At 43.0% G+C, this 57,671-nt stretch carries 58 protein-coding genes, 1 riboswitch and 1 other annotated feature (2 of these 60 running past the window's edge); of the genes, 12 read left to right on the top strand and 46 right to left on the bottom strand.

The genetic code is table 11. The annotated features are described in order from the left end of the window. The 20 genes from rplK to MKY15_RS08705 form a co-directional block, all read right to left on the bottom strand. Window positions 1-306, bottom strand: partial view of a 50S ribosomal protein L11 gene (gene rplK, locus MKY15_RS08800; RefSeq protein ID WP_067204710.1) — the 5' portion only. The gene continues 120 nt to the left of window position 1, outside the view; only the first 306 of its 426 coding nucleotides appear in the window; it begins with the start codon at window positions 304-306; the stop codon falls past the left edge of the window. A 168-nt stretch (window positions 307-474) separates the two neighbouring features. After that, a complete protein-coding gene (nusG, locus tag MKY15_RS08795) occupies window positions 475-1,008 on the bottom strand; it encodes a transcription termination/antitermination protein NusG (RefSeq protein ID WP_187046454.1) in 534 nt (177 codons plus the stop codon). Between the two features lie 164 nt (window positions 1,009-1,172). Continuing rightward, on the bottom strand, window positions 1,173-1,358 hold the full coding sequence (secE, locus tag MKY15_RS08790) for a preprotein translocase subunit SecE (RefSeq protein ID WP_067204707.1): 186 nt from the start codon (window positions 1,356-1,358) through the stop codon (window positions 1,173-1,175). Window positions 1,359-1,410: 52 nt separating this feature from the next. Continuing rightward, window positions 1,411-1,560, bottom strand: a complete 150-nt coding sequence (rpmG, locus tag MKY15_RS08785) for a 50S ribosomal protein L33 (RefSeq protein WP_082786457.1) — start codon at window positions 1,558-1,560, stop codon at window positions 1,411-1,413. Between the two features lie 198 nt (window positions 1,561-1,758). Further along, the gene (gene sigH / locus MKY15_RS08780) at window positions 1,759-2,406 is read right to left on the bottom strand and encodes an RNA polymerase sporulation sigma factor SigH (RefSeq protein ID WP_187047753.1); all 648 of its coding nucleotides are present in this window, start codon (window positions 2,404-2,406) and stop codon (window positions 1,759-1,761) included. A gap of 74 nt (window positions 2,407-2,480) precedes the next feature. Then, complete coding sequence (locus tag MKY15_RS08775; protein WP_067204704.1) at window positions 2,481-2,996, bottom strand: NYN domain-containing protein; 516 nt, start codon at window positions 2,994-2,996, stop codon at window positions 2,481-2,483. Further along, window positions 2,993-3,769, bottom strand: a complete 777-nt coding sequence (gene rlmB / locus MKY15_RS08770; RefSeq protein ID WP_067204702.1) for a 23S rRNA (guanosine(2251)-2'-O)-methyltransferase RlmB — start codon at window positions 3,767-3,769, stop codon at window positions 2,993-2,995. Before rlmB ends, MKY15_RS08775 begins: the two co-directional genes overlap by 4 nt. Continuing rightward, a complete protein-coding gene (locus MKY15_RS08765) occupies window positions 3,766-4,197 on the bottom strand; it encodes a Mini-ribonuclease 3 (protein WP_067204700.1) in 432 nt (143 codons plus the stop codon). Before MKY15_RS08765 ends, rlmB begins: the two co-directional genes overlap by 4 nt. Next, a complete protein-coding gene (gene cysS, locus MKY15_RS08760; RefSeq protein WP_067204697.1) occupies window positions 4,194-5,594 on the bottom strand; it encodes a cysteine--tRNA ligase in 1,401 nt (466 codons plus the stop codon). The genes MKY15_RS08765 and cysS overlap by 4 nt, the downstream gene beginning before the upstream one ends. After that, window positions 5,591-6,253 carry a serine O-acetyltransferase gene (gene cysE, locus MKY15_RS08755; protein WP_067204694.1) on the bottom strand — a complete coding sequence of 221 codons (663 nt, stop codon included), beginning with the start codon at window positions 6,251-6,253 and terminating at the stop codon, window positions 5,591-5,593. The genes cysS and cysE overlap by 4 nt, the downstream gene beginning before the upstream one ends. Before the next feature lie 447 nt (window positions 6,254-6,700). Next, window positions 6,701-6,918 (bottom strand) — a binding site (T-box leader). 41 nt (window positions 6,919-6,959) lie between these two features. After that, window positions 6,960-8,423 carry a glutamate--tRNA ligase gene (gltX, locus tag MKY15_RS08750; RefSeq protein ID WP_338654025.1) on the bottom strand — a complete coding sequence of 488 codons (1,464 nt, stop codon included), beginning with the start codon at window positions 8,421-8,423 and terminating at the stop codon, window positions 6,960-6,962. A 70-nt stretch (window positions 8,424-8,493) separates the two neighbouring features. Then, entirely contained in the window at window positions 8,494-8,970 is a 477-nt protein-coding gene (gene ispF, locus MKY15_RS08745) for a 2-C-methyl-D-erythritol 2,4-cyclodiphosphate synthase (RefSeq protein WP_067204689.1), read from the bottom strand. Between the two features lie 188 nt (window positions 8,971-9,158). Further along, entirely contained in the window at window positions 9,159-9,842 is a 684-nt protein-coding gene (gene ispD, locus MKY15_RS08740; RefSeq protein ID WP_342539728.1) for a 2-C-methyl-D-erythritol 4-phosphate cytidylyltransferase, read from the bottom strand. Between the two features lie 37 nt (window positions 9,843-9,879). Then, a complete protein-coding gene (locus tag MKY15_RS08735; protein WP_067204683.1) occupies window positions 9,880-10,983 on the bottom strand; it encodes a PIN/TRAM domain-containing protein in 1,104 nt (367 codons plus the stop codon). A 187-nt stretch (window positions 10,984-11,170) separates the two neighbouring features. Beyond that, window positions 11,171-12,547, bottom strand: a complete 1,377-nt coding sequence (gene radA, locus MKY15_RS08730) for a DNA repair protein RadA (protein WP_067204680.1) — start codon at window positions 12,545-12,547, stop codon at window positions 11,171-11,173. 79 nt (window positions 12,548-12,626) lie between these two features. Continuing rightward, a complete protein-coding gene (locus MKY15_RS08725) occupies window positions 12,627-15,101 on the bottom strand; it encodes an ATP-dependent Clp protease ATP-binding subunit (protein WP_067204678.1) in 2,475 nt (824 codons plus the stop codon). 356 nt (window positions 15,102-15,457) lie between these two features. Continuing rightward, on the bottom strand, window positions 15,458-16,546 hold the full coding sequence (locus tag MKY15_RS08720) for a protein arginine kinase (RefSeq protein ID WP_067204675.1): 1,089 nt from the start codon (window positions 16,544-16,546) through the stop codon (window positions 15,458-15,460). Further along, window positions 16,536-17,090, bottom strand: coding sequence for a UvrB/UvrC motif-containing protein (locus MKY15_RS08715; protein ID WP_067204672.1), 555 nt, complete (start codon window positions 17,088-17,090; stop codon window positions 16,536-16,538). Before MKY15_RS08715 ends, MKY15_RS08720 begins: the two co-directional genes overlap by 11 nt. A 32-nt stretch (window positions 17,091-17,122) precedes the next feature. Beyond that, complete coding sequence (locus MKY15_RS08710) at window positions 17,123-17,593, bottom strand: CtsR family transcriptional regulator (RefSeq protein WP_067204668.1); 471 nt, start codon at window positions 17,591-17,593, stop codon at window positions 17,123-17,125. Between the two features lie 978 nt (window positions 17,594-18,571). Continuing rightward, window positions 18,572-20,272 carry a hypothetical protein gene (locus MKY15_RS08705; RefSeq protein WP_338654035.1) on the bottom strand — a complete coding sequence of 567 codons (1,701 nt, stop codon included), beginning with the start codon at window positions 20,270-20,272 and terminating at the stop codon, window positions 18,572-18,574. A gap of 224 nt (window positions 20,273-20,496) precedes the next feature. Here MKY15_RS08705 and MKY15_RS08700 point away from each other — a divergent pair, with 224 nt between their 5' ends. Beyond that, on the top strand, window positions 20,497-21,081 hold the full coding sequence (locus tag MKY15_RS08700; protein WP_338654038.1) for a GNAT family N-acetyltransferase: 585 nt from the start codon (window positions 20,497-20,499) through the stop codon (window positions 21,079-21,081). A gap of 41 nt (window positions 21,082-21,122) precedes the next feature. Here MKY15_RS08700 and bioB read toward each other — a convergent pair whose 3' ends face one another. The 7 genes from bioB to MKY15_RS08665 all read right to left on the bottom strand — a co-directional run bounded on the left by bioB (window position 21,123) and on the right by MKY15_RS08665 (window position 25,727). Further along, window positions 21,123-22,127: a biotin synthase BioB gene (bioB, locus tag MKY15_RS08695; protein ID WP_342539469.1), complete on the bottom strand. Its 1,005-nt coding sequence runs from the start codon at window positions 22,125-22,127 to the stop codon at window positions 21,123-21,125. A 1-nt stretch (window position 22,128) separates the two neighbouring features. Further along, window positions 22,129-22,686 carry a biotin transporter BioY gene (locus MKY15_RS08690; protein WP_231885810.1) on the bottom strand — a complete coding sequence of 186 codons (558 nt, stop codon included), beginning with the start codon at window positions 22,684-22,686 and terminating at the stop codon, window positions 22,129-22,131. 187 nt (window positions 22,687-22,873) lie between these two features. Then, complete coding sequence (locus MKY15_RS08685) at window positions 22,874-23,059, bottom strand: histidine kinase (RefSeq protein WP_156475936.1); 186 nt, start codon at window positions 23,057-23,059, stop codon at window positions 22,874-22,876. A 57-nt stretch (window positions 23,060-23,116) separates the two neighbouring features. Then, on the bottom strand, window positions 23,117-23,503 hold the full coding sequence (locus MKY15_RS08680) for a hypothetical protein (protein ID WP_067204654.1): 387 nt from the start codon (window positions 23,501-23,503) through the stop codon (window positions 23,117-23,119). Between the two features lie 326 nt (window positions 23,504-23,829). Next, window positions 23,830-24,957 carry a DUF2812 domain-containing protein gene (locus MKY15_RS08675; RefSeq protein ID WP_342539468.1) on the bottom strand — a complete coding sequence of 376 codons (1,128 nt, stop codon included), beginning with the start codon at window positions 24,955-24,957 and terminating at the stop codon, window positions 23,830-23,832. Further along, window positions 24,954-25,283 (bottom strand): PadR family transcriptional regulator, encoded by a 330-nt coding sequence (locus tag MKY15_RS08670; RefSeq protein ID WP_197485352.1) that lies wholly within the window; start codon window positions 25,281-25,283, stop codon window positions 24,954-24,956. The genes MKY15_RS08675 and MKY15_RS08670 overlap by 4 nt, the downstream gene beginning before the upstream one ends. A 261-nt stretch (window positions 25,284-25,544) precedes the next feature. After that, entirely contained in the window at window positions 25,545-25,727 is a 183-nt protein-coding gene (locus MKY15_RS08665; RefSeq protein WP_187046449.1) for a hypothetical protein, read from the bottom strand. A gap of 194 nt (window positions 25,728-25,921) precedes the next feature. Between MKY15_RS08665 and MKY15_RS08660 the strand changes: the two genes are divergently transcribed. After that, window positions 25,922-26,314 carry a thiol-disulfide oxidoreductase DCC family protein gene (locus MKY15_RS08660; protein WP_187046448.1) on the top strand — a complete coding sequence of 131 codons (393 nt, stop codon included), beginning with the start codon at window positions 25,922-25,924 and terminating at the stop codon, window positions 26,312-26,314. A 53-nt stretch (window positions 26,315-26,367) separates the two neighbouring features. Here the strand turns inward: MKY15_RS08660 and MKY15_RS08655 are convergent, their stop codons facing one another. The 8 genes from MKY15_RS08655 to MKY15_RS08620 all read right to left on the bottom strand — a co-directional run bounded on the left by MKY15_RS08655 (window position 26,368) and on the right by MKY15_RS08620 (window position 35,128). Beyond that, complete coding sequence (locus tag MKY15_RS08655) at window positions 26,368-26,724, bottom strand: DUF779 domain-containing protein (RefSeq protein ID WP_340741262.1); 357 nt, start codon at window positions 26,722-26,724, stop codon at window positions 26,368-26,370. Between the two features lie 276 nt (window positions 26,725-27,000). Then, window positions 27,001-28,542, bottom strand: a complete 1,542-nt coding sequence (gene adh, locus MKY15_RS08650) for an aldehyde dehydrogenase (RefSeq protein ID WP_067204639.1) — start codon at window positions 28,540-28,542, stop codon at window positions 27,001-27,003. Window positions 28,543-28,850: 308 nt separating this feature from the next. Further along, window positions 28,851-29,618, bottom strand: coding sequence for a 3-hydroxybutyrate dehydrogenase (locus tag MKY15_RS08645; RefSeq protein ID WP_187046446.1), 768 nt, complete (start codon window positions 29,616-29,618; stop codon window positions 28,851-28,853). Window positions 29,619-29,639: 21 nt separating this feature from the next. Next, the gene (locus MKY15_RS08640; protein WP_187046445.1) at window positions 29,640-30,404 is read right to left on the bottom strand and encodes a glucose 1-dehydrogenase; all 765 of its coding nucleotides are present in this window, start codon (window positions 30,402-30,404) and stop codon (window positions 29,640-29,642) included. Between the two features lie 12 nt (window positions 30,405-30,416). Then, a complete protein-coding gene (locus tag MKY15_RS08635) occupies window positions 30,417-31,349 on the bottom strand; it encodes a 3-hydroxyacyl-CoA dehydrogenase NAD-binding domain-containing protein (RefSeq protein WP_342539467.1) in 933 nt (310 codons plus the stop codon). A 76-nt stretch (window positions 31,350-31,425) separates the two neighbouring features. Next, the gene (locus tag MKY15_RS08630; protein ID WP_187046443.1) at window positions 31,426-32,739 is read right to left on the bottom strand and encodes a GntP family permease; all 1,314 of its coding nucleotides are present in this window, start codon (window positions 32,737-32,739) and stop codon (window positions 31,426-31,428) included. 31 nt (window positions 32,740-32,770) lie between these two features. Continuing rightward, window positions 32,771-34,051, bottom strand: a complete 1,281-nt coding sequence (hisD, locus tag MKY15_RS08625) for a histidinol dehydrogenase (protein ID WP_067204627.1) — start codon at window positions 34,049-34,051, stop codon at window positions 32,771-32,773. 90 nt (window positions 34,052-34,141) lie between these two features. Beyond that, window positions 34,142-35,128, bottom strand: coding sequence for a LacI family DNA-binding transcriptional regulator (locus MKY15_RS08620; protein WP_338654053.1), 987 nt, complete (start codon window positions 35,126-35,128; stop codon window positions 34,142-34,144). Between the two features lie 143 nt (window positions 35,129-35,271). Here MKY15_RS08620 and MKY15_RS08615 point away from each other — a divergent pair, with 143 nt between their 5' ends. The 9 genes from MKY15_RS08615 to MKY15_RS08575 all read left to right on the top strand — a co-directional run bounded on the left by MKY15_RS08615 (window position 35,272) and on the right by MKY15_RS08575 (window position 45,366). Beyond that, a complete protein-coding gene (locus tag MKY15_RS08615; RefSeq protein ID WP_067204621.1) occupies window positions 35,272-36,438 on the top strand; it encodes a trypsin-like peptidase domain-containing protein in 1,167 nt (388 codons plus the stop codon). 114 nt (window positions 36,439-36,552) lie between these two features. Then, window positions 36,553-37,254, top strand: a complete 702-nt coding sequence (locus MKY15_RS08610; protein WP_187046440.1) for a response regulator transcription factor — start codon at window positions 36,553-36,555, stop codon at window positions 37,252-37,254. Further along, window positions 37,251-38,666, top strand: coding sequence for an ATP-binding protein (locus MKY15_RS08605; protein ID WP_342539464.1), 1,416 nt, complete (start codon window positions 37,251-37,253; stop codon window positions 38,664-38,666). The genes MKY15_RS08610 and MKY15_RS08605 overlap by 4 nt, the downstream gene beginning before the upstream one ends. Before the next feature lie 128 nt (window positions 38,667-38,794). Next, window positions 38,795-39,625, top strand: a complete 831-nt coding sequence (locus tag MKY15_RS08600; RefSeq protein ID WP_342539463.1) for a hypothetical protein — start codon at window positions 38,795-38,797, stop codon at window positions 39,623-39,625. 112 nt (window positions 39,626-39,737) lie between these two features. Beyond that, window positions 39,738-40,628 (top strand): peptidylprolyl isomerase, encoded by an 891-nt coding sequence (locus MKY15_RS08595; RefSeq protein ID WP_342539462.1) that lies wholly within the window; start codon window positions 39,738-39,740, stop codon window positions 40,626-40,628. Window positions 40,629-40,942: 314 nt separating this feature from the next. Then, window positions 40,943-42,130: a hypothetical protein gene (locus MKY15_RS08590; protein ID WP_187046436.1), complete on the top strand. Its 1,188-nt coding sequence runs from the start codon at window positions 40,943-40,945 to the stop codon at window positions 42,128-42,130. A 40-nt stretch (window positions 42,131-42,170) separates the two neighbouring features. Beyond that, window positions 42,171-43,406 (top strand): Zn-dependent hydrolase, encoded by a 1,236-nt coding sequence (locus tag MKY15_RS08585; RefSeq protein WP_342539461.1) that lies wholly within the window; start codon window positions 42,171-42,173, stop codon window positions 43,404-43,406. Then, window positions 43,403-44,578 (top strand): amidohydrolase, encoded by a 1,176-nt coding sequence (locus tag MKY15_RS08580; RefSeq protein WP_342539459.1) that lies wholly within the window; start codon window positions 43,403-43,405, stop codon window positions 44,576-44,578. The genes MKY15_RS08585 and MKY15_RS08580 overlap by 4 nt, the downstream gene beginning before the upstream one ends. 245 nt (window positions 44,579-44,823) lie before the next feature. Further along, window positions 44,824-45,366: a hypothetical protein gene (locus MKY15_RS08575; RefSeq protein ID WP_342539458.1), complete on the top strand. Its 543-nt coding sequence runs from the start codon at window positions 44,824-44,826 to the stop codon at window positions 45,364-45,366. Between the two features lie 615 nt (window positions 45,367-45,981). On the opposite strand, the gene MKY15_RS08570 is transcribed toward MKY15_RS08575, so the two are convergent. The 3 genes from MKY15_RS08570 to MKY15_RS08560 are packed head-to-tail and all read right to left on the bottom strand — an operon-like array spanning window position 45,982 to window position 48,679. Beyond that, on the bottom strand, window positions 45,982-47,199 hold the full coding sequence (locus MKY15_RS08570; RefSeq protein WP_342539457.1) for a M20 family metallopeptidase: 1,218 nt from the start codon (window positions 47,197-47,199) through the stop codon (window positions 45,982-45,984). 18 nt (window positions 47,200-47,217) lie between these two features. Next, window positions 47,218-47,949, bottom strand: a complete 732-nt coding sequence (locus tag MKY15_RS08565; RefSeq protein ID WP_342539456.1) for a small-conductance mechanosensitive channel — start codon at window positions 47,947-47,949, stop codon at window positions 47,218-47,220. A 22-nt stretch (window positions 47,950-47,971) separates the two neighbouring features. Continuing rightward, window positions 47,972-48,679, bottom strand: a complete 708-nt coding sequence (locus MKY15_RS08560; protein ID WP_340741245.1) for a DUF5058 family protein — start codon at window positions 48,677-48,679, stop codon at window positions 47,972-47,974. Between the two features lie 230 nt (window positions 48,680-48,909). Between MKY15_RS08560 and MKY15_RS08555 the strand changes: the two genes are divergently transcribed. Beyond that, on the top strand, window positions 48,910-50,721 hold the full coding sequence (locus tag MKY15_RS08555) for a helix-turn-helix domain-containing protein (RefSeq protein WP_342539455.1): 1,812 nt from the start codon (window positions 48,910-48,912) through the stop codon (window positions 50,719-50,721). A gap of 50 nt (window positions 50,722-50,771) precedes the next feature. Here MKY15_RS08555 and wrbA read toward each other — a convergent pair whose 3' ends face one another. The 8 genes from wrbA to MKY15_RS08515 form a co-directional block, all read right to left on the bottom strand. Further along, complete coding sequence (gene wrbA / locus MKY15_RS08550; RefSeq protein WP_082786455.1) at window positions 50,772-51,455, bottom strand: NAD(P)H:quinone oxidoreductase; 684 nt, start codon at window positions 51,453-51,455, stop codon at window positions 50,772-50,774. Between the two features lie 22 nt (window positions 51,456-51,477). Beyond that, complete coding sequence (locus MKY15_RS08545) at window positions 51,478-52,089, bottom strand: alpha/beta hydrolase (RefSeq protein ID WP_067204585.1); 612 nt, start codon at window positions 52,087-52,089, stop codon at window positions 51,478-51,480. A gap of 18 nt (window positions 52,090-52,107) precedes the next feature. After that, a complete protein-coding gene (locus tag MKY15_RS08540; RefSeq protein WP_342539453.1) occupies window positions 52,108-53,046 on the bottom strand; it encodes a ring-cleaving dioxygenase in 939 nt (312 codons plus the stop codon). 334 nt (window positions 53,047-53,380) lie between these two features. Further along, window positions 53,381-54,583 carry a DUF3238 domain-containing protein gene (locus MKY15_RS08535; RefSeq protein ID WP_342539451.1) on the bottom strand — a complete coding sequence of 401 codons (1,203 nt, stop codon included), beginning with the start codon at window positions 54,581-54,583 and terminating at the stop codon, window positions 53,381-53,383. Window positions 54,584-54,638: 55 nt separating this feature from the next. Then, a complete protein-coding gene (gene thiE, locus MKY15_RS08530) occupies window positions 54,639-55,298 on the bottom strand; it encodes a thiamine phosphate synthase (protein WP_342539449.1) in 660 nt (219 codons plus the stop codon). Continuing rightward, window positions 55,291-56,121 carry a bifunctional hydroxymethylpyrimidine kinase/phosphomethylpyrimidine kinase gene (thiD, locus tag MKY15_RS08525; protein WP_342539448.1) on the bottom strand — a complete coding sequence of 277 codons (831 nt, stop codon included), beginning with the start codon at window positions 56,119-56,121 and terminating at the stop codon, window positions 55,291-55,293. The genes thiE and thiD overlap by 8 nt, the downstream gene beginning before the upstream one ends. A 79-nt stretch (window positions 56,122-56,200) precedes the next feature. Continuing rightward, window positions 56,201-56,306: riboswitch (TPP riboswitch) on the bottom strand. A gap of 376 nt (window positions 56,307-56,682) precedes the next feature. Further along, window positions 56,683-57,225, bottom strand: coding sequence for a histidine phosphatase family protein (locus MKY15_RS08520; protein WP_342539446.1), 543 nt, complete (start codon window positions 57,223-57,225; stop codon window positions 56,683-56,685). A 212-nt stretch (window positions 57,226-57,437) separates the two neighbouring features. Then, window positions 57,438-57,671 carry the 3' portion of a hypothetical protein gene (locus MKY15_RS08515; protein WP_187046424.1) on the bottom strand. The gene runs 297 nt beyond the window's last position, so the window shows 234 of its 531 coding nt (coding positions 298-531); its start codon lies beyond the right edge, outside the window; its stop codon occupies window positions 57,438-57,440.

Raw genomic sequence — 57,671 nt, 5'->3', positions numbered from 1 at the left:
ACGTTTCACAGTAGCAACTTTCTTTTTATTCGGTTCACCTGAACCTTTTGTAAGATTAGCTGCAACCTTCAGCAAAACTGCTGCCGGTGGAGTTTTTGTAATAAAAGTAAATGAACGGTCTTCGAATACAGAGATTTCAACAGGAATAATAAGACCTGCTTGATCTGCAGTACGCGCATTGAATTCTTTACAGAATCCCATGATGTTCACACCTGCTTGTCCTAACGCCGGTCCAACTGGCGGAGCCGGATTCGCTTTCCCTGCAGGAATTTGCAATTTAACAACCTTAATGACTTTTTTAGCCACGAGACACACCTCCTTAAGTCCGTGATGTGGTAATAGGGTTGCCCCTCCCACTCATATGTGCCTGCCGACTTACGTCGGTAGAATTTGATAGTTCGTCCAGACCATTTGTTTACAGTCTGACCTTTGAAATGATACCACTATTTCACGATATATGCAAGTGGTAAACGTTTATATTTTTTGTACTTGTTCGAAGTCGAGTTCCATATTTGTCTCTCGGCCGAACATATCGACAGATACTTTCACTTTACCTTTATCTTCATCAATTTCTTCCACTTTACCTTGGAAGTTCGCAAATGGTCCTTCAAGTACTTCAACCATTTCGCCAAGCGCGAAGTCAATTTCAACTTTACGCTCTTTAACACCCATTTGTTTGAGGATGAATTCGACTTCTTCAGGAAGTAGCGGTGTCGGTTTTGCGCCGCCGCCTGACGAACCGATGAAACCCGTCACGCCCGGTGTGTTACGTACAACATACCAGGAATCGTCCGTCATAATAATTTCCACAAGAACATAACCCGGGAACGTCTTTTTCAGGACCGTGCGTTTTTTACCATCTTTGAAATCCGTTTCTTCTTCTTCCGGGATGACAACTCGGAATATCTTGTCAGACATACCCATCGTTTCAACACGTTTTTCCAGATTGGCTTTCACCTTATTCTCATAACCGGAGTACGTATGAACGACATACCAATTTTTTTCCATATCCATAGTGACGAGGACTAAACGTCCGTCCCTCCTTTTTCCCTACAATTAAATAAAAACGCAAGCGCCTGGATTAAAGAGACGCTGGAGTTTAGGCAATTGAAAAATCCCGTTCATACTGTCAGACGGGATATTTTTCAAGGGGAATATTTATAGTGCTTTTATTATAACGCAATGTACCATTCCAACACTCGTGAAATGCCAAGGTCAACAAGTCCGAAGTAGACTGCCATGAAAACGACTGTCGAAAGAACAACAATTGTGTAACGCGTTAATTCTTTACGTCTCGGCCAGCTGACTTTTCTCATTTCCGAGCCAACGTCTTTGAAAAAACCAGTTAACTTGCTCATTATACCGTAAACCTCCGAATATAAGTATGATCCTGCTTCCTAACTAACCGCTTCATGCCGTTTGCCTATGCAATGTATGTGCATTGCAATGCCTGCAAAACTTTTTAATCGACAAACGTTCTGTTGGCTTATCTTTCCGTGCCGGCACGGAATAGTTTCGTGATCCGCATGTATCGCAACTTAAAATAATTTTTTTAGACATTCCCTCACCCCTTACGACTCAATGTTCTAAATCCGAAAAGAGTCGAGGTAACGCATGTTAAAATGCGCTAGGAGCAGAGATAAAAGCTGATAAATAGTGCTGCAACCTTATGTCCCCTGACTTCTTGAACATCTTCTCATAGTCTTGCTAAAGGGTACCATCTACCATTCATGATGTCAATACAAGGGAAATGGACGTCTACCGCACTGTATCAACTTGCATATACCGCTCGAGTTTACGTTTTATCCTCTGAAGCGCATTGTCTACAGACTTAACTTGCCTGTTTAGCTCCTCGGAAATTTCCTGATAAGACTGGCCGTCTAAGTACAGTGCCAGTACTTGCTTCTCAAGACCACTTAGTACTTTGTTCATTTCATCTTCCATTTGAACAAAATCTTCCCTGTGAATCATGAGGCCTTCAGGATCATCCAATACTGGCCCGGCTATTACGTCGAGCAATGTGCGATCGGACTCTTCGTCAAATACCGGCTTGTCCAATGACACCGAGGTATTAAGCGGGATATGCTTCTGCCTTGTCGCAGTTTTAATAGCCGTGATAATCTGCCGCGTGATGCAAAGTTCCGCAAACGCCTTGAATGAACTCAATCGATCCTCTTTAAAATCACGAATTGCTTTGTACAGGCCGATCATACCTTCTTGAATGATATCTTCCCGGTCTCCACCGATAAGAAAGTATGAGCGCGCTTTCAATCTAACAAAAGATTGGTACTTCCTAATAAGGAAATTAAGCGCATCCGTGTTACCTTCGTGGATGATTGCTATGATTTCCCCGTCGGATAATCCGGTGAAATCCGATATGCTGCCTTCAACGTATGTTTTCTCCACCACCTGGATCACCCCGGTTCGTTATCACTATTATATAACAAGTATACCGTATGGGAAATTTTTACGTCAACCGTTCATTTCATTCCTCGTCGCCATTTTTCAAATATTTCAGCAACTTCGTCAGTTAAAGGAATCTTCGAAAGCGGCCGCTGCCCTTGGATTGCCTTCACTTTTGCCGTAATGAGATCATCGATTTTATTTACTTCAAGTTCTAGCTCACGAGCTGACTTTCGGAGTGCACCATGCGCAAAAATGACCCATTGTTCTGTCAAATCTGATGTAGCTACATGAATTTGTACCCGTCTCCCCTTCAATTCAGAGACGAGCTTTTCAATTCTTTCATCAGCTGTTTCTTTTTCCCGAGTAAAGACAATCTCAACATTGTGATGCCGTTTCTTTTTTTCAATACCTGGCACAAGATGCGCATCAAAAATAATAATGACCCGCCACCCTGTATGCGCCTTGTACTCTGCCATTCTTTCGATCAAACGGTCACGTGCATCTGCGAGCTTTTTCCGCTTCATCCCGCCCAGTTCCTCCCATGCTCCGATGATATTGTAACCATCGACTAGGAGTATATCTGTTGTCATCTGCCAGAAGTATGCGGTTGACGCTTGCGCAGTACCTCGTACATAAGAAGGGAGGCTGCTACAGACGCGTTCAATGATGTAACATGCCCAACCATCGGTAAATGATAGAGGAAATCGCATTTCTCTTTCAAAATACGCGACATTCCTTTCCCTTCACTTCCAATAATGATAGCAAGCGGAAGAGTCGCATCCATTAGTCTGTAATCCACCGATTTAGCAGCATCTGTCCCCGCAATCCAAACACCACGTTTTTTCAGGTCCTCCACCGTTTGCGAAAGATTGTTCACACGCACGACAGGGATATGTTCGATTGCACCAGTGGATGACTTTGCAACAACACCCGTCAACCCGACAGCACGGCGTTTTGGTATAATGACTCCGTGAACACCCGACGCGTCAGCTGTCCGTAATATGGAGCCCAGATTATGAGGATCTTCAAGTTCATCAAGAATAAGGAACAATGGATCTTCTCCACGCTCGGTTGCAACAGTAAATAGATCTTCGAGTTCCGCATATTCGTAAGCCGCAACCGAAGCGACAATCCCTTGGTGATTTACATCAAGCAAACCATCCAACTTTTGTTTCGGGACCGCCTGCACGATAATTCCTGCTTTTTTTGCCAACGATAGGATTTCACCGATGCTTTTCATATTAAGTCCTTCAGCAACCCATATCTTATTTAATTCCCTACCCGAGCGCAGTGCTTCTACAATTGGATTTTTCCCGCCGATTAATTCAGATTCAACTTCATTTTCGTTTTCATGTTCATTCATTTTGACTCTTCCTCCTTCGGCATTTCAATAAATCGAATTGCCTCACTGATTATTTCTTGCACGCGTTCTGTTCTTCCTAATAAGTGTGAATAACCGATGACCGCTTCAAAGCCTGAACTGTAATTGTACGTTACGACATCCGTATTTTTAGGTACTGAACCAGATTTCGCATTGCGGCCACGTCTCATGACCGCCTCTTCTTCTTCCGTCAGAAAGCCTGATGCCTGCATCATCTTGAGTGTAGCTGCCTGTGATTTCGCGGAGACATAATGCGTTGCTTCTCTGTGCAGCACATTCGGTTTTACACGCCCCGAACGCAAAAGGTGCTCCCGTATCGCCTGTTCGTACACCGCGTCGCCCATGTAGGCAAGAGCCAGTGCTTTTATTTGTTTCACATCTATATCACGTAAGTTATATACGTTGCTCATCCTCTTTTCCAGCGCATGCCTTGTGCTGTATCTTCTAGAATGATACCTTGCGCTTTCAATTCATCACGAATTTCATCCGAACGCTTGAAGTCTTTGTTACGGCGAGCTTCGAGTCGTTCTTCGATTAACGCTTCGACATCTTCATCCAACAGTCCTGTTTCTTCGTCCATCGGCAATCCAAGAACCGTCAGTAGTCCGTCAAATGTGCGGATGAAATGCTCTAGCACATCGGATTGTGTGTTTTTTTCTACTAAATAGACGTTTGCCAGTTTCGCTAATTCGAATACCGATGCGATAGCGTTTGCTGTGTTAAAGTCATCATCCATTGCCACTTCAAAGTCGTTCTTGATTTCATCCACTTTATGAATCCAGATATCTTTCTGATCGCCGAGATCCGCAGACGTCGCAAGTCGGTGCTTCAAATTATTGTACGCTGTACGGATACGCGCAAGTCCATTCTCTGCACTGACAACAAGATCTTGCGAGAAATTGACTGGGTGTCTGTAATGAACTGACAATATAAAGAAGCGAAGTACTTTCGGATCAATTTGCTTCCTAATATCATTCACAAGAACAAAATTGCCAAGTGATTTAGACATTTTTTCGTTGTCGATATTAATGTAACCATTGTGCATCCAATAGCGCGCAAATTGTTTGCCTGTCATCGCTTCGGATTGCGCAATTTCATTTTCATGATGTGGAAACGTTAAATCTTGGCCACCTGCGTGAATATCTATTGTATCGCCAAGGTGTTCTCTTGCCATAACAGAACATTCGATATGCCAGCCCGGACGTCCCAATCCCCATGGACTTTCCCATGAAATTTCGCCAGCCTTAGCAGCTTTCCATAAGGCAAAGTCCAGTGGATTTTCTTTCTTGATGCCCTCTTCGATACGTGCACCGACCTTCAACTCATCCGTCGATTGGTGGGACAACTTTCCGTAGCCTTCAAATTTCTGCGTACGATAGTAGACATCCCCTTGCGATTCATAAGCGAAACCTTTATCGATTAGTACTTTCACGAATTTGACGATGTCTTCGATATGATCCGTCACACGCGGATGTACGTCAGCCTTACCGCAACCGAGCGCTGAAACATCTTCAAAGTAAGCAGCGATGAAGCGGTCTGTTAGCTCGCCGACCTCTTCCCCTAGTTCATTAGCCGCTTTAATAATCTTGTCGTCAACGTCCGTGAAATTCGAAACGTACGTTACATCATACCCTCGATATTCAAGGTAGCGTCTCACTGTATCAAAAGCGATAACCGGACGCGCATTTCCGATATGAATGTAGTTGTAAACAGTGGGACCGCAAACGTACATTTTTACTTTGCCCTCTTCCAATGGAATGAAAGGCTCTTTTTTGCGTGTCAGCGTATTGTAAATTTGAATTGTCATGATAAATCTCCTTCCTTTACTTTGGAAACATTTAAATGTTCGAGCCTATTTTTCAATTCACTAATTTCATCTTCAAGTGTCTGGCATCTATCTGCCACAGGATCCGGCATGTCACGGTGATCATGTTTACTCTTCACTCTAACACCGTTCGAAATGACGACTTTCCCCGGAATACCTACAACCGTCGATTCCGGCGGGACGTCTTTCAGGACAACTGAACCCGCTCCTACTTTACTACCTTCACCGATTGTTATGGAACCGAGCACTTTAGCACCCGATGCAACAAGTACATTATCATGAAGTGTCGGATGCCGCTTGCCGCTTTCTTTACCTGTACCACCAAGAGTCACGCCTTGGTAAATAGTGACGTCGTTGCCGATTTCACATGTTTCCCCAATTACAACACCCATTCCATGATCTATGAAAAACCTACGCCCTATTTTTGCACCAGGATGAATTTCAATACCTGTGAAAAATCGGCTAATTTGCGAAACGAGCCGTGCCAAAAACAACAACTTCCGCTTATATAAAGCATGTGCAATACGATGAGACCATAATGCGTGTAAACCTGAGTAAGTTAGAACAACTTCAAAAACAGTACGTGCTGCCGGGTCCTGTTCAAATATACATCGAACGTCTTCTTTCATTCTCTGAAACAACTCGTTCCCCCCTATAATTTCTGTGTCTAACTCCAGCGACCAAATGCTCGGGTCATAAGCCAGCCCTACTACGCGGGATAGTGCTCCGCTTCGCAGGTCCGTCTTATGCCTGTCACGGGCCTACAGGATGTAGGTCATGCAGTGGAGAGGGATTGAACTACATCCCTCTTTGTTGCCAAGGCCAGCATGAAGCTGGTCATGCAGTCGTTGCGACAGGACGTCGCGATTTTAGACTGCCTTCCTCTTAAGTGGCGCACTTAAGCTGCGTTCATTTGTAAAGGCCGCTTTCGCTTTTCTTGTCTAGCTACATCGGCCAGATGCTCGGGTCATAAGCCAGCCCTACTACGCGGGATAGTGCTCCGCTTCGCAGGTCCGTCTTATGCCTGTCGCATCTACACGGCCGATTTCGCTTTTCTCATAAAAAAAATACGTCCCCGTCAAATAAATGACAGAGACGCATTGAATGCGCGGTTCCACTCCGCTTGGAAGGTGTTGGCCTTCCCGCTTGACGCCTATAACGCTGGCGATGCGTCCGGCCTACTTATACTTTCGGCACAGCACTCAAAGGGGCATTTCCACATTACAGAGGCACAGATCATTTACAGCCGATGATGATCCTCTCTGAAGAGCTTGCAATGTGTACTTATCCTTTTCTACGGTTTAGTTATTAACTTTCATTTTACATTTCAAACGATGAAAGTCAACGTTATTGTTTTGCGTATTTAGCGACTCGTTCAATTGTTTTTTCTTTCCCAATCAATGCAATAGATGCCTGTAATTCAGGTCCATGCATTTGACCAGTTGTTACAACACGAATCGGCATAAATAAGTTTTTCCCTTTATGGCCCGTTTCCTTTTGAACTGCTTTAATCGCGTCTTTAATAGATGCAGCATCGAATGTTTCTAGTGCTTCTAGCTTTTCTTTGAATGCAGCCATTACCTCAGGCACTTGCTCCCCAGCGAGTACAGCTTGGGATTCTTCATCATATTCAATCTCGTGATCGAAAAACTGGGCAGATAATTCAACAATTTCCGCACCAAAGCTTAACTGATCCTGATAAAGAGCGATTAAATCATGTGCCCATGCAGCTTCTGACTCAGTCATTTCTTTATTAATGAGACCGGCATCTTGCAGATGTGGCAATGCAAAATCAATTACTTCTTCAAGATTCATCTTTTTCACGTATTGATTGTTCGTCCATGTCAGTTTTTGTTTATCGAACATGGAAGGGGATTTAGATAGACGGCTTACGTCGAACATCTTGATAAGTTCTTCGTGCGTGAAAATCTCCTCTTCTCCACCCGGCGACCAGCCAAGCAGCGCAAAGAAGTTGAACATTGCTTCAGGTAGATACCCAAGATCTTTATATTGAGAGATGAATTGAATGATCGATTCATCACGTTTTGAAAGTTTTTTACGGTCTTCGTTGACGATGAGTGTCATGTGGCCGTATTGCGGAGACTGCCAGCCAAAGACGTCAAAAATCATCAATTGTTTTGGTGTATTCGTCAAATGTTCTTCACCGCGGAATACATGGCTGATTTTCATCAAATGATCATCGATAACAACCGCAAAGTTATAAGTCGGGATGCCATTCGCTTTTACAAGAACCCAGTCGCCGACGTCTTTAGATTCGAATGATACGGTTCCACGAACTAAGTCTTCCACTTTATACGTTACGTTTTCTGGTACACGCATGCGAATAGTATGTGTAAGTCCAGCAGCTTCTTTTGCTGCCGCTTCTTCTGCACTTAAATTCCGGCATTTACCACCGTACATTGGTGCCGCAATTCCAGCAGCCTTCTGCGTTTCGCGCTCTGCTTCTAGTTCGTCTGATGTACAGAAACATTTATAAGCATGACCGCTTTCCAACATCTCTTGACCATATTTTGTATAAAGGTCAAGACGTTCCATTTGGCGATAGGGACCGTATGGACCACCAATGTCGACCGATTCATCGTAATCGATGCCAAGCCATTTTAAGTTTTCAAGTTGAGAAAGTTCTCCCGCTTCGATATTACGCTCAGTATCTGTATCCTCGATTCGAACAATGAATTTCCCACCGTGGTTACGTGCAAAAAGATAATTAAAAAGTGCTGTCCGTGCCCCCCCAATATGTAAATGGCCGGTTGGACTTGGCGCGTAACGTACGCGTACTTCTGAAGTCATATGAATTCTCTCCAATCTGATTTTACTACTGTTTGCTATTTTACCACTTGCCAGGGCTGTTTAAAAGGTGTTACGCCTTAATGAGCAGAATCGTCGCCATAGAAGCAATTCCTTCTTCTCTTCCAGTGAAGCCTAATTGTTCCGTTGTCGTCGCTTTAACATTCACTTGTGAAATATCCGCTTTCAATAGCTCAGCAATACGTTTACGAATTACTTCAATATAAGGTGACATCTTCGGCTTTTGCGCGATAATCGTGCAATCGATATTGCCAAGTTTATAGCCTTTCCCTTCTACAAGAGCCCAAATCTTTTCTAATAGCACCGCAGAATCAGCATCTTTAAATTCAGCACTTGTATCTGGGAAATGACGGCCGATGTCCCCTTCGGCGATTGCTCCAAGTGCTGCATCAGTAATAGTATGTAAAAGCACATCCGCATCAGAATGCCCTGTCAGCCCCCTGTCATGCGGTATCGTTATACCACCAATGATAAGTGGGCGACCCTCTTCAAATTTATGCACATCAAAACCTTGTCCTATCCGAATCATCAAAAAACCTCCTATTTTTCTATAAGAAAAGCGTAAGCGCCTGTTCTAAATGAACGCAGTCTAAAATCGCGACTTCCTGTCGCAACAACTGCATACCTGCATCCTTGCAGGCACGACGTGGCGTTCTTTGCCACATAGCCGGGCTGACTTATGACCCGAGCTCCTAGACACTAGTTCAGGTTGAAAACTTATACTTTCTTTCTTCTCAATAAAATCTCTCCGAACAGGAGATCTTCCTGAGTGGTCATCTTCACATTGTCATACGTACCTTCAACAATTCGTACGGATTCTCCAAAACGTTCGACCAACATCGATTCATCCGTACCGAGAAAGCCTTGTGCCTGTGCTTCGTCAGATGCTTCTTTCAGCAATGCATAGCGAAATGCCTGGGGCGTCTGGATGATCCATAACCTACCACGATCCACCGTCTCCTCGACAATGCCATCCTCAGCATATTTCATCGTATCTTTTGCCCGCACACCTACGATTGCTGCACCGTGCTCGTCAGCCACTTTTACAAGCTCAGTAATGACTGTTCGACGAATGAACGGCCTTGCAGCATCATGGACAAGGACAATGCCGCCCTTGCCATGCGCTTTCATACATGCAGCCACGCTATCTTGTCGCTCCCCGCCACCGTCGACCATTGCTACCACTTTTGTAATCGCAAATTGTTCAAGCATTGACTCGATTTGCATACGTTCGTCCGGTTTTACCGCAAGGATGACACCGTCACACGCTGGATCCTCCTCGAATACTTCAAGTGTATGGATAAGAATCGGTTTGTCATCTAATTTCAAAAAAAGTTTATTGTAGCCGGCGCCCATTCGCTGACCGCTCCCAGCTGCTGGCATCATAACTGTATAGTTCAAGACTTCTCTTCCTTTTCTTTTCATGATTAAAAACTACTTAATTCACCTTTGAAATCTTACCGTTTTTAAGTTTCGCAAATATCATTCGTCCTGCCGATGTCTGCAATACACTTGTTACGACAACGTCGATTGCATTGCCAACGTGGAATTTCCCATCTTCAACAACAATCATTGTGCCATCATCCAAATAAGCGACGCCTTGGTTATGTTCTTTACCATCTTTAACAATAACAACATGCATATCCTCACCAGGAATAACAACCGGCTTCACCGCATTTGCAAGGTCATTGATGTTTAGCACGGAGACACCGTGTAAATCCGCTACTTTATTCAAATTAAAATCATTTGTCACAACGAGTCCACCCATCTTTTTCGCTAGATGGACGAGCTTCATATCGACTTCAGGAACGCCAGCAAAATCTTCATCTGTGATTAAGATATTCGGACCATCATCAGTTTGCATACGCTTCAGAACGTCCAGCCCGCGTCTGCCTTTCGTCCGTTTCAACGTGTCTGAGGAATCCGCAATATGTTGTAATTCAGTCAACACAAACTGCGGTACAACAAGCACTCCTTCAAGAAAACCGGTTGCCGAAATATCAGCAATCCGACCATCTATAATAACACTTGTGTCCAATATCTTGTAAAGCTTACCTTTAGTCTGAGTAGATGTATCCTCCACTTCTTTCTTTTTGAGTCCACCGCTTTTTGTAGATTGCACCGTGTGAATTATTTCCTCCCGTTTCTTAAACCCGACTTGAAAACCTAAATAGCCAAGAATAATCGACAACAGGATTGGAAGGACAGACGTTATAATCGGTATCTGGATACTGCTCACTCCAAAACTGACTAGGAACGCGACACTCAAACCGACAACAAGACCGATTGTACCGAATATCAGATCAAAAACCGGTGCTTTCAATAACCTTTCTTCCATCCATTTAATGAAATTAACAATTGGTTCTGTTAGGAAAAGGCTGATTAAAAAGAGCAATATTGCTCCTAGGATTGCAGACACGTATGGATTATTAATCCATGGGCTCGTAGTAAAAGAAAATAATTTAAATAAATGCGGTAAAAATAATACACCCAGTGTTCCACCGATAAGCAAAAATGAAACTTGAACTACCTTTTTCAACATATGAACCACCTCCTTTATTTTTTAATTATACATGTTTCCGCTTCAAACCGCCTTTATAAGGTCAGGTAAGTGTGATATTTCCTTCTATTCTGTTAGGACTCCCTCCAACATGTGAAAGTTTCTCATTTACTGCATCTTTACAGTATAAAAGTGACAGGACTGCCACAATTGCAGCCCCGTCTTCTACTCAATCTTTAAAAGCAATTTTCAGTGCATCACTGACTGTTTCTACGCCTATTACGCGAATGCCTTTCGGATATTCCCAACCGCCAATATTTGAAGCGGGAATAATCGCACGCTCGAACCCGAGTTTTGCGGCTTCGGTCACACGTTGTTCAATTCTCGATACTCGTCGTACTTCACCCGTCAGCCCGACTTCACCGATAAAGCAGTCAGACAAACCAGCCGCCAAGTCACGATAACTGGAAACGATGCTCATTAGCACAGCCAAGTCGATTGCCGGCTCATCCAACTTCACGCCGCCCGCCACTTTAATATAGGCATCCTGAGCCTGCAACAGCATCCCCATACGTTTCTCAAGTACAGCCATTAACAATGACACTCGGTTTTGATCGAGCCCAGTAGCCATACGTTTTGGATAGTTAAAACTAGATGGTGTGACAAGTGCTTGAATTTCAACAAGAATCGGCCGGGTTCCTTCCATAGATGCAACAACCGTTGAACCCGCTCCCCCCTGGGATCTTTCTCGCAGGAATAACTCGGACGGATTCAGTACTTCTTTCAAACCGGACTGCAACATTTCAAATATCGCAATTTCATTCGTAGAGCCAAAACGGTTTTTCACACTGCGTAAAATTCGGTAAGTATGATGCCGCTCCCCTTCAAAATAAAGAACTGTATCCACCATATGCTCAAGTAACCGCGGTCCTGCAATCTGCCCGTCTTTCGTTACGTGGCCAACAAGGAAAATAGCAATATTTTGCGTTTTAGCAATGCGCATCAGCTGAGCTGTACATTCACGCACTTGAGATACACTTCCTGGTGCTGATGCTACTTCGGGATGATGTACGGTCTGGATGGAGTCCACAACGACAAACGTCGGTTTCACATCCGCTATCGTTTCGTGAATTAATCCCAAATCAGTTTCTGCATAAATATAAAGTTCATCTGATTTTACGCCAAGTCGTTCTGCACGTAGTTTTGTCTGTCGAATTGATTCCTCACCTGAAATGTAAAGAACACGTTGCCCTTTGTTCGCCAACAGTGAAGATACTTGAAGAAGGAGTGTCGACTTTCCTATACCCGGATCTCCACCGATTAAAATAAGTGAGCCGGGGACAATTCCACCACCCAAAACGCGGTTGAACTCCTCCAAGTCTGTGCCAATTCTTGGTTCTTCTATCATCTCGATTGAACTGATAGGCAGCGCCTTTTGACGGACGCCCTCTGTATGCTGAAATGCACCACGTGGCCCTTTTTGAACGGCTACTTCAACTTCCTCTTCCATCGTATTCCATTCTCCGCAACCTGGGCACCGCCCCATCCACTTCGCCGATTCATAACCACATGATTTACACATAAACTTCGATTTTCTTTTTGCCATGGAATCCTCCGAACACGAAAAGGACAGCCCATTCCTACCGAAAAGAACTGTCGGTGGGATGGACTATCCAGTTCACACTTTATTTTTCGAGTACTTCTTCTTTTTTCGCAACTTTCGGTTGTTCAGCGTCGATTCCTGTCTTGACGACAAACTCTCCATCAACCACATCGACAAGTACTTTACTACCTACCAGTACTGTTCCTTTTAGAAGTTCTTCAGACAAACGGTCTTCAATGTGTTTCTGGATAGCGCGGCGTAGTGGCCGAGCACCATATTCCGGATCATAACCAACATCAACGATTTTGGTTTTCGCTTCATCTGTCAACTCTAGTTCAATCTCTTGTTCGCCTAGACGTTTCGTCAATTCATTCGACATAAGCGAGACGATTTTACGCAAATGTTCTTTTTCAAGTGCATGGAAGACAATCATTTCATCCACACGGTTTAAGAACTCGGGACGGAACGCTTTCTTCAACTCTTCAAGCATCGCTGATTTCATGCCTTCGTAATCGCGTCCCGCATCTCCCAGATTAAATCCGACATAACGATTTTTCCGCAATTCTTGTGCTCCTACATTGGAAGTCATGATAAGAACTGTGTTTCGGAAATCTACTAAGCGTCCTTTTGAATCCGTCAATCTGCCATCTTCCAGTACTTGAAGGAGAATGTTAAAGACATCCGGATGAGCTTTCTCGATTTCATCTAACAAGACTACCGAATAAGGTTTGCGACGAACTTTTTCTGTTAACTGTCCGCCTTCTTCATAGCCGACATACCCTGGTGGTGAACCGACTAGACGCGATGTCGAATGTTTCTCCATGTACTCGGACATGTCAACACGAATCATTGCATCTTCATCGCCAAACATGACTTCCGCAAGCGCTCTTGCCAATTCCGTTTTCCCGATACCTGTTGGTCCAAGGAAAATGAACGAACCAATCGGACGTTTCGGATCTTTCAAACCTGCACGTGCACGTCGTATTGCCCGGGAAATAGCAGTTACTGCCTCACTTTGGCCAATGACACGTTCGTGTAGCATTTCTTCCATGTTGAGCAGTTTTGCAGATTCCGTTTCAGCTATTTTAGATACCGGTATTCCAGTCCACATCGCTACAACTTCTGCGATATCTTCAACTGTCACTTCGGATTCTTTTTGACCCTGCTTTTCTTTCCAATCTGTTTTCGTTGTTTCAAGTTCTTCTTTCATCTTTTGTTCTTTGTCGCGGAACGATGCCGCTTTTTCGAATTCTTGGCTTTGGACAGCTGCATTCTTTTCAGAACGAATTGCTTCTAATTTCAATTCCAGCTCTTTCAAGTTAGGCGGTGTCGTGTATGAACGAAGGCGTACTTTTGAACCCGCTTCGTCGATTAAGTCAATCGCTTTATCCGGAAGGAATCTGTCAGAAATATAACGATCCGACATTTTAGCAGCCGCTTCGATTGATTCGTCTGTAATTTTCACACGGTGATGCGCTTCGTAACGGTCACGCAAGCCATGGAGAATTTGGATTGTTTCATCGACAGTTGGCTCGTCGACTTGGATCGGTTGGAAGCGTCGTTCAAGCGCAGCGTCTTTTTCAATATATTTACGGTATTCGTCAAGCGTCGTTGCACCGATACATTGCAATTCACCGCGTGCCAGCGAAGGCTTCAGGATATTAGATGCGTCGATTGCACCTTCAGCTCCTCCTGCCCCAATCAGCGTATGCAGTTCGTCGATGAATAGGATGATATTGCCCGCTTGACGAATCTCTTCCATTACTTTTTTCATGCGATCTTCGAATTCACCACGGTATTTCGTACCCGCGACGACTGTTCCCATATCGAGTGTCATAACACGTTTGTCACGGAGAATTTCCGGCACTTCGTTATTAATGACTTGCTGTGCGAGTCCTTCTGCGATTGCAGTCTTACCAACACCTGGTTCTCCGATAAGTACTGGGTTGTTTTTCGTTCGGCGTGCTAATACTTCAATAACACGTGTAATTTCCTTGCTACGTCCGATAACCGGATCGAGCAAGCCTTCACGCGCCACTTCCGTTAAATCACGTGCCAAGCTATCCAATGTCGGCGTTGCAGCAGAATTCGAAACGCCTTGACCTGTAGCTGAGCTATCATTACTTCCCAGCAACTGAAGTACTTGTTGACGCGCTTTGTTGAGACTAACGCCAGCGTTATTTAAGACACGCGCCGCAACCCCTTCTCCTTCACGGATAAGCGCTAGCAAGATGTGTTCTGTTCCGATATAAGAATGACCCAGCTTACGTGACTCATCCACGGATAATTCAATAACTTTTTTTGCTCTAGGTGTGTAATGAACGATTGGACCGACATCCTTTGTTCCAGCACCTACAAGTTTTTCTACACCTTGTACGATTGTTTCAAAGTTGACACCTATCGCTTCAAGCGCTTTTGCAGCAATACCTCCGCCTTCACGAATAAGTCCAAGTAAAATATGTTCTGTTCCAATGGACTCGTGTTTCATGCGGATTGCCTCTTCTTGGGCAAGTTGCAATACTTTCTGTGCACGCTGTGTAAATCGATTAAACATCATATTCAGTCCTCTCCTTCTATACTATATATATACAATCAATTCCCCAAAAAACCATACATTACTCAAATGAATTCCTTTTCTAGAAAAGCGCAAGGCACCGTTCAGCCTCGACAGGTAGGAGGAATAATGCATTTCACAATCCCTCCCACGGCATATGGGCCTAGGGGCTGGCGTCTAGACACCAATCCATGCAGTATAGCTTATGTTTTCTTTCCTCTCTAGAAAGAGGTAAGAAAACAGCCACCCTTTTATACGTATTCAACCGAACACGCAGGAACTCCTTTATTGGGAAAATTGACTTTGACTATCTTTGACCTAACTATACCTAAACAAAAGACAATGTGCAAAATACCTGCTCATTCTTCCGTATTAATCTCAGTCGGAGGAGAGGATTTCTCTACATTGAGTCGTTCTCGAAACAGTTTCGCTCTGAATATATCCCGTTCTTCTTGTGATAACTCCGTGCTTGCATATTGTTGTAGGAAACCTGCCTGCATGAATATCATCAGTTCGTTCAAAATCGACATGTCAACGTCCTGGATGATGCCAAGATCGATACCGAGTCTGACGTCCGAAAGGCATCGTGCCGCCTCGCCTGACGGTAATAGTCGCGCATAACTAATTGTACCCAATGAACGGAATAGCCTGTTCTCAAGCGCAATTCGCGACTTTGAAAGTAACAATTCCCGCGATTTCCGTTCATGCCCAATTAACCGAGATGCAATGTTTCCAAGATCCGCGAGAATCTCTTGCTCCGTTTTACCAAGCGTCGTCTGATTTGACACTTGATAGACATTGCCAGGTGCTTCACTTCCTTCGCCATAACTCCCTCGGACGATGATTCCAAGCCGTGAGATAGCCGGGATAATACGATCAATCTGCTTCGTCATTGTAAGTGCCGGTAAATGCATCATCACAGATGCGCGCATGCCGGTTCCCGTATTCGATGGACAGCTTGTCAAATAACCAAAGTCTTCATCAAAAGCATACGGCAGTTCTTTTTCAAGGTAATCGTCAACCTGATCAGCCTGTTTATAGGCATCCTCAAGCTGTAACCCAGGATAGATGCATTGAATGCGGATATGGTCCTCCTCATTCACCATGACACTTATGGTCTCGTCTTCTGATAGAAGAACTGCGCCATGCCTGTCAGGAATTGCGAGTTGCGGACTGATCAGATGTTTTTCAACAAGTACTTGGCGTTCCAATGCAGGTAAATCGGACATCTTAGTATAGGAATAGCCACTTTGCATGGTATCAAGCAAAACACCCGTAACCGCTCTGTCTACCGCCATCGCTTCTTCTTCAGTGAACGCGATAGGAAAACGATAGCCTGTCAAGTTGCGTGCAAGTCGAATTCGCGTCGACATAACGATGTCCGAGTGCTCTCCGTAAGCAGTCATCCAAGGGGTTACCGCATCACGCATGAATTTTTCAATCGACATCGTTTTCTTCACCTCCAAGGGAAAGGTGTTGCTTTAGTGTATTCGCTTCATCACGCAAAGCTGCCGCTTCTTCAAAATGCTCAGCTTCTACAGCTTCTTTCATCTTCACTCGGATCTCTTCAATTTTCTTTTTAACTGCATATATTTCATTAAATGAAACCGGTACTTTCCCGGTATGAGTTGAATGGCCATTGTGAAGCTTGCCAAAAACTTGCGGTAAGCTGCCACGAAATGTGTCATAACAGTCGGCACAGCCAAACTTCCCAATATCAAGGAACTTCGGAAACGTTAAACCACATGAGGGACATTCGGGTCCTTCAAACGACTCTCCCCGCGTTTGCGGTTGTGCCTGGAAAGGATCAGAACCGCTAAACCAGTGAGATAGGAACTGCTGAATGGACAACGGCTCTTGATTGGGGTCGAAATGGAATGTTTGTGATTGAAATGCGCATTTCTCACATAAATGGCGTTCCAGCGATCCGACTACACTTTCTTGCGTAATCGTAATGGACGCAGTTCGTTCTTTACAATTTTCACATATCATCGAAAGCCACCTCATATCAGTTGGATTGGTGATTAGTTACGCTGTTCGTAAATAAGCGTCAAGAGCATTGCTTGTAAAATGCGTGCACGCATGATATCGCGGTCTGGAAGTGGCTGATGGATAGTTCTTCTATCAACCGCAGCAAGAATGAGCTTTGATTCGCGCTCCGTTATGACTTCTTCTTCAATTAGTCTGTAAACAACATCTAAAGCCATCGTATAAGAGGCTCCCGATTGGATACCGCCTAAAATATGTTCTATCAATTCTTTACGGGAATTCGCCTGAACGCGGAAAATACGTATGTAGCCACCGCCTCCACGCTTCGATTCAACCGCATAACCACGCTCCGCCGTGAAGCGGGTCTTAATAACATAATTGATTTGAGACGGGACGCACTGGAACTTTTCAGCGACTTCATTGCGCTTAATTTCGATGGTTCCACACTGTCCCTCTTCGATTATTGCTTTCAAATATCCTTCAATAATGTCGGAAATGTTTCTCATACCCTCACCTCTTTCATACGGGGGATAAGCCGTTGACTTTGACTATCTTTGACTTGATTGTACATGATATTCCGCATGTTCCGCAATCGATACGCACCAGACTTAACAAGTATCGGCATGTGACAATACGTTTTAACCGTACGAAAAAACAAAAGTGGAAGCGCCTGTTCAGAAGCATAAGAGTTCGGACGTGGAATAGCTCCTTTTGCAGGTTATCCACTGTACGAGACTTTATAGTTTTCTATATTTGTTGAACAGAGGAATACGATGTATACGCTTTACAAGGGCTATTGGTAGGCCGCCGGAAATTCTAATACTTGGAATGAAATAGAACTCCTACCAATACCGCTTCGACGCTTTGTGGATGCCTCCCGCGATAAGCCAGAAAGAAGACCACTTTCAGTCTTATCGCTCCGGCTACCACGAAGTCGCGCCTTCGCTGGATGGTCAATGTGAGAAAGAGCATTTCATTATCTGTGATGAAATCTGCAAGTTGGAGTACGTCTTTCTTGACTATAAGTAGTATCAACTAGTAATCACATTATAGTCTCGGCATATACATCTCAAAACCACATTTCTCTCGATAATAAACACCCTAGTGCAGGCGCGGCAACGGGCTCGCCAAAGCGCCAAGCGTTCTACAATCCACACCCCGAATTAAGAAGCCACTGAAAAAGTTCTTTTTTAATAGTAAGAACTAGTTGATTGTAGTGAAGAGCGGCGACTCCAGCGGGAACAGCGCGAGCTGAAGACCCCACAGGAACGCAGTGACGAGGAGGCTGAAGCCGTGCCCGCGGAAAGCGTCCGCTCGGAACGGAAATCAACGGGATTGAAGGAAACAGGACTTTTTCAGCGGCCTCCGAATTAATACTCTCTCCTTATTGAGCGCCACAGTAGATTCAATGGGATTCTTTAATTCAACATATATAGCAACTAAAAATGGAGTGCAAGGCGAATTCGCCTTGCACTCCATTTCCGTTATTCCATGCTAACATTCGTCAACTCTTTCACAGGCAAGAATAGTTCACCCGTCTCTAAATATGTCACAACAAGCTTATCGCCTTGTTGAACATAAATCGAGAGTGGCACAGCTTCCGAAGAGACGATGAAGTTGCGTCCATCATCCGCTAAAAACGAAACAAGTGTAAAATCACCGACGCGCTCTTTGAATACACGCACGACCGTTACAGCCGCTTTCGCCTCTTCCGCACTCGAGCTACCATCTACACTGCTACCTCCGCGCTGAAGAGCTGTCTTATACAATTTCAATGCTTCGTTCGGCGTATTGCCGTAAACCGATATTTCCGGATTCGCTGCTGATACAATGAAGTAATTTTGCAGGAATCCATTTGAATCGAGCACTGGCGTTAACCAACTCGCTTCTCCGTAGAAGTTATACAAGACCGGCATTTCGCCGGACCATTTCTTTTCGATGAATTTCTTCTCGATAATCTGCAGTGCCCCTTGCGAATCCATATAGGACTCTTCCAGATTACCTGAATAATACGTTGCTTTTCCTGTCTTACCATCCGTCAACGCATAGCCAAGCATCGAGTCGACACCTTCTTTTGGACTTGTAAAGTCTGTGAAGTAATACATATGACCATTCTCGTCAAAAATCGGGCTTACATTCGCCTCTGTTCCTTCATCAGATGGCAACTTGACATCTTTCTTCCCAACGACTGAATTCCAGAAACCGTGGATATAGTTCCCGAAGTAACTATTTTGCAAACTGACCGCTTCAGGTGAAACAGCCCCGTCGATGAATTCAGGTATATCTGCAAGCGAATACTTTTTCACATCACCATTAGCAGGATCGACCATTACAATCCCTTTTACATCAAAGCCGTTACGCGCGGAAATGAATTCCCCATAAGAACGGATATAATACGGTTTTCCATCGTCGTCAATTTCAAGTTGAACATCCCCGTAAAAAATAAGGTTCGGCATTTTCATCCGTATATGACGCTCCACTTGTTTGTGGAAGTAGGACGACGGTGTATACGTCATTTCTGCTTTCACAAATTTCGGGTTATCAGCCGAGTCTGTTGCACTCATCGTAAAGTAGCCAGGCGTTGTATCAGCACTCCACCATTTAAAGAAGCCCGAAAACTCCACGGGTGCAATGTAGACAAATTTGCCATCGACTTTTTGAATTTGCAGACTGCCGAGCTCATAGTAACTCGTATTCGGAACTTGCCCGAATGCTTTCTTCATCTTATTGCGTGCAAACTTCGGTGGAACACTTGCCGGCGTTTTTGTTTCATCGAACGCTGAAATCTCCACTTGCTGATCCATTTCAACTGCTTTGTATTTCTTGTCGGCGTTGAAGAGCGGCGCGCTAAGTATATATGCCCCAAAAACAAGTGCACCGAGGAACAGGACCAATTTCACTTTGCGGTCTTTGCCACCTGCCGACAAAGCACCTAGCAAAGTAACGACTAAAAGCACCATCCACAGAGACGTCCAGTTACGGTCCATGTTTGTCGTATAGTAAAACACGAATACGGCTATAGCAGATAATATAGCTACGGTAACAATCGCAGCTCCTCTATTAAAAGGAGTTCTTACAGCTTCCTCATCCGCACCACGCTTCGCTTGAGTACTTAATATAAATGGGACAATAACTAGACTGAACACGATGCCCACAATAATTGAGAATATAAGTAAATTAAACATATATACACCCTTTTCCACTGAGTAAGATTTTTTGTTGTTAGCTAAGTATACGGATAATCTAGGAAATAGTTTCATTTACTTAATTAAAACCGAGCAAGTTTATTTATTTAAAATAATGGGTATACAGTAGAATAGAGGATTTTTTACTACCCTTCTTTTTTCCTCGGTCTCACAATCCAAAACAAAAAACTCCGGGGTAAATAAACCATTGGAGGCAACACATTTTGAATTGGTATGAGAAGCTAAATGAATACTTCCCCGTTGAAGAGATGAAGTCAAAGGAACATATGGATGCGTTACTAACTGACAAGAAAAGTGTTTATAAGAAGGATGAAGGACCTCATCATGTGCTCATGTATGTCGAGTTCGAGAAGTTTATATTCGTCGACTACTTGTTCGTTTCAACACAATCACGCGGCATGGGACTTGGCAGCAAATTATTAACAATGTTAAAATCCAAGAATAAACCGATTCTCCTTGAAGTGGAGCCAGTCGATTATGAAGATACAGATACTGCAAAACGACTTAAATTTTACTCACGTGAAAACTTCACACATGCACAGCGCATCGGCTATAATCGTCGCTCCCTTGCAACAGGCGAAAATACGGTACTTGAAATCTTATACTGGTCGCCAACTGATTCAGGTGAAGAAGAAATCTACAATGCAATGACACAGACGTACGATGAAATCCACACTTATAAAGATGAAATATTTTATGGTAAAAAGTACGATCCTACTGATAAAGTACTTATTTTTCACACAAAAGGCAAAAGAGATATTCTGCAACCATTTGATACACCTGAATGAAAAAATGGACATCCCGTCGAAATGGGATGTCCATTTTTCAATCACACTGGAACAGGCTGTTTTGCTAAAGGTTCTAAGTCTATTTCGAATCCCATATCCTTCAGCGTTTGATAGTCTCTTTCACTTTCCTGGCCGGTTGTCGTCAAATAATCCCCAATAAAAATCGAGTTTGCCGGGTATAGCCCTAACGGCTGAAGACTGCGTAAGTTCACTTCACGCCCGCCGGAAATCCTGATTTCCTTTGTGGGATTAATGAATCTGAACAAGCATAGTACTTTCAAGCAATAGATCGGTGTTAACTCGTCTGTCCCGCCAAGGGGTGTCCCATCCACGGCATGTAAAAAGTTCACCGGAATCGAATCTGTATCCATTGCATACAAACTGCGTGCCATTGAGACGACGTCTTGTTTCGTTTCACGCATACCAATGATAACGCCAGAACACGGTGAAATACCCGACTGCTTCACAAGATCGACCGTGTTTACGCGGTCCTCATAAGTATGAGACGTTGTGATACTTCCATGGTGGGCTTCCGACGTATTGATGTTGTGATTGTAACGGTCGACGCCAGCATCTTTCAATCGGGACGCTTGGTCTGGTTTTAACAGTCCAAGACATGCACAAATGGTCATATGCTCATACTTCGACTTGATTTCCTTCACGGAATTGATAACAATTTCGAGTTCACGGTTCGCAGGACCTCTCCCGCTAGCCACAATACAGTAGGTTCCTGCATTCAATTCGGCTGCTCTAGCTGCACCTGCTACAATTTCTTCTTTTTTCATCATGGCATACTTTTCGATTGGCGCTTTTGAAATAATCGACTGTGCACAATACCCGCAGTTTTCCGGGCATAAGCCAGATTTCGTATTCATTATCATATTAAGCTTCACTTTATTCCCATAATAATGTTTCCGGATTATATAAGCCGCGTGCAAAAGCGGCAGCAAGTCCTCTTCTGGACTCCCCAATATCGATAGGGCTTCCTCATCCGTCAGGACATGTCCCACTAGAACACGTTCAGCTAACTCAGTATACTTCGTCATATTAACGCCTCACTTTCAATACCTTATACATACGGTGTCCAAAGATTCCAGCAAGGACGGCAAGGATAATATCTTTCGGCAGTGGCGGCACCATCCATAGCCACGCTACTTTGTATGTAAAGGCATCCGGTGCCGCAGCCCAGAGCTTATAGGCATAATACATCCAGTTCGTTCCGATTACATAATTTAGAACCATTCCAACGATTGCAGCAATAATATAACCATGTAATTTCCCGTTCTTTTCAACGATTTTCCCGACGATGAATGCTACTAAAATATAAGATATGATAAATCCGAATGTCGGACTGATAATTGATCCAAAACCACCACTGAATCTCGCAAATACAGGCGCCCCCGCAAGCCCGATGAACATATAGACCGCCATCGCCAGTGCACCCCTGCGACTACCAAGAATAAGTCCCGCAAGAATCGCAAAAAATGTCTGCAATGTAATCGGCACACCACCCACAACTAGAAATGGTACAAATGCGGTAATATTTGCGCCAATCATCATCAGTGCTGCGAACATTCCACTGTAGACAAGTGTTAACGGACTCATTGCGCTTTTACTTTTTGTTTTTACTGTAGCTGTTGTCATGATATGATACACCCCTAAAGTTTATGTTATCTTTAACAGAATAATAGATAACACATTATGAGTCAACAAATATTTAACGAAAGTTAACACAAATGACGTATTAGCAAATAAACAAAAGACCGATAGCAAATTCGCTATCGGTCTCTCTTTAGGATTTTTCGCCTTCGTCTTTTGGAAATAAAAAGTAAGAAATGATCCCGCTCAAAATCATCGCACCAATTATAATAGCCAAGCGCGTTAATCCGGGCACTTCTTGGAATTCTTTCGTCAATTTCATCCAGCCAAACCCTCCAACGAGCAGCATGACTGGAATGACAAATTTAAAAGCTCTCAACAAACTCACCTACTGTATATCATTATGGTAGCTTTATTCTACCATAAATCTGACCTATCACCAGCCGCGGCGATTTCCACAGCCACAACCGGGACGATGTCCACAGCCAGGACGATTACCGATACCGCCAACTTGTGGACCGAATCCGCCCATTCCTGGTCCCATACCTGGACCCATTCCGCCCATTCCTGGACCGAAACCTGGTCGAGCAGGGAGTGTTTGCCCCATCACATTCTGTGTTGTTTCTGTGAAATAGTGACGTGGAATTTCAACGTTATGCACCCGATTCACATTGACGATCGGATGGATATAAGGAACTTCACGCGGTACAAATTGATCGTGACAACGATACTGCGTCGGACATACTACCGGGCGTACTTGATTACCACCCATCATATTCCCTTGATGACAATTTGGCTGCTGCCAATTACCTTGTTGCATCATACTATCACCTCCTCCTTCTAGTAGATGTGAAAAGAAGGAAGACAAACGGGCGATAGACACTATGAACTTTAATGAATATTGGATAGTTTACTAACTACAGATGTTGAAATAAAGATTCCATTCAAATCCGCTGTGGCGCTCGGGGATGCCTCCCACGAGGGACACAGGAAATAATAGAATTACTTCTTGGTATAAACTGTATAATTTATGCAAAGTACGCAAAAATTATACAAACCGAACTCTTCGTTGTTCGGTTGGCTACCTCTTTTAAGGTGCCTTCACCCAGTTTCCACATGTATTCGTATATTCAATATAGATTATAGCGCTTAGTCTTGAACTCCTGCATTACGCATTCTTCTGTAGTATAGAAACACTCGAGTCACTAGAAAGAGTGGGCTGATGGAACTGGCAATCAGAAAAGCCAGTATAACTTTATGGACGAGAGATCTATCATAATCAATATTAATATTCATCCATAACACAAATGTCAGCAATGCGACTGAATAACTCGCCATAATACCATTCATAGTCATTATTCTTCGCACTTGCCCTTTTCGTTCCGCCTCATCGTACGTTAAGCGCGGCATCTTGTCGCCAGCTTCATATGGTTTTGCCCAAAGAGTATATTTCATAAACGTAAAAGATGATGTGAATTTCAATTGCCACCCCGCGCTTTTATGAATTGTGTAGTAGGCAGGCGCCACTTTTGGTTGAAAGTCATATATATACGATACATTTTCCGCTTCACCTTCCACAAAATGAAACCTTGTTCCCGAACCTGTTACTCGAACAAGATGGTTCCCTTCAGCTGCCATTTCAGAAAGCCACTTTTCAAGAAGATCAGGTGCGTACATCCAGCCAATTCTAAGCTTGACGAACGTTTTGCCTATTCGCATATCTGTATCCGTTTGGATTTCAAAGTACTCGATTTCAAATGACCTCAATTTCCGCTGGATATAGATTGCGAGCACAATCGTCGCGATTCCTTGGAGCGCGAACAATGCAGTAATCGCCCACAAAGGGCTTCCCACGATTTCACCCCCAAAGCCAAATAGAAATGGTATAAAGGCCAATGTCATAGAGGTTAGTGGAATAGCATTCATAACAGCAAGCACCGAAATAACATACATATGAAGTCTGTTTCTTTTCAGTACACCTTCACGCGACGGAAATACATGGATATCATCCTCTTCGTTCTTGACGATTATCCAATTACCTTCCGTCACTTCAATTTCCCATCCAGAATCCTCAAGCGAACTAGGCAAATCCACCTGTAGCTTGTCATATATAATATGATGTTCCACTATTTCACGGTGTCCTTGTTCAAATGAAAACACCCGCGTCAGGCGATTAACATCCGTTAATTGCATTCCATCCTCAGCCATTTCAGATAACCAACGTTCTGTCTTTTCCACATCATAACTCCAAAATGGTCTCCATTTTTTCGCAGTCATTGGAATCCCCCCTCGTGTTTCATTGCATTTGTGTGCAATTCTTTCAGCCGTCCCATTTCGTGGCGCATGAGTCCTTTTCCAACATCCGTAATTTCATATATTGTTTTGCGCTTTTCATCTGCATAGACCGTAATGATTCCATCTCGCTGCATTTTCGTCAGCGTGCCGTAAATTGTTCCGGATCCAAGGATAAGTCGGCCCTCTGTCAATTCTTCCACGTACTTAATAACACCGTAGCCGTGGCGTGGTTTCGTAAGTGATAGCAAAATATAGAATGCCGTTTCTGTCATCGGACTATATGATTTAATAATTTTCTCCATTTTCAATTGAACTCACATCCAATTCTTTACATTCATTATGTCATGGCTCGACTATATCACGGTGTGACATAGTGGTCAAAGGTATTTTGATAAATCAAAAAGGATCTTTCCGTAGAAAGACCCCATTATTCACCGTATGAATTACTATATAAACTTAGCAAAGTCGCCTTTCACGGGGTAGCTGCAGCGGATTCATCGAAGCTCTTTATTTCAACCTATATAGAGCGTTAAAAAAACAGAAAAACCTCACATCGCTGTGAGGTTTAGTTATTGGTAATCACGCGGAAGTTTTTTTCCATCATCGAAAGAATCGGACTTTTCTCTTCTTTTCTCAAGCATTTCATATTGCTCATAAATAGGACCACCTTCGCCAATCATTTTTAATTTGGCGATGAAATCCTTATTAGTCCTAAGCTCCATTTCTGACGATTCAATAGGTAAACGTTCCATAGTCTATCATCCTCTCATCATTTTGCCGGGGCTAAATGCGGTGGAAAACATCCAAACGTTTATAGCATGTTCCATTTCTTTTCACTACTATTATACTAAATATTCTGTCACGTGTAAATAGTAACACCTTTCACGTTTTATCGATTCACTAACAGGCTATACTATAGAAGATAAGTACGCCGGGAGGTTATTTTATGAAAAGAATTATTTTATTTGACGGTGTTTGTAATTTTTGTGATGCAAGTGTGCAGTTCATTATAAAGCGAGATCCTGCCAATCATTTTCTATTTACTTCATTACAAAGCGAAAAAGGACTGGAACTCACGAAAAAATATGCTATCCCGGAAGACGTTGACAGCTTGGTTTTGATTGAAAACGGTAAAGCGTTCACCAAGTCTTCAGCAGCGCTCCGTATCGCAAAAAAACTGGACGGATTATGGCATCTATTCTTCCTATTTATACTCGTACCACGTAAAATCCGTGACGGCGTATATAACTACGTCGCTAAAAATCGCTATAAATGGTTTGGCAAGAAAGAAGATGCGTGTATGTTGCCATCGCCAGAACAGCGGAAACGCTTTATTTAACCAACGACAAAAGGGCCTGCCGATTTTTCATCGAGGGCCCTTTTGTTATTCACTTACACTTGTAGCTCTTTGTTTTCCTCAGCCGTAAACGCACGTGACCTGGTCAAAAAGCGTTTGCCTTCAACACCTTCGAGTGAAAACATGCCGCCGCGACCGTTGACAACGTCAATGATTAGCTGTGTATGCCTCCAATACTCGAATTGGTTTTTGTGCATATAAAACGGTGTTTCACCAATAGTACCAAGTAGGACATCCTGATCACCTATAATCAGTTCCCCATTCGGATAACACATTGGCGATGAGCCATCACAGCAGCCGCCCGACTGGTGAAACATGAGTGGACCGTGTTTCTCTACCAAAAACGCAATGAGTTCCAGTGCAGCGTCAGTTGCGAGTACGCGTTCCGTCATCCGCACTACCTCCCTCCTTTTCGAATCAATCACGCCTCGGCGTGATTGCGTCCAGATTTTGAATTGAGCTTGAGGCCTACAGGATGTAGGTCATGCAGTCGTTGCGACAGGAAGTCGCGAACTTAGACTGCCTTCCTTAACTCCCTTCAAAATCTGTGACATCCGCCGGAGGCTTTGGGCCAACAGGATGTTGGTCATTCAGACGTTGCCGCAGGACGCGGCGTTCTTAGTCTGAGATCCACAATTCAGCGGGGTTTGAACCCCCGCTGAATGAAATTAAAAGAAACCTTGTTTGTTTTCGCTGTAGCTAACAAGCATGTTTTTCGTTTGTTGATAGTGGCTCAACATCATTAAATGGTTTTCACGTCCAACACCGGACGCTTTGTAACCACCGAATGCAGCATGCGCTGGGTACATGTGATAACAGTTCGTCCAGACCCGCCCCGCTTGGATGCCGCGGCCGAAACGATATGCCGTATTCATGTCGCGTGTCCAGACACCCGAACCTAAGCCGTATAGCGTATCGTTCGCAATTTCAAGCGCTTCTTCTTTTGTTTTGAATGTTGTAACCGAAACGACAGGGCCAAAGATTTCTTCTTGGAAAATCCGCATTTTATTATTCCCTTTAAAGACAGTTGGCTTGACGTAGTAGCCGTCTTTCAAATCGCCTTCAAGCTGATTTTGCTCTCCGCCAATCAGGCATTCCGCACCTTCCTGTTTGCCGATATCTAGATAGGAAAGAATTTTCTCCAACTGTTCAGTTGACGCTTGCGCACCCATCATGACAGTCGGATCAAGCGGATTTCCTGTTTTAATCGCTTTTACACGCTCAATTGCGCGGTCCATGAATTTATCGTAAATGGATTCTTGAATCAATGCACGCGATGGGCATGTACATACTTCACCCTGGTTCAGTGCAAACATGACGAAGCCTTCTACTGCTTTGTCCAAGAACGAATCGTCTTCGTCCATAATGTCTTCGAAGAAGATATTCGGTGATTTACCACCTAATTCGAGTGTGACAGGGATTGCGTTTTGTGAAGCGTATTGCATAATCAGACGTCCCGTTGTCGTTTCACCTGTGAATGCAATTTTCCCAATACGTGAGCTCGATGCAAGCGGTTTACCTGCTTCAAGACCAAAACCGTTCACGACATTCAAAACACCCGGAGGTAATAGATCTTCTATCAATTCTACAAGTACAAGAATTGATGCCGGTGTCTGTTCAGCAGGCTTCAGCACGACACAGTTTCCTGCAGCAAGTGCTGGTGCTAGTTTCCATACCGCCATCAGAATAGGGAAGTTCCATGGAATAATCTGTCCAACGACACCGATTGGCTCATGGAAATGGTACGCTACAGTATCGTCGTCAATCTGACTAACTCCACCTTCTTGCGCACGGATTGCACTAGCAAAATAGCGGAAATGGTCGATAGCAAGCGGCAGATCTGCATTCAATGTTTCACGAACCGCTTTGCCGTTATCCCACGTTTCAGCAACAGCTAGCATTTCTAAGTTTTGTTCAATGCGATCAGCAATTTTCAGTAACGTATTCGCACGTACCGTAACAGACGTTTTGCCCCAAGCATCTTTTGCAGCATGTGCCGCATCCAACGCAAGTTCAACATCCTCTGCAGTCGAGCGTGCAACTTCTGTAAATACTTTCCCCGTTACCGGCGTCACGTTATCAAAGTATTCCCCTTTAACCGGCGCTGTCCATTTTCCACCGATAAAGTTATCGTAGCGTTCTTTAAAGTTTACTTTCGCACCTTCCGTATTCGGAAAAGCATAAATCTGATTTTCTACCGCTTGTACCATTTTTCCATTCCTCCCTGTGAGTTGAATTTTTCACACAATGCCACTATATGTCGCAAACTTCCTCCGTATGCGCCTCTACCAGAAGCAATTAATGTATGCGCTTACAACAGACTTGAAATAAAAAAGAAGCTTGTCCTCTTATTCTGTCAGACTATGTTGATTATTTCAACTACTAGACTTTATAATCGTTCGACATAGATTGACATGTTCATCGGGAGCTACTTTATTATCCATGCGTGGTAAATTAAAGGGCCTACTCGTAAGTCTATAAATCGACTTACGAGTAGGCCCTTTATATAACAATGGTTTTACTGAGCAGTGTAGCCACCGTCCAAAATAATCGCTTGTCCAGTCATACCCTTTGCGGAGTCACTTGCAATATACAAAGCTAAATCCGTTATCTCCTTCACATCGAGCAGTCTTTTTTGAGGAACTAATGGGTATAGTACTTCTTCTAAAACTTGTTCAACTTCAATATTTCTTGTTTTTGCAAGGTCAGCAAATTGGTTCCTCACTAATGGCGTATCGACATACCCTGGACAAATCGCATTGACAGTAATTCCATCTGAAGCCGATTCGAGAGCAGCTACTTTCGTTAAACCAATTACCCCATGTTTTGCAGAGTTGTAAGCGGCTTTTCCAGCAAATCCAATAACGCCATTAATAGAAGCCATGTTAATAATTCTTCCAAACTCTTGTTTCTTCATATGAGGCAGTGCATGTTTGATGGCTATAAATGGTGCCGTCAACATAATTTTTACAAGCAGTTCAAACTTTTCAGTAGGGAAATCTTCGATAAATGATACATGTTGCATCCCCGCATTGTTGACAAGAATATCAATCCGCCCAAACTTCTCAACCGTAAATTCAATTGCCTTTTTGATGTCCTCTTCTTTTGTAACATCACAGACAATTCCTTCGACATTTTTTTCAATTTTGGAAAGTGCTTCATCGACGGCTTGTTGCGTTAAATCAGAGATAACAACTTTAGCACCAGCATCAGAAAATGCCTTTGCAATATCGAATCCGATTCCCCTTGCTGCTCCAGTTATAAATAACACTTGATCTTGCATCATATTCTTTGCCACCTTTACCTTTTAGATTGCTGTCCATCCACCATCTACTTTAATCGTTTCACCTGTAACAAAATTTGATAGGTTCGATGCCAAGTAAAGAACCGCTCCTGAAATATCTCCCGGTTGTGCCAGTTTGCCTAAGAGAATTCGACTTTCTACATCATTTTTAAATGCTTCATCTTCAAACATTTTAGTCGTCAATTCTGTTTCAATAAATGTCGGAGCAACGGCATTTACATTTATTCCACTTTGCGCCCATTCGACTGCCAACGCTTTTGTCAGTTGAACCGCTCCACCTTTACTTGCACAATACGCCGCCCTATTATAATAACCAACAAAAGCCATTTGGGATACGATATTGATGATCCTCCCACTGCGTTGCGGAATCATGTAAGTAGCGGCTTCCTGACTGCAAAAGAACGTAGATTTTAAATTTGTATCGAGCACTTGATCCCAATCATCTTCCGTCACTTCTATCGCCGGTTTAGCGATATTAACCCCCGCATTGTTCACCAATACATCTACCGTTCCAAATTGGGTCGCTACCTCATCAACCATCGCCCGAACCTGCTTGATATCCTTTAAGTCCGCTTGAATCGATTTACATTTCGTATTGTATTGGTGTAATTCCACTAGCGTGTTATGTAGTGCATTCTCATCTCGACCTACGATAACGACATTCGCTTTTAGTTCAGCGAATGTCCGGGCAATTTCTTTTCCAATACCCTTACTACCGCCCGTTACAATAACCGTTTTGTTTTCTAAATCTGAAAAGTATGGTTTCATATTAGCATCCTCCTACTCTTTCCGATCGTTTTTTAGGAAGTGAATAAGCGTTTTCTCCCGCTCTGCATTGATTGTTTCAGAAGTTTCTTGATCCCACATATAGAATCCTTCACCACTCTTATCACCGAATTTCTTTTGATTGACTAGATTTGATAAGTGAACTCCCGATTTACTTTCATTGCTAAGATCTTCAAACAAGTAATTTGAAATCGCAGAGAAAACGTCAAGGCCTCCCATGTCCGCAGTCATTAACGGTCCCGTTATCGGCAATCGTCTCCCAATGCTATACGTTACAGCTGCATCGATATCTTCTTTCGTCGCAACACCTTCATCGAGCAGCGATTGTGCCTCGCGGAATAAAGCATACTGCAGCCGGTTCCCGATGAATCCTGGAACTTCTTTGTTTATCAAAATCGGCTTTTTATTCATTTCGTTCAATAAATTCATAGCACGCTCAATCGTTACCTGATCAGTTTTCTCCCCTTTAACCACTTCGACAAGGGGGATTAAATGTCCCGGATTCCAAAAATGTGTAACGATAAAACGATTCGGGTACTCCATTTCTTCCGCTAAAGAAGTTGGCGTAAATCCAGACGTATTACTCGCAAGAACAGTATCTTTACTACATATTGCTTCAACCTCTTTATACAATTCCCGCTTCATTTGACTATTTTCTGGAATGACCTCAATTATAAAAGTCGCCTCTTGTACAATCTCTTCTAATGAAGTTGAAAATACAATGCGCTTACGAATTTCCTCAGCCATTGCTTCATTAAATAAATCATTGTGTACCATCACCGTTAATTTATTGCGAAGCCCTTTGTCTGCTGTTGCTAGGTCTTGTTCATTCATACCAGAGATTTTGACTTCTATCCCTGCCCACGCTGCTGATAGCGCAATTGAATGTCCCATCGTGCCGCAACCAATGATTGCTAGTTTTTCCATAACGGTCTACCTCCATTTTTCGATATGATAAAATACCCAACAAACTATAACAATTAGCTTGTTGGGTATCTATTACTTACATGCCTAATGAGAATAATACGACAGCTAACACGACGCCGAGTATTGGTACTATGACCGTTAATGCGCCAAACGCAGGATATGCGTCTTTATGCGTTTCGCCAGCAATTGAACGAATTGTCGTTACAACATAACCGCCCTGTGGCAATGAATCCAAAGAGCCTGAAGAAATTGCGACCACACGGTGTAACGCATCCGGATCGACACCCAAATCTAAATAATGTGGTGCAAGCAACGGTAAAGCAATCGCCTGTCCACCTGATGATGATCCAGTTAAACCTGCAATAACTGCTACAGCAAGTCCTCCTCCTATGAGAGGACTACCTGGTATAGCCGTCATAAAACTAACAGCGTCACCAAACGCGGGAGTTGCTTTTATGACTCCGCCAAACCCTACAACCGCAGCTGTATTAGCAATTGCAATAACTGCACCCATTGTTCCTTCTGAAACCGCTTTCCCAAAGTTCGAGAAATACTTTCTGTTGATTAAATACGTTGCGATTACACCACTCGTAAGAGCAACAATTAACGCAGATGTCCCCAATGAGTTATGGAATATAAATGAGATAATCAACACAACAAGTAAGGGAATTACACTTAACAATGGACTCGGTAAATGCTCCCTCACCTCATGATGATCCGTTTCTCTATCAACAAAATGTTCGCCTTTTGCCAACGCTTTTGAAATCATTTTTTTCAGCCACCAATAGCCGAAGATCGCCATAAATGCAGCTACAATTGCACTGACTTGCCATCCAGCATATGCAGTTGTTCCAAGGAACTCAATTGGAATCCAGTTTTGAATTTCTGGTGAACCCGCAGAAGTCATTGTAAACGTTGTAGATCCAAATGCTAATGTCGCTGGGATGAATCTTCTTGGTAAGTTTGCTTCTTTAAACAAACTGATGGCCATTGGATAAACAGAAAATGCAACGACGAATAAACTAACTCCCCCATACGTCAGGATTGCACAAGCGATTACAACAGCAAGAGCTGCCCGTTTCATACCAAGCTTGCCTACAATCCATTTCGAAACACTTTCTGCTGCACCGCTATCTTCCATAACTTTACCGAAAATTGCTCCAGTCAAGAACATTAAATACCATGAGCCGATGAAACTTGAAAAACCGCCCATATAATTTGTTACAAAGTTAGCTATCCCTTCATCCGGTACTCCCGGAAATAATGGAAGGCCACTTAATAGTGCAACAACGAGCGCTGACAGCGGAGCAGCAATTAGTAAGTTCATGCCCTTCATTGTCAAATAAATCAATAATGCTAGTCCCCCAAATAACCCTATCATCCCTAACATCGAATCGCCTGCCCCCTCTGCAGAAAAGAAATTATGCTTTCTTTCCGTACCTTCTTACTCGTAATAACGCTTGTTCAGCATGACCTGCAAAGTTCTCCAATTGACAGAGACGCGCTGCATATTCGCCGATATAAGCACTCGCTTCAGGTGTCACTTTTTGGTACGTTACCGTTTTGATAAACTTACCTACCCATAGACCGCCTGTATAACGAGCTGCACCTTTTGTTGGTAATGTATGATTCGTTCCAATCACTTTATCGCCGTATGCAACGTTCGTTTCAGGCCCTAGGAATAGACAACCGTAATTTGTCATGTTTTCTAAGAAATAATTCGGATCTGCTGTTAGAATTTCAACGTGTTCAAACGCTAGTCGGTCGGCTTCTACAAGCGCTTCTTCAATGCTATCCACTAACAGGATTTGGCCGTAATCATCCCATGAAACGCGTGCAACGTCAGCCGTTGGTAATACTTTAAGTTGTCTTTCGATTTCTTCTACAGTTTCATAAGCAAGTTTTTCCGAAGTCGTAATTAAGGCACCCGGAGATGTTGGACCGTGTTCACCTTGTCCAAGAATATCCGTAGCAATCATTTCAGCATCTGCTGTTTCATCCGCAACAACTAATGTTTCAGTAGGTCCAGCAAACAAGTCAATTCCTACGCGACCAAATAGTTGTCTTTTTGCTTCTGCCACGAAAGCGTTTCCAGGCCCGACAATCATATCGACAGATTGGATCGTTTCAGTTCCAATCGCCATAGCAGCCATCGCTTGAATTCCACCTAATAAATAGATTTCGTCCGCACCCGCCAAATACATTGCCGTGATTGTTGCATTCGGGATTTCACCGTTAATTGGCGGCGTGCAAGCGATTACACGCTTGACACCAGCAACTTTTGCTGTCAACACGCTCATATGAGCAGAAGCAACCATAGGGTAACGTCCACCAGGAATATAACAGCCGACGCTGCTTACAGGGATATTTTTATGCCCTAAAATAACGCCTGGAATGTTTTCTACTTCTACATCGTTCATTGACGCTAATTGCGCTTCTGCAAATTCACGAATGTTCTTTTGAGCAAATTTAATATCTTCGATTACTTCCGCAGGTACTTGCGCTACGATTTCTTTAATTTGTTCTTCGGTTAATCTGAATGCCTCAGGCGACCATTTATCAAATTTCTCGGAGAACTCACGAACCGCTTCGTCTCCTCTATTCTCAATTTCTTGAATAGCATTCGCTACAATTTTCGATACTTCAAGATTGTTTTTAGTCAATTCTTCTTGTGATTTACCAGCTTTCAATACTCTAACCATTTTATTTCCTCCTCTTTCTTTCTTGCATACGTATGCAAAGCACTTTATAGGTAAAGAGTATTTCAAATACTCTAGGAAGTCAACCTTTTTTTATGTCGTTTTACGCTCGATTAAAATCCCATTTACCTCTATATTGTCAGCAAAACCTGTGTACTCCTCTATTTCCGACATTAAATAACTGACTGTTTGATTTACCATTTCATTAATCGGTTGTGCCCAAGTCGTTAGACTATACGTCGGCCACGAAGCCATTTCAATATTATCAAACCCAATTACTTTCGTAGCTTCCGGAATAGCAATCGAACTTTCACGAAGTGCATCCAACACGCCTAACGCCATGATATCGTTCGCCACAAAAAATGAATCTGGAATTCCATTTTCATTTATCACTTGCTGGGCAATTTTATATCCGCCCTCATATGTATAATCCGATCCAATCCTTTTCAGGGCAATGTTATTTTTCGTAAGAGCTTCAGTAAAGCCTTGTTCCCGCTCTTTACTTGTCGATGTATTTTGATTCCCTGCAATATAAATGATATCCGAACTACCTTTATCAACAAGAAATTGTGCAATTTCCTTACTTGCCTCTAAATTATTACAACACACAGAGTAAAAATCATTACTCGCGATTTTTCTGTTAAAAAGCACCAAAGGAATTTTATATCTTTTAAAGTCTTCTATAGCATTTAAAGACAGTGACGCGTCTGTAATAATGACACCTGCAACATTATAATTAAATAATATATCGATATCTTCTTTTTGTATTTCGTCATTATTCGTGTATACAAACATAATGCTATAGCCCAAACTTTTAAAGGTCGTTGTAAATTGCTTTAAAACTTGAGGATAAAAAGGATTTTGAATACCCTTCATCACTATACCAATGATTTTCGTTCGATTCGTAATTAAACTCCTCGCCAACTCATTTGGCCGATAGCCTAATTCTTTCGCGGCAGCTAGCACCTTTTCCCTTGTTTTCGCAGACACTGTGGCACCTTCAAAGTAAACTCTGGACACAGACGATTGAGATACGCCCGCATGTTTTGCGACATCCATCGCAGTAATTAACTTTTGCACTTCACTCACACCTTTGAAATCATATTATTGATTCAACTATACCCTCAAAACAGCTACTTCATCAATCGTTAACTTCTTGGTAATAGTTTGTTCATATCTTCCAACTAGAATAAAGAGTATCAGATGAAACGGGAGGAATTATCATGGAGACAGAAAATAGAAACAAACCGGTTAAACGATTTTTAGCAACACTAGGAGCAGGTGTTATTGGTTCGGTATTAACGTTAGCGGTCGTAGTCAATACAGATCTACTACAAGGCGGTTCCGCTGAAGTGGTACCTGTCACTACGGATACGGTTCCCTATAATGTACAGCAAACAAGCACTAAAGATATACCGTCACTTTCCGACATGGTAGAACAGTCTTCCGGCGCAATTGTCGGGATTGTTAATTACCAAAAAGGGAATAATCCTTTTTCACAGCAAGCTGAAAGTACCAAGAGCGGTTCCGGTTCGGGTGTCATTTATAAAATAGATGGTGACAAAGCATTTATCGTGACGAATAACCACGTCATCGAAGGCGCAGAAAAGCTTGAGGTTTCACTTGAAAGCGGAGAGACAACAACGGCTACGCTCGTTGGGAAAGATGCACTAAGTGACCTTGCTGTTCTAACAATCGATGCGAAGTATGCAGACACTTCCCTTGAATTCGGCGACTCCGATAAACTTCGTGCAGGAGACGATGTCATCGCCATCGGTAATCCACTTGGCCTCGACTTCTCCGGTACAGTAACCCAAGGGATTGTGAGTGCAGTCAATCGGTCCATCAACGTGAAGACTTCTGCGGGCGAATGGGAAATGAATGTAATCCAAACGGACGCAGCCATTAACCCCGGGAACAGCGGTGGCGCACTCCTCAATGCAGCAGGACAAGTCATTGGCATTAACAGCTTAAAAATTTCTGAAAGTGGTGTCGAAGGACTTGGCTTTGCGATTCCAAGTAACGAAGTCATTCCATTAATTGAAGAAATGACAACAAATGGACAAGTTGAACGCCCATATATCGGGATTGGACTTGCGGATCTTGATCAGGTGCCACGGACCTATTTGCAAGGTCTTCCGAGTGAAATTAAAGCTGGCGTGGTAATTGCAAATATTGATCCTGAATCTGCAGCAGGAAAAGCGGGCCTCGATGTAGAAGATATAATAACAGCGATTAATGGTACTGAAGTGAAGAACTCAACAGAGCTACGGAAGTTCTTGTACACGAATCTTGCTGTCGGTGACAAAGCAACATTTACGATTTATCGCGGTTCCGAGTTGAAAACGGTTGACGTTTTACTTACGAGCAATGTATCCACGGCAAATTAATATATTCGTCCAAACACCTCTCCTTCATTCCATGGGAGGGGTGTTTGCAGTTGCTAATTTCTCGTTTTCGATTTACCTTGAAAGGAATGGCAGTGCAACAGGAGGCGTGTTTTAGTGAGAATTTTAGTAATTGAAGACAATGAAAGTGTATCTTCCATGATTGAGCTATTCTTCTTGAAGGAAGAAATCGATGGTTCATTCATAAAAAATGGTTTGGAAGGGTTCGAAATTGCGAAGCAAGGCGGCTGGGATTGCATCATTATCGACTGGATGTTGCCTGGCATGGATGGGATTTCGATTTGCCATAAACTACGGCTAGCAAACATTGCTACGCCCATTATTATGCTAACCGCAAAAGATGGTGAATCAGACCAAGTGCTCGGACTTGAAATGGGTGCAGATGATTATGTCACAAAACCCTTCAGTCCACTGGCGCTAATGGCTCGCATTAAGGCGGTAACACGCAGGTATTCAACGCTAAAAGACAAACCACTGCAAGATGGCGTCGTCGAAACCGCCCATTTTAAGATTAACCTTAACACACGTGACGTATTACTCGATGGCGTCCGAATACAAAACCTGACTCCAAAAGAATTCGATCTACTATACCATTTTGTCCAGCATCCGAAACAAGTTTTCTCACGTGAACAATTGCTGGATAACGTGTGGGGATATGACTTTTACGGTGATGACCGAACTGTCGATGTGCATATCAAACGGCTTCGCACGAAAGTCTCAACGGATGAACAACCTTTTTTCCATACTGTTTGGGGCGTCGGTTACCGATTCGACGAAACCATAGGTGACTCAAAGTGAAAGTAAAATACTTATACCAGCAACTTGTCAGTCACTTCAGCGTAATCGTCATTGCATTTTTATTATTAAGCTTGCTATTTTCACACTATATCGAGCAATTTGTCTATGCTAATAAAACAGAAGAACTTCAGACATATGGGCAATCTATTTTACGAGACATCCAACAAGACCAGCGAAGTTCTGACAGGATCCTAAAGTCTTATGGACAAGTCCTAAATGGTCGGGATATTCAATATAGTTTATTCGACGAAAACTCGGCCATCATTTATTCGACAGGCATAAAAACGCCCCTCATTAGTTTGAGTGAAAAAGAATGGCACGATATTAAAAATGGTCAACCTGTAACTGTGAAGCAGGATTTCAAACGATTCAACGAAGCCGTCACATTTGTTCTTCTTCCCTATGTCCAAAACAATCGATTTGTCGGCGGTATACTTTTGACGTCACCCATAAAGGGCTCACGTGAAGTTATTTCGCAAATGAATACTTATTTGCTTATTACAACATTCATCGCACTGACCATTTCGCTTCTTCTCAGCTGGATTTTATCGACTTTTCACGTTAGGCGTATTAAACGGCTTCAAGATGCAACTTCTGCCGTCGCACAAGGTGATTATTCAGTACGTATCCCCTCCTCGGATTTTGACGAAATCGGTGAACTTGCGGGTGATTTCAACGAGATGGTTGAAAAGTTGGATGCCTCAATGGAGGAAATTGAAAATCTCGAAAACAGGCGTCGTCAATTCATGGCCGATGTGTCACATGAATTACGAACACCCCTTACAACAATAAGAGGCATGATTGAAGGACTAAAAAATAATATGATTCCTGAATCTGAAAAAGAAAAGGGATTGCAACTCGCCACTAATGAAACGTTGCGACTTATCCGTCTGGTCAATGAAAACTTGGATTACGAAAAAATCCGCTCCAACCAAGTCACACTCTTTAAACAGGACATCCAGCTCGTTGAACTATTAGAAATCATCAAAGATCAGCTCGATGGCGTTGCGGCGGAACGAAATAACGAGATTTTTGTGGCTGTAGACCCAAATATATTGGTGTTTGCAGATTACGACAGACTCACCCAGATATTGATCAATATCACAAAAAACAGTATCCAATTCACCGACAACGGTAGGATCTATCTTCGCGGTTATATGAGCAATACAAACTGTATCATTGAAATCGAAGATACAGGTATTGGGATTGACCCTGATGATGTCGAGAAAATTTGGGGTCGTTTTTATAAAGCCATTGTATCTAGAACAACGAATCCATACGGCGAATTCGGACTTGGCTTGTCGATTGTAAAAAGTCTCGTCATGATGCATAACGGCGCAATCGATGTAACAAGCGAAAAAGGAAAAGGTACAAAATTTACGCTGTCGTTCCCTGTACAAAATGAAAACTAAAAATCTGTTTTAGCTGCTATGCATTGTGCATAGCAGTTTTTTTAATATCTGGTTCATACCCCTGTCATAATTCGTTCATATTCTTCGGGCATACTAAAATTAATCAGTTCCATGAAGGAGGAAAATAAATGAAGAATAATGCAATGAAATATGTTTTAGCAACCGTATTGACTCTCGGTGTAATTGGGTCGGTAACTGCCTATGCGAAAGAGGACAGCGAGACGACGAAAAGCTCCCCTTCATTCGAACATAAACATGGGGAGCAAGGAGATGCTAAAAAGTTTATTTCTGAGAAGGCAGAAGAACTTGGTATTAAAACTGACGGCAAGGACACGAAAGTAATTTTCGAAGAAGTACAAAAAGCCATGACCCTAAAACACGCGAAAGAACTAGGCATTGATACTGAAGGTAAAGAAATAAAAGCCCTTCAGAAAGAAATTTGGAATGCGAAACTTCAACTAGCAGCTACAGAGTTAGGCATTGATGCAACTGGCAAGGACGATGAAATGTTAGCAAAAGAAATTCGCGAAGCACAAATTACGAAAGAAGCAAAAGAGCTTGGTATCTCCACTGTTGGCAAAGAATTCAAAGCACTTGCAAAAGAAGTTGGGCAGGCTAAAGTTTTAAAAAAAGCAAAAGAACTGGGTATTGAAACAGATGACAAAGATCATCATGACTTAATGAAAGAAGTACGCGACAAAGAAATTTTCAATGCTGCTGAAAAACTTGGCATCGATACAGCGAACAAATCCGCACGTGAACTAATGAATGAAATCCGTACAAATTACGCCGACAAAGTTGAAGATTTGGACTTGTTCCCTTCTAAGGTAGAAAAAGACTTTTTCTTCGATAGACCACGTGATGGTAAAGGAGAACATTTTGAAGGTCGACGTGACCATGACAAAGACGACAATGGGGGGAAATCACAAGTACCAGAAAAAAGTAATACCCAAGAATAAAAAGACTGAACGAAAAAACGAATCTGTTTTTTCGTTTTTTTATTCTCCGTAATAGTTTGTTCATATTTCTCCTGTAGAATGAAGTTATATCAAACATTGGAGGAATTAAAAAATGCGTAAAAAAAGGTTATTCCCATTGTTAGCAGTCAGTCTACTCGCAATTATTCTAACTGTCACAACAGGCTGCTCAAAAGATTCAAAGGCGGCAGATGAAACTGTTGCAACTGTCGGTGATGAAAAAATTACGAAAGATGAATTATATGAAGTTCTCGTTCAATCTGCTGGAAAAGAAGCACTTACTGCAATGATTGACGATAAAGTCGTTGCACTTGAGTTGAAAAAAGAAAAAATCTCTATTTCAGATAAAGAAGTAGATGCAGAACTTGCAATATATATCGAAAATGCAGGTGGACAAGAAGCGTTTGACGCAGCACTTAAGCAGAATACAATGACTGAGAAAGAATTCAAAGAGAATATTATTGATTATTTATCTATCCGAAAAATAATTGAGCCACGTATTGAAATAACTGACGAGGACATCAAAGCGTACTTCGAAGAAAACAAAGAATCCTTTAACGAGGAAGAACAAGTCGCAGCCAGCCATATTTTAGTGGAAGATGAAGCCACAGCGAAAAAAGTTGCGAAGAAACTTGCAGATGGTGAGGATTTCGCAGCACTTGCAAAAGAATTCTCAACAGATACAATGAGTGCAGAAAGTGGCGGAGAATTAGGCTTTTTCCCACGTGGTAAAATGGTAGCCGAATTTGAAGAAGCAGCATTCTCCATGAAAGTTGATGCAATTAGCGACCCTATAAAAACAGAACACGGTTATCATATTATTCATGTAACCGATAAGAAAGCAGCAAAAGCTGCAACATTTGATGATCATAAAGAAGAAATAAAAGGACTATTACTAGAAGAAGGTGTACAAGCAGAGTACGTTAATTGGTTAGATGAAGCAAAATCAGACTATAAAATCAAGAATTCGTTACTCACAGAATAAGTTAAATATCGAAAAAACGTACTCCCTTCAATGCAGAATGATAGATACTGCGTTGAAGGGTTTTATTATTCGTTCTGCTTACATAGTTGAACGAATAATAAAACCCTTCAATATGCTGTACATACATAACAATTTGATTCATTTCAGATGAATTTCACCTACAAAAATAGTCGATTTACTACAACTCACTAGAAAGCGCTTTCACTCACTTCCTTTGCGATATATTATATGCAATGTATAAATTTCGCTATTATTCGACAGAATTTTATGCTATTCTAATTAAAATTCTATATTGTCTGAAAGGGGAGAATACTATGTCTCAAATGCTAGCTTTAGTTATCTTGGTCGCTATTTTATATATCGGAGATGTCGTCTCTGTCCGGACGAAAGCGTGGATTCCATCCGTTTTCGTCTGCGCTGTCCTCTTCCTGCTAGGTTATTGGACGTTTTTCCCGCAAGATATTGTTTCGCTTGCCGGCGTACCGCCTACTGTCGCATCAATGATGATTTATTTACTCATTACCAATATGGGTACATTGCTATCACTTCAACAACTGAAAGAACAATGGAAAACCATTTTAATTTCCCTTGCTGGAATTTTAGGGATTGTCGTTGCCCTATTCGGAATCGGTACAATGCTATTTGGTATTGAAACAATCATCGTTGCAATTCCACCTCTCGTCGGCGGTGTTGTATCTGCGTTGATCATGTCAGAAGGTGCTGCCAACGCCGGACTCGCAACATTGGCTGTATTCGCGATTGTCATTTACGTGATGCAAGGCTTCGCGGGTTATCCTCTTACGTCAATTGTTCTTAAAAAAGAAGGTAAAATGCTTCTTGAAAAGTATCGTAAAGGCGAACTGAAAGAACAAAAAACCAGTACTCAAGCTTCAGTTTCAGAACGACATGAACTTAAGCTATTTAAGAAGATGCCGGATAAATTCAATACAGACTACTTTAAGTTTTTCCGACTCGCACTCGTCGGATTCCTTGCGTATCTCGTTTCTACATTGCTGGCACCTATTGTGGTAATTAGTCCTTATGTGCTTTGCTTATTGTTTGGTATTATTGCAACAAGTATCGGCTTTTTGGAACGTCACGTACTGCAAAAAGCAAATGGGTTTGGATTAGCAATGATGGCACTTATGCTGTTTATCTTTGACGGTTTGAAAAAAGCGACACCTTCCATGATGATGGAAATTTTGTATCCACTCGTCGGCTGTATCGTATTGGGCGTCGTCGGTATGTACATCTTCTCGTTGTTCATGGGGAAAGTACTGAAAGTCAGTAAAGAAATGGCATTTGCTGTTTCGTTAACTGCGTTATACGGCTTCCCAGCGGACTATATTATTACCAACGAAGTCATCAATTCATTAACGGAAGATGAAAAAGAAAGAGAAGCACTGACAAGTCACATGTTACCGCCAATGCTCGTCGGCGGATTTATAAGTGTCACGATGGTTTCGGTTATCCTTGCGGGCCTCTTCGTCGGATTCTTGTAATGAGCTAATTTAGAAACTAATCAAACGAGGAGGACTAGATATGACAGCCTATCAACAACGGATTGAACAACATATCGAATTGTTGAGCCGATTTACAGCTACACCAGGTGCGGGTGTAACGCGGCTTACATATAGCCAAGAAGATTTACAGGCTCGGAATTATATTAAAGAAAAAATGGTGGAGTACGATCTAACAGTGACGGAAGACGGGTTCGGCAATATCTTCGGCAAGCTTGAAGGAGCTTTACCTGACGCCCCTTCCGTTATCGTCGGCTCTCACTTTGACTCTGTTCCAAATGGTGGCGCGTATGACGGTGCTGCAGGTGTTGTTGTCGGATTAGAAGTGGCTGCACTGTTCAAAGAGAACAATCTTAAGCCAGCCTACCCGCTTGAAATCATTGCGCTTGTTGAAGAAGAAGGTTCCCGTTTTGGCGGTGGCCTAATGGGCTCACGTGGGATGATGGGTTTATTGACAGCAGAAGATTTCAAAACACTTGCTGATAAAGATGGCGTTTTAGCAGTAGATGCGATGGCAGATATCTCGGTCAACCCAGCGAATGAGAAAAAACGAGATCCGAAAACGATTAAAGCCTTTCTAGAGTTGCACATCGAACAAGGCCCTATTCTCGAGGAGACAAACATTCAAATTGGTGTCGTTGAAGCAATTGTTGGACTGACTCAATTAGAAGTGACTGTACAAGGCCAAGCTGGACATGCCGGTACAACACCAATGGATCGACGCTCCGATGCACTCGTTTCCGCGGCACAAATCATTGCCTCCCTGCCAGGTATTGCGAGCGGTGAAGGTCAAGGAACGGTCATTACAACGGGTCGATTGAATGTCTTTCCGAATGGCGCAAATGTTATCCCAGATAAAGTTGTCTTCAGTGTAGACATTCGTTCAGGTAAAGAAGAGCATGTACTGAATGCAGTTCGCAAAGTGGAAGAATTGATTGTCCAACAAGATGGCAACGGTATTCGCACGTCAATTGAACAGCAACTCTACATTGAGCCGAAAGAACTCGATAGCAGCATCCGCTCTTTATTAAAAGAAGCGAGCGACCATCTTGAAATTCCTTATTGTTCAATTAATAGCGGTGCGGGCCACGATGCAATGGTATTCTCAGATTATACGGCTTGCGGAATGGTGTTCATCCCAAGCAAAGACGGGCTAAGTCATTGTCCGGAAGAATGGTCGGATCCAGGTCACCTTGCAGACGGCACGACTATTATCTATGAAGCGGTAAAGCGATTAACGGAGGCTAAAATAGTATGATCAATCAAAAAATAAAAGAAGCTATCACAAACTATAGCGACGAACTGACGGCACTGCGACGCAAATTACATAGCGAACCAGAACTGTCGTTTGAAGAAGTAAAAACAACAGCGTTCGTTTGCGCCTATTTAGATGAACTCGGTATTCCCTACCGCAAGACGGAACCTACAGGCGTTATTGCTGAAATTAAAGGCGCGGCGGGCGGCAAAACAGTCGCACTGCGCGGCGATATGGATGCACTCTCTGTTGAACAATTAAACACGCATGTACCTTATGCTTCCAAGATTGAAGGAAAAATGCATGCATGCGGCCATGATGCACACACATCGATGTTGCTAATCGCTGCAAAAGCATTATCCGATGTGAAAGATGAACTGCCCGGTAACGTACGCCTGCTCTTCCAACCTGCAGAAGAAATTGCACAAGGCGCAAAAGCGATGGTCGATCAAGGTGCCATGGACGGCGTCGACAATGTTTTCGGCATCCACATTTGGTCGCAAATGCCGACGCATAAAGTTTCTTGTACACCAGGGCCCTCATTCGCTGCAGCTGACATTTTCAAAGTCCACTTCACAGGTAAAGGCGGACATGGTGCCATGCCTCAAGACTGTATCGATGCAGCACTCGTCGCTTCTTCGTTCGTCATGAATGTCCAGACTGTCGTTTCACGGACGATTGACCCGCAACAAGCAGCGGTCCTGACTGTAGGTAAAATGGAGGTCGGCACGCGTTTCAACATTATCGCTGAGAATGCTCTGATTGAAGGAACCGTTCGTACGTTCAATCAAGACGTCCGCGATCAAATCGAAACAAGCATTTCACAATACGCCAAAAGCGTCGCTGACATGTACGGCGCAACTGCGGAAGTTGAGTATATCCGTGGAACACAACCGGTTATCAACGACGAAGAGAGTGCGAACCTTGTTCAACAAGTTGCAACTGAAGCATTCGGTCCAGACGTTGTCTATGATGAAAAACCGACGATGGGCGCCGAAGATTTCTCGTTCTTCCTCGACAAAGCACCTGGCAGTTTTGCACTTGTTGGTAGTGGTAATCCTGAAAAAGATACGGAGTGGTCACATCACCATGGCAACTTCGATATTGATGAAGATGCGCTCGTTACTGGAGCAGAACTATATGCGCAGTATGCATGGGCTTATTTGAATAAGTGATTAATTGAAGGAACGGAAAAGCCGATTTGGCTTTTCCGTTTTTTTGTGCTTTGCGGTGACAATAGGCTCGATGGCGGTGATAAACCCCATTGAGTCGGTGATAACACGCTCGATGCCGGTGATAAACACAGTTGTGTCGGTGATAATATACTCCGCGGCGGTGATAATCTTGTTGCAGTTAGTCATATAATCGGTGTGCTATGATAAATCTACTCACTACAACTCGATTGAAAAGAGGTGTTCCTATGAATTTCATTGCTTGGACAATCGTTGCGTGCGAAATTGGTTTCTGGGTCGTCATTGCTCTCGGACTTATCACCCGCTATATTTTCAAACGCGAAAAGCTCGGTTTTTTCTTCCTTGCTTTGACACCAGTTATCGATTTAGTATTACTCATCGTCACAGCAACTGACCTATACAACGGGGCAACCGCAACACAAGTGCACGCCATCGCGGCAATCTATCTCGGGTCCTCTATCGCGTTCGGCAAAAGCATAATCCGCTGGGCTGATGAACGGTTTCGTTACTACATTCAAAAAACGGGCACAAAACCGGTGCGTAAAGCCGGATTTGAATACGCTCGACACTCGATGAAAGGCACATTGCAGCATCTGCTCGCTTATATTATCGGCGGTTCTTTCCTTGTCGCAATGATTTATTTCATTGGGGATCCAGCAAGGACAGAAGTACTATCCTCTACTTTGAAAGTATGGGCACTCGTTCTCGGGATTGACTTTGTCATTTCTATTTCGTACTTCATCTGGCCGCGTCCGGAGAAAGTTAAATAAGCTAATTGCAAAAGCCGATCTTTTCGAAAGATCGGCTTTTGCAATTAGCTTATTTTTGTTCTAATCGTTTAATAGTACTCCAGATGCCTAGACATACTTCGGTTTTTATAAGGCATATGATCGGATGTGCGGGGGTTATGATCGGGTCACTTGTTATATGATCGGCTGCATGGGGTTATGATCGGTTCGTCTGTTATATGATCGGACGCATGGGGGTTATGATCGGTTCGCCTGTTATATGATCGGACGCGCGGGGGTTATGATCGAGTCACTTGTTATATGATCGGGCGCTCCAGGTTACGCTCGGTTCGCCTGTTATATGATCGGTCGCGCGTGGGTTATGCTTGGTCCACTTGTTATATGATCGGCTGCACCAGGGTTATGATCGGGTCACTTGTTATAAGATCGGACTCACGAGGTTATGATCGGGTCACTTGTTATATGATCGGACGCGCCGCCGTTATGATCGGGTCACTTGATATACGCTCGAATGCGCCAAGGTTACGCTCGTTTAACAACATATATGATCGGATGCAATAGCCCATTCTTTCACCAAAGGTCAACTATTTTCCAAACAAAAAAGCCGACCTATTCAATAGGCCGGCTTTCGTTTCGTTAATCAATCGCGTAATAACTACAAACTACTTCAGCAACAGACTTTGCTGAAACCAGAAGAGCATCTTCATCAATATCAAATTTCGGGTGATGATTCATGAACGCCCTTTCTACGCCTTTAGGTTTGCAACCAATATTAAAGAAAACGCCTGGAACTTTTTCCAAGTAATACGCAAAGTCTTCTGACCCCGAAAAGACGGGGAATTCCACTACTTCTTTGATATCGGGATCATCTGATTTTTTCAAAATGGAGACAACTTCTGCAGTCACCGCTGGGTCATTATAAAGCGGCGGATAATCAGCCGTATACGTCAACTCGCACGTGACGTCAAACTCCAGTTCAATGCCGCTCACAATACGGTGAATTTCCCGGGAAATTAACTGCTGGGTATCCTCATTCATATACCGGACATCACCTTCAAGCTCTATGCTATCTTTGATAACATTAAACGAACCTTTTCCGTCAAATGAACCGATTGTAACAACACCCATTTCAAACGGATTTAAACGCCTACTGACAATGGTCTGGATTGCCGTTACAAAATGAGCACCTGCAATAATCGGATCGTTCGACTGATGCGGGGATGATCCATGACCGCCACTTCCTTGAATCACCAATTTAAAATACGTTCTCCCCGCCATTGCAAAGCCGCTGCGATAACCAATCGTACCTGTTGAATGCGAAGGGAATAAATGCGTCCCAAAAACCAGATCCAAATCATCTAGCACACCTGATTCAACAATACTCTTTGCTCCACCCGGCGGCGTTTCCTCCGCATGTTGGTGAATAATTTTAATTGTACCCGCAATCGATGATTTCATCTGAATGAGACAATCTGCAAGAATTAACATGTACGCGGTATGCCCGTCATGTCCACATGCATGCATCACGCCATCATTTTTCGATTTGAACGGAACATCTGTCGCTTCATGAATCGGCAACGCATCAAAGTCAGCACGGAGTCCGATTGTCTTACCGGGCTTATCCCCTTTAATTGTTACGATGATTCCATATCCATTGCCAACATTCGTCTGCACTTCTACATCTTTTCCTTTATAAAAGTCAGCGATATATTGTGCAGTTTTTTCTTCTTTAAAAGACAGTTCCGGATTCTCATGTAAAAAGCGTCGAATTGCTATCATTTCGTCTTTACGACTTTCTAGCAGTTGCATTAATTCCTTTTTTGTCTCAATTACTTCTTCTACTCGTTGACTCATAACTAGTAGCCCCCTTTATTATTCTGCTGCCTTTTTATTTTTTAACTTCTCAAGAAGTATACAAGCAACGACTGTTCCTAGTATACAAAGAAACGTTTTCATTGAAGCCGGCACCGGGCCCAAGTTAACCAGTAGTCCAAAAGCCAATCCAACGATGCCCCATAGCGGTTTCTTAATGGCAAATTGAGCAATAACCCCACCAAAAATGGCTGGCAGGACAAACTGGAAGCTAGCGGTCAATGTTGCCGGCAACAGTGCAATCAGATATGAACCGAAAAGAATCGCGAACACAAGAATGACTGTATTGACGATGGAAGCTGCTGCTATAGCGAGTGTTGCTGTTACTTCCCCTTTTTTCGTCCCAGGCTCCGCACCGACTACACTTTGAGCAATTGATGCACTTGGCAGACACATATTACCTATATTGCCAGTTAAAAAAGCAAGATAAGTGCCCGAAACACCCAAAATCGGATAATAACTAATTGGCTCAATAAACCAGACTACCGCAATAATCGATGCATAAGCGAGGAACCCGGACAGTATTGGTGACCATCCCGGATGAAAATCAAGACCAAACGATAGATAGAGAGGCAAAGCCAACGTCAGTACGATAACACTCCAAATCGTCAAGCGTCCCCAAAAATGTGATTTAGCATGAAACGTTGCAAAGTCGAGTGTTGCATCTGTCTCGTCCGTCCGTAAATCCCCTTGCATCATCACTTCAGTTTCCCCTTCATTCATAATCGTCATACCGTTTCTCCTGCCTTCCTCGTTAAGTTAGTAACAGTCCTATTGATAACCCCACAACAATCACTAATCCGAGAGACCATTCTCTTAACCAATTCATTTTAAACTTATTAGAAGCCCATATGATAACCGGCATGACAAGAAATGCAGCTATAAATACCACCGTCTCATTGATCCCTTTTATCATTTGCCCTGCACCAAAATAACCAAAAGCCCCTATCATTGCTGCAGTCGAAACAATACTCAACAGTTTAACATTGTTATTTTTTCTCGAAATTTTCTCTTGAAACTTACCTAGTGATTTCGTGAATAACGCAGTAACCAATAACCAGCCCATTCCACCAAGACACATGACCCAAACTGCAGTCGTGAATGCTTGTTCAGTAAATGTCGACGAACCCAGTTCCGAGCCGGCCGCCTGTGCTCCTAGACTCGCGCCGACCGTTTCGATTGGTGCCGATCCGACGATACCGATTCGCATGAGTGTAACCGGATTTCCAAGGAAAGTAATTAAGGAAATCGCGACGATAATAATTGCAAAAGAAGGCCCTAACGAACTGATTGCCCCCGTCCGCACGACCGACCTCACCTCTAAAGTTGTCAGTCCAACAGAGGGAGCTGTTTTTGAAGCAAGCCTGATGAAGACAACTGCTTGAAATATAACAATACCAATGACGAGAGCCGCAATAATCCATATTGGGAAGCTGTTTGCTACTTTCAAAACTTGTTCCATCTTCTTTCCTCCTCATTACGTTTTGTCACCGGCAATTTTATACGGTTACTATTTTCGTATTACAACTAATTCATAGGGTAAATAATAAAGCGCTCACATTGTTAGAATTTTTACTCTTTTCAATTTATGTTCATTACTATACACTGGAATTAGTGTGATAACAATGTTCATTCATACACTGTTTTAGTGAATTATATAGATATTTCTACACCACCGAAAGGAGAAAAGAGATGAAAACAGATAAGACAACTAATCCTTTATTACAAGGGAAGTTAAGGGATGTCGAACTGACAGTTTTAGTCGACAGCATTCGTTCAATCACTTCCAGTTTGGACCTTGACGAAGTTTTGGGGGAAATCATGCGGAATGCACTCAAAGTGATTCCAGCTACAGATGCAGGGTATTTAATGCTTTACGACGTGGGGACAGAGCGGCTACTAGTAAAAGCACCACTTGGGTTTAATGACAACATTTACAATTTCAAAGTGAAACCAGGAGAATCTATTACAGGGACTGTATTCGAGGATGGGCTAGGACTGATATTCAATTCCAAAGAAGAAATACTCAAGGCAATGGATTATCACCATGTTTCAAAATCGAACTTTCATCATATTATTTCATCCGCAAACATCCCAGAAGCACTTATTTGCGTACCCATTTCCATTGAAGACAAAAGGATTGGCATCATGATTACTCATCAATGGCATCGAAAAAAAGTGTTAGATGAACATGATCTTCTCCTACTGCAGGCGTTTGCTGAACAAGCCGCTATCGCCATTCAAAATGCTCAGTACTTTACAGAAGCGAATAATCGAATCGAAAAAATTACGCAGTTAAGTGCGCAGCTGGAAGAACGAAATATTCAACTTCAAAAAAGGCATAAAGTGCATGAAACATTGACCACTATTTCGTTGGAGAATAAAGGTCTCGAGGCAATCGTCCATGAATTCAACCTAATGCTCAATTCACCCGTTACCTTTTTCAACGTCATTGAAGACAAATTCTATTTACATGACCCTAATGAAATACCTAATTTCGATCAATTTGAACTGAAAAAAATCTTTTTAACAAGAAGGAAACCTATCCACCTCAAAGCGAATCACCCTTCCGTAAAAACCTATTATATCTACCCTGTTTATAATGGCCCTGTTTTTCTTGGGTGTTTCCTGATTCACGTGACCGAAGAAATTTCCGAGTCAGACCGAATTGCACTCGAACAAGGGAGTTCCATATTAGCTTTGGAATTAATCAAAAATCAAACCGTCACTGAATACTTTTATAAAAAGACGCACGAACAGTTCCTTGCGCTGTTAAACGCAAAAAACGATGATCATCTTGAAACACTAGCAAAGGAGTTCGGTCTAAACGCCTCCACATATTGGTTTATGGCGATTTTTGAAATACCGAATTACACAGATTTGCAGCTACTGGAAATCAAGATTCACCATCTAGTACTGAAATTAAAAAACGAACTACCCAAGACTGAAACAATGATTTATGGGTTACAAAATCGAGTCATCTTCTTCGCCTCTATAACAGAATCCAGCCACTTTAAGATCTTCCAACAAAAGTTCAACGTCGTCAAAGAAGAGTGGGATGCGAAGGATCAACATTCTTTCCGCGCTGGCATTAGCTCGACTTATAAAGGATTACACGCCATTAAAAAGATTTACGAAGAAGCGAACAAAACACTGACATACCTAACCTCACGTAATCGGCTAGATATCATTCGTTACGAAAACATTGGGTTAAACAAGCTCTTTTTAAATCAGTCGCCCAGGGAAATCCAACAATTTATCGATGAGGTCTTTCTTCCCCTATCCTACCCTCATGAAAAAAAGTCCGAGTTGGAAGAAACCTTGCTGACCTATTTCGAATCAAACCGTTCCGCTACAAAAACAGCTGAAAAACTACATATTCACATCAACACACTATACCAGCGCATTCGGAAAATTGAACACGTACTGCAACTCGACTTAAACGACAATGAAGACTCCTTGAAAATACACCTAGCCTGTCATCTACGTTCTACTTATGTATAAAAATCGAAAAAGCCGACCCATCATAAGGTCGGCTTTCTTCGTATTACGTGTTATGCGTTCATACTTTTCAATGCTGTTCCAACTTTTACTGTACGTCCCGCCTGATGAGCAACTGCCGCTTTAATTGCCGCTTCGTCATCCGCTATTTTTCCATCTTGTCCGACAGTTACGCTTGTACCGTACGGGTTACCACCAGCTGCAAATGTAACTGCGTCGGTGAAACCTGGTGCCGCAACAATTGCTCCCCAGTGGTACATTGTTGTGTATAAGGAAAGAATTGTTGCTTCCTGACCGCCATGTGGGTTTTGTGCTGAAGACATTGCGCTTACTGCTTTATTAGCGAGCTTGCCTTGGAACCAAAGACCACCTAATGTATCGATGAAACTCTGGATTTGCCCAGGTACATTACCGAAACGTGTCGGTACACTAAAGATAATCGCGTCCGCCCACTCAAGATCTTCTCCTGTTGCAACAGGTACATCTTTCGTTGCTTCAGCATGCGCTTTCCAGCCCGGAGATGAATCGATTGCAGCTTGTGGAGCTGTTTCAGCCACTTTCATCAGTCGTACTTCAGAACCTGCTGCTTCAGCCGCCTCTGCAGCCCACTGTGCCAATTGGTAGTTCGTACCGCCTGAACTGTAATATACGATTGCTGTTTTTGTTTTTGTCATGTTTACCGTCTCCTCTTTACTTGTTGTAGTGTTTTTGCCGAATAACCTGTCTAAAAAACTCATTTTTTTATCTCCGCTTCTCTTTTCATTTCACAAATGTTGTTTTGTACCACTCTGCCGCTGCGTCCACTTCCGTACGCGTTAGCGAATGACCATTCATTTCCCAGTGAACTTCCGTCACTGCGCCCGCGCCTGCCAATAATTCCTTGAGATCTTCTGACTCCTTCGCAGGGCAAATCGGATCATTTTTTCCTGCGGTGATGAACACCGGAATGCCGGCTAAATCTGGCAAGTCGATTCCACGCCTCGGTACCATCGGGTGATGAAGAATTGCGCCTTTCAAAGCCTCTGCATAATGGAACAGCAGGCTTGCTGCGATGTTCGCTCCATTAGAATAACCAACCGCAACGACATTCAACCTGTCAAAACTATTTTCTTTTGCAGCTTCATCCAGAAACGCATTCAATTCCTTCGTACGGAAGATTAAATCCTCCTCATCGAATACCCCTTCCGCCAATCTACGGAAGAAACGCGGCATGCCGTTTTCAAGGACATTTCCTCGAACACTTAGTACCCCAGCATCGGGGTCAATTAAGTCGGCAAGTCCCAGTAAATCCTGTTCTGTGCCTCCTGTGCCGTGAAGCAAAAGTAACACCGGTTTTGAAGCATCTTTTCCTGGTTTATAAATATGTTTCATAGTATATCTCTCCTCGTATCAATCAATTTCGCGCACTTCAAAAGGGATCAAAGAAGATTCCAGCTTTTCGCGACTGTGCTCATATTGCGTTGGAAGCATAAGATTTTCTCCCATCGTCTCCACGGACTCGTCATGTGCAAAGCCTGGTGCATCCGTTGCAATTTCAAACAAAATATTTCCGTGTTCTCGGAAGTAAATCGCATTGAAATAGTTTCTGTCTTTCACCGGAGTCACGCCATAACCATTCTCTTCAACAAGTGATTTCCAGTCCAGTTGATCCGCATCATCTTCAGCGCGCCAAGCGATATGGTGTACTGTGCCGACACCCATTTGTGCACGACCTGATGATGTTGTTTTCAAATCGACGACATTGCCAATGTCCGCTGTTGAGCGAAACCGGATGTATTCGCCTTCTTCACCGATTTTTTCAAGCCCCATAACTTGTTCAAGAAGATGAGCCGTTTTTTCAGGTTGTGTAGATAATAGCGTTGCGCCGCCAAACCCTTTTATAGCGACATCCGCTGTTATTTCACCAACCATCCATTCATTCTTTACCCCATCTTCTCGCTCGACAATCTCAATTCTCAAACCGTGTGGATCATCAAATGATACATACGTTTCACCAAAGCGGTTTGATCTGCTAAACGCAATCTTAAATTTCTCAAGACGGTTTTCCCAGAAAGTCATTGCCCCGACCGGTACTACGTACGACGTAACACCGACTTGACCATCCCCAATTGTTCCTTGGCGAGCATTAGCCCATGTGAAAAACGTAATGATCGTACCCGGTGCACCGTTTCCATTACCAAAGTAAAGATGATACGTCCCCGGATCATCGAAGTTGACGGTTTTCTTGACAAGACGCAACCCAAGAACACCCGCGTAAAAGTCGACGTTTTCTTGCGGATGTCCGACGATTGCAGTTATGTGATGAATGCCCATTGATTTTTTCGTCATATCAATTCTCTCCTCGAATTAGTAGAAAGTTATTTATCTTGAATTCAAGGTAATCATATCAAGCAGAGTTTTCTTTGTCAACGAGTTGGCTTGAAGTGAATAAATCAGATGTAAGAAACGAGTCACCGCCTGTCTTGTTAAATGATAGACGCTAAAAAATAAATAAAGAGGCTATCTAAGATAACCTCTTGTCACAGTACATTCATTATTACCAAGGTTCATCCTATCGAATAGTAGGGATGCATAATTCGCTATCTACGCAACTCATATTTTTCCTTTCCGGATAAACAATGAACTCCTTCCATTTATGACAACGGAAGGAGTTCATTGTTTACTATTCAAAATTAGAGATTCGCCAGTACTGCCAAGCAATTACCTCGGACATCCACGCGAGCCCCTTACTTTCCGCTTGGTGAATTGGTTTCCATTCATTCTCTTCACCGCGCATCAGGTAAATCTCATGATGGGGCGCCTGATCGTGGTAACCCGTCATATCAAACGTTCCGTCCCGCCTCATAACTGCCCGCACTTCATAGTTAATGTCAGGGGCCGTTGTAAGGGGATTGCCGACAGCATGCAGAAGATGAAATCCCGCTTCGTCTTCCCCGTGATTTGTCCGTTTCAACGTAATCCCATCGTGTGAAGCGGTTGCTTGTTTCCTAAAGCGCTTAAAAGCATCATAGACAATCGATGGCCCAACATCCCTTGTAAACGTCAACGGAGAACGTTCAAGGTCATATGCCAGTTCGATGTCCACTCGGGTCCGATAACTGGCTCCATTTGAATCGAATCCCCTGTCATCCCCTTTAAAATAACGATTTCGCGATAAAAGATTCGGATTCAACACCCAGTCATCCTGCAAAAACGTCATGTAGCGGAACCCCCACCTATCTACATTCGGGAGACGAACTCTGTCTTGAACAGGCGTCAGCAACTCCCTCGGCTTGGCAATGGATTTTGTCACCGAAAACTGTTCAATCACCGCTTCTGCCTTCGACGAAACCGGATTCAACAGCCCAAAAACAGTGGAGACAATCGACTGAAAGACGTTGAATCGTTCTTCCGACTTCGCAAGTGAACGCTTAGATTTAATCGTATACGTATAGATTTCATCCAACGAAAAATCCCTGTCGATGTAAGAATTACCGACCGCCGTTGTCATATGCGTCCCATTTCGGTAGACATCATATTCAGCGACATCTTTAATTTCCTCCCAAGACAATGCAATTTGCGTCTTTGCGACAATCGTTGTCATGACAAGTGACTGAAGCGGACTTTCTTTGTTTTTCTGTTCAGCAAATGCTGACGTTTGCAATGCAATAACGTCAATTACAATACCATCTTCAACACGTTCGATTACGTAATTATATAGTTTCGCATGCTTGAAATCACCGTCACTAAATTCAGAGACCGTTCCTTCATACAAATGATGCCCGTCTCTATAAACTTTGTAAGTTCCGCCGACATCATTCCATGTGAAATAGATTAGATCTGCCTTATGCAAAACGGTTTGTATTTCAAACAGTTTCTTTTTCATCCGCACACCACACCCCTTACTTGGAAGTGTGGTATATTTCGCGAGCAGTTAAACATTACATTTCAATACCTGTTAATGAAAGAAGGACCGCACCTTTTAAACGACTTGCTGCTTCTCCAGGATCTTCTTCTCCAGAAATTGCAGAAATAACCGCTACCCCTGACGCACCCGCTTTAATGATAGCACTGGCTCTGCGTTCTGAAATTCCACCAATCGCAACAATAGGTAAACCAGGTAACAACGATGCCACCTCCCTAATTGTCTCGATACCAATAACCGGTTGCGTATCCATTTTCGTCTGTGTCTCATAAACTGGACCTAGACCGATATAATCAGCCCCTGCATCAGCTGCCGCAATCGCTTCTGTTACATTATGCGTAGAAACACCTATTAGCATGTCTGGACCAACCTTGTCACGCACTGCTGAAATATATCCGTCTTCCTGCCCGATATGAATACCGTCTGCACCAATTTCAATCGCAAGACCTATATCATCATTGACAATGAAAGGTACACTATATTGTTCACATAATTGCTGACACGCTTGTGCAAAAGCCTTCAATTCTTCACCCGTTAATGCACCAGGCCCTTTTTCACGTAATTGAAAGCTCGTTATACCACCCTTTAGCGCCTCTTCTAAGACATGTAACGGGTCGCGTCCCGCCAAATTCACTGTACCCATGATGAAATATAAGTTAACTGTTTGCTTATCCATAAACTACAACCCCTTCCATTGTCTTGTTACCGCGGCGTCCATATGCCCAGTGATTCGTCGGACCATGGCCGCCACCAATTTTAAGTCCATCTTCAATTGCTGCGTGGATAAAACATTTTGCAGAAACAACTGCATTCGCTGACGTTTCCCCATTTGCCAAAAACGCTGTCAGTGCCGCCGAATACGTACACCCTGTTCCATGCGTATCTTTCGTATCAATCCATGGTGCGCGAACCGAGAACCGTTCCCCGTCAGCCCCCATGAACAGATCTTCCGCATAAGGCGCTTCTTTCCGGTGGCCCCCTTTAATAAGAACCGCCCCCGCGCCCAACGCTATTATATGTTTCGCCGCTCGTTCTATGTCTTCATTCGTCTTTATTTCCATTCCTGCAAGCACTTCTGCTTCTGGAATATTAGGTGTAACAATAGCTGCAAGAGGTACAAGTACAGTCTTCAACGCTTCAACCGCCTGTCTTTCTAGCAATGAAGCACCCCCTTTCGCAATCATTACCGGATCAATGACAAGTGGAATTCCGCTCCAATGAAACGCCTCTCCCACTGCATAGATAATTTCTGTCGAAAAGAGCATCCCTGTCTTAATCGCTTTAACATCAAAATCTTCAATAACTGCCTGTATTTGCGCTTTAATAATAGCGGTGTCAACCGGCTGTATCGCCGTCACTCCAAATGTATTTTGCGCTGTCACCGCTGTCAGTGCCGACGTACCGAAAACACCCAATTCTTGGAACGTCTTCAAGTCTGCCTGAATACCCGCACCACCACCACTATCCGACCCCGCAATTGTCAATGCCACACGTACCATTCGATTCGCCACCCTTTTATTTATACTAAAAAGCCGCTTCCCGGTGGCGTAAGAAAGCGGCTAGCCATTTAACTATTCGTAAAAGGCGTACCCACTTTCCTACGCCGGTATAATCCGGATCAGGTTCCAAGGGTCCGCGCATTCATGCACGTCTCAGCCTAAAAAAGGCTCCCCTAGTGGTTGTTAAACTATTCAGCTTTGTAGCAAGTGTAACATATCTAGTGTGAGATTGTGGGAATGTTTGGTCCATTTTCAATAGAAGCATAGAGTAATGGAAATAAAAACCCCCATCAAATAGGTTCAATATATATAATAAACTCGTTTCACGTGGTAACAGTTTATTCCATTCTATCGTCGATAAGAGTATAGTTAGTGACATAAACAGAAAGAAGGCGCAGTTTATGCATAAAGCAGACAGCAGACCGAATAATCCCGACAAATCCATGTGGATCAGTCTTTTCGGGACACTCGTTATTATTGCAGTGGTCATTATTACTAATCTTACAATGGGTTAACATTCACTAAAACGTAGATAGGCCGACATCACAGCGGCCTGTTTTTTTATTCAGAACCCCAAATTCTTTCCACTTCTGAGTCCCCATCCTTAATCCGTATAACATACACGTCTGGATTCGTCAGTGCCTGCCACTGCCCAAAATCGAATCGTTCATCATAACAACTTAATAATAGCGCCATTAAATTCCCGTGTGTTACAAGCACTGTCCGCGAACCGTCACCCAGCTCATCCACAACATCACAGACCCTCGACATCGCTTCACTCGAAGATTCCCCACCCTCATATTTTAGATGAAGGTCAAAAAACGTATCTTCCAGCTTTATCAACCAATCCTCGAAATCCATTGAACTTAGCACGCGCTCCATAAGCCGACTATCCACCTCTACATGCAACTTCTTCCGCTCAGCTATAGGCCAGCCCGTCTGACGTGCACGAGAAAACGGACTCGTAATAATCCGATCCACTTCGATATCTTCGAAAAACGCTACAAGCTGACCCGCCTGCAGAATCCCTTCAGCAGTCAATTCCGCGTGTGGTGCCTGTCCTTCTGCGGAGCAATGACGCACGATGTAAATTATTTTTTCCATACCCGCTCCACCCCATTCTTCTTACTAAATAGACATACAGCCCATTCGTAAACTAGCTGTAGTCATCCCTATTACTCTTTTTCCCTTGTATGCTCCAAAGAAAACATCTCAATGTTTTAGATTCCTTAGAAATCACAACAAAAAGTGCCTGTACAATAAACCATCATGAAAATTTAAGCATTCATGGTGGTTTCTTATGCAGGCACTCACTATTATTTATTCATCTGGGCAAGGAAGTCAGCTAAAGGGTCTTCCTCTTCTACAACAGAGGTTTCTTCTGGCTCCTTTAACTGTTCCCAATCAAAATTATCCAGATCATCCTCTATGTTAATCAATTGATGTTCTGTTTCCACCTCAACGGCAGCGCTCGTTTCTTCCTGCAAATATAATGCTGCATTTACATCTATTGCATTGCTGTTCAATGATGCAAAGAGAGAAGCTGTGCG

Source organism: Sporosarcina sp. FSL K6-1540, assembly GCF_038620285.1.
Lineage (GTDB): Bacteria > Bacillota > Bacilli > Bacillales_A > Planococcaceae > Sporosarcina > Sporosarcina psychrophila.
Note: the sequence above shows the minus strand (reverse complement) of the source record. Positions and strands in the feature narration are given on the sequence as shown.

Excerpts from the sequence above, each read along its gene's own strand:
- nusG (WP_187046454.1), bottom strand. The coding sequence starts at position 1,008 with ATGGAAAAAAATTGGTATGTCGTTCATACGTACTCCGGTTATGAGAAT.
- secE (WP_067204707.1), bottom strand. The coding sequence starts at position 1,358 with ATGAGCAAGTTAACTGGTTTTTTCAAAGACGTTGGCTCGGAAATGAGA.
- rpmG (WP_082786457.1), bottom strand. The coding sequence starts at position 1,560 with ATGTCTAAAAAAATTATTTTAAGTTGCGATACATGCGGATCACGAAAC.
- MKY15_RS08775 (WP_067204704.1), bottom strand. The coding sequence starts at position 2,996 with ATGACAACAGATATACTCCTAGTCGATGGTTACAATATCATCGGAGCA.
- rlmB (WP_067204702.1), bottom strand. The coding sequence starts at position 3,769 with ATGAATGAACATGAAAACGAAAATGAAGTTGAATCTGAATTAATCGGC.
- MKY15_RS08765 (WP_067204700.1), bottom strand. The coding sequence starts at position 4,197 with ATGAGCAACGTATATAACTTACGTGATATAGATGTGAAACAAATAAAA.
- cysS (WP_067204697.1), bottom strand. The coding sequence starts at position 5,594 with ATGACAATTCAAATTTACAATACGCTGACACGCAAAAAAGAGCCTTTC.
- gltX (WP_338654025.1), bottom strand. The coding sequence starts at position 8,423 with ATGACTTCAGAAGTACGCGTACGTTACGCGCCAAGTCCAACCGGCCAT.
- ispF (WP_067204689.1), bottom strand. The coding sequence starts at position 8,970 with ATGATTCGGATAGGACAAGGTTTTGATGTGCATAAATTTGAAGAGGGT.
- MKY15_RS08735 (WP_067204683.1), bottom strand. The coding sequence starts at position 10,983 with ATGTTGAAAAAGGTAGTTCAAGTTTCATTTTTGCTTATCGGTGGAACA.
- radA (WP_067204680.1), bottom strand. The coding sequence starts at position 12,547 with ATGGCAAAAAGAAAATCGAAGTTTATGTGTAAATCATGTGGTTATGAA.
- MKY15_RS08725 (WP_067204678.1), bottom strand. The coding sequence starts at position 15,101 with ATGATGTTTAATCGATTTACACAGCGTGCACAGAAAGTATTGCAACTT.
- MKY15_RS08720 (WP_067204675.1), bottom strand. The coding sequence starts at position 16,546 with ATGTCGATTGAAAAATTCATGCGTGATGCGGTAACCCCTTGGATGACT.
- MKY15_RS08715 (WP_067204672.1), bottom strand. The coding sequence starts at position 17,090 with ATGATATGTGAAAATTGTAAAGAACGAACTGCGTCCATTACGATTACG.
- MKY15_RS08710 (WP_067204668.1), bottom strand. The coding sequence starts at position 17,593 with ATGAGAAACATTTCCGACATTATTGAAGGATATTTGAAAGCAATAATC.
- MKY15_RS08705 (WP_338654035.1), bottom strand. The coding sequence starts at position 20,272 with ATGTTTAATTTACTTATATTCTCAATTATTGTGGGCATCGTGTTCAGT.
- bioB (WP_342539469.1), bottom strand. The coding sequence starts at position 22,127 with ATGACGAAGTATACTGAGTTAGCTGAACGTGTTCTAGTGGGACATGTC.
- MKY15_RS08690 (WP_231885810.1), bottom strand. The coding sequence starts at position 22,686 with ATGAGTCCGTTAACACTTGTCTACAGTGGAATGTTCGCAGCACTGATG.
- MKY15_RS08680 (WP_067204654.1), bottom strand. The coding sequence starts at position 23,503 with ATGATGCAACAAGGTAATTGGCAGCAGCCAAATTGTCATCAAGGGAAT.
- MKY15_RS08675 (WP_342539468.1), bottom strand. The coding sequence starts at position 24,957 with ATGACTGCGAAAAAATGGAGACCATTTTGGAGTTATGATGTGGAAAAG.
- MKY15_RS08665 (WP_187046449.1), bottom strand. The coding sequence starts at position 25,727 with ATGGAACGTTTACCTATTGAATCGTCAGAAATGGAGCTTAGGACTAAT.
- MKY15_RS08660 (WP_187046448.1), top strand. The coding sequence starts at position 25,922 with ATGAAAAGAATTATTTTATTTGACGGTGTTTGTAATTTTTGTGATGCA.
- MKY15_RS08655 (WP_340741262.1), bottom strand. The coding sequence starts at position 26,724 with ATGACGGAACGCGTACTCGCAACTGACGCTGCACTGGAACTCATTGCG.
- adh (WP_067204639.1), bottom strand. The coding sequence starts at position 28,542 with ATGGTACAAGCGGTAGAAAATCAGATTTATGCTTTTCCGAATACGGAA.
- MKY15_RS08645 (WP_187046446.1), bottom strand. The coding sequence starts at position 29,618 with ATGATGCAAGATCAAGTGTTATTTATAACTGGAGCAGCAAGGGGAATC.
- MKY15_RS08640 (WP_187046445.1), bottom strand. The coding sequence starts at position 30,404 with ATGAAACCATACTTTTCAGATTTAGAAAACAAAACGGTTATTGTAACG.
- MKY15_RS08635 (WP_342539467.1), bottom strand. The coding sequence starts at position 31,349 with ATGGAAAAACTAGCAATCATTGGTTGCGGCACGATGGGACATTCAATT.
- MKY15_RS08630 (WP_187046443.1), bottom strand. The coding sequence starts at position 32,739 with ATGTTAGGGATGATAGGGTTATTTGGGGGACTAGCATTATTGATTTAT.
- hisD (WP_067204627.1), bottom strand. The coding sequence starts at position 34,051 with ATGGTTAGAGTATTGAAAGCTGGTAAATCACAAGAAGAATTGACTAAA.
- MKY15_RS08615 (WP_067204621.1), top strand. The coding sequence starts at position 35,272 with ATGGAGACAGAAAATAGAAACAAACCGGTTAAACGATTTTTAGCAACA.
- MKY15_RS08600 (WP_342539463.1), top strand. The coding sequence starts at position 38,795 with ATGAAGAATAATGCAATGAAATATGTTTTAGCAACCGTATTGACTCTC.
- MKY15_RS08595 (WP_342539462.1), top strand. The coding sequence starts at position 39,738 with ATGCGTAAAAAAAGGTTATTCCCATTGTTAGCAGTCAGTCTACTCGCA.
- MKY15_RS08590 (WP_187046436.1), top strand. The coding sequence starts at position 40,943 with ATGTCTCAAATGCTAGCTTTAGTTATCTTGGTCGCTATTTTATATATC.
- MKY15_RS08585 (WP_342539461.1), top strand. The coding sequence starts at position 42,171 with ATGACAGCCTATCAACAACGGATTGAACAACATATCGAATTGTTGAGC.
- MKY15_RS08580 (WP_342539459.1), top strand. The coding sequence starts at position 43,403 with ATGATCAATCAAAAAATAAAAGAAGCTATCACAAACTATAGCGACGAA.
- MKY15_RS08575 (WP_342539458.1), top strand. The coding sequence starts at position 44,824 with ATGAATTTCATTGCTTGGACAATCGTTGCGTGCGAAATTGGTTTCTGG.
- MKY15_RS08570 (WP_342539457.1), bottom strand. The coding sequence starts at position 47,199 with ATGAGTCAACGAGTAGAAGAAGTAATTGAGACAAAAAAGGAATTAATG.
- MKY15_RS08565 (WP_342539456.1), bottom strand. The coding sequence starts at position 47,949 with ATGACGATTATGAATGAAGGGGAAACTGAAGTGATGATGCAAGGGGAT.
- MKY15_RS08560 (WP_340741245.1), bottom strand. The coding sequence starts at position 48,679 with ATGGAACAAGTTTTGAAAGTAGCAAACAGCTTCCCAATATGGATTATT.
- MKY15_RS08555 (WP_342539455.1), top strand. The coding sequence starts at position 48,910 with ATGAAAACAGATAAGACAACTAATCCTTTATTACAAGGGAAGTTAAGG.
- wrbA (WP_082786455.1), bottom strand. The coding sequence starts at position 51,455 with ATGAGTTTTTTAGACAGGTTATTCGGCAAAAACACTACAACAAGTAAA.
- MKY15_RS08545 (WP_067204585.1), bottom strand. The coding sequence starts at position 52,089 with ATGAAACATATTTATAAACCAGGAAAAGATGCTTCAAAACCGGTGTTA.
- MKY15_RS08540 (WP_342539453.1), bottom strand. The coding sequence starts at position 53,046 with ATGACGAAAAAATCAATGGGCATTCATCACATAACTGCAATCGTCGGA.
- MKY15_RS08535 (WP_342539451.1), bottom strand. The coding sequence starts at position 54,583 with ATGAAAAAGAAACTGTTTGAAATACAAACCGTTTTGCATAAGGCAGAT.
- thiE (WP_342539449.1), bottom strand. The coding sequence starts at position 55,298 with ATGGATAAGCAAACAGTTAACTTATATTTCATCATGGGTACAGTGAAT.
- thiD (WP_342539448.1), bottom strand. The coding sequence starts at position 56,121 with ATGGTACGTGTGGCATTGACAATTGCGGGGTCGGATAGTGGTGGTGGT.
- MKY15_RS08520 (WP_342539446.1), bottom strand. The coding sequence starts at position 57,225 with ATGGAAAAAATAATTTACATCGTGCGTCATTGCTCCGCAGAAGGACAG.